Here is a 57,366-nt window from a genome sequence, read left to right as displayed (position 1 = left end):
CATCGTGATGATCGGCGCGGAGCGCGAGTTGCCGTACGACCGGCCCGCGCTGTCGAAGGACGCGCTGCTGAGCGACGGCGGCGAGCAGCGCGCGTTCGTTCGCGATGCCGCGTGGTACGACGCGCAGCGCGTCGAGCTGCGGCTCGGCACGCGCGTCGAGGCGATCGAACGCGATGCGCGGCGTGTGCGGCTCGACGACGGCGCGACGTTGCCGTACGCACGGCTCGTGCTCGCGACGGGTTCGCGGGTGCGTGCGTTCGGCGGCCCGGTCGACGACGGCGTCGTTCCTCATTACGTGCGCACCGTTGCCGACGCGCGTGCGTTGCGCGCGCAGCTCGCGCCCGGGCGTCGCGTGGCGGTGCTCGGCGGCGGCTTCATCGGCCTGGAAGTGGCGGCTGCGGCGCGCCAGCGCGGCTGCGACGTGACGGTGATCGACCCGGCGCCGCGCTTGCTGCAGCGTGCGTTGCCGGAAGTCGTCGGCGCGTATGCGCGGCAACTGCATGACGCGCACGGCGTGAACTTTCAGATGGCGACGCTGCCCCGTGCGATTCGCCGCGCGGCGGGCGGCGGTGCGATCGTCGAGACCGATCGTGGCGACGTGCCAGCCGATATCGTCGTGGTCGGAATCGGCGTCGTGCCCAACGTCGAGCTTGCGCAGGCGGCCGGCCTCGAGGTCGACAACGGGATCCGTGTCGATGCGGGCTGCCGCACGGCCGATCACGCGATCTTCGCGGCGGGCGAGGTGACGATGCACTTCAATCCGCTGCTCGGGCGTCACGTGCGGATCGAGTCGTGGCAGGTCGCGGAAAACCAGCCGGCCGTCGCGGCCGCGAACCTGCTCGGCGCGGACGAAACCTATGCCGAGCTGCCGTGGCTGTGGTCCGATCAGTACGACTGCAACCTGCAGATGCTCGGCCTGTTCGGCAGCGAACGCACGACGGTTGTGCGCGGTGATCCGGCGAGCGGGCCGTTCACGGTGTTCGGGCTGGGCGACGATGGCAGGATCGTCGCAGTGGCCGCGGCGAACCTCGGGCGCGACATCGGCGCGTCGCGCCGGCTGATCGCGGCAGGGGCGGTGCCCGACCCGGTGAAGCTTGCCGACCCGGCGGTGAACCTGAAGACGTTCCTCTGACGCAGCGCGCGAACTCGGCCCGCGTGGCCGGGTTCGCGTCGGTGTCCGGCGGCGGGCGGTCGGAAAGTCGATCGAAGGAACGCCGTTCCGGACAACCTTTCCGGCGCGCGCGATGCGCGCGGGTTTGTCGTGGGCCGTCGATCGGTGCATATTAGCGGCATTGCCGTTTCACCGGTCGCCCATGACGCCAGACAAAGCCCTCGAACTGAAGCGCAGCAAGCGCCGCGCGCTATGGCTGCTGCTCGCCGCCGTCGCGGTGTTCGTCACGACGATCCTGCTGCCGCGCGGCCCGTGGGTCGACGGTATCAAGGCAGTGGCCGAGGCCGCGATGGTCGGCGCGCTGGCCGACTGGTTCGCGGTCGTCGCGCTGTTCCGGCGCGTGCCGATCCCGTTCGTGTCGCGCCACACCGAGATCATTCCGAAGAACAAGGACAAGATCGCCGACAACCTCGCGGTGTTCGTGCGCGAGAAATTCCTTGGCCCCGACGCGCTCGCCGCGCAGATTCGCCAGCACGATCCAGCCAGCAAGCTCGGCGCATGGCTCGGCGAACCGGCGAACACCGACGCGCTCGGCGGCTACGTGACGAAGCTGATGAGCTTCGCGCTCGACATGACCGACGATGCGCGGATCCAGTCGTTCGTCCGCGATGCGTTCCGCGCGGTGATCGACCGGATCGACCTGTCGCAATCGGCCGGCGTGATTCTCGACACGCTGACGAAGGACGGCCGGCACCAGGCGCTGCTCGACGACGCGATCGAACAGGTGGTCGACGTGCTCGACAAGGAGGAGAACCGCGAGGTGATCGCGGGCTTCATCGTCGAATGGCTGAAGACGCAATATCCGAAGGTCGAGAAGATCATGCCGACGCAGTGGTTCGGCGAGAACGGCGCGCGCATGCTGGCGAGCGCGGTGAGCCGCGTGCTCGAGGGGGTGGCGGCCGATCCCGAACACGAGCTGCGGCAGCGCTTCGACCGCACGGTCGTGCGGCTGACCGAGCGGCTGAAGCATGATCCCGTGTTCATCGCGAAGGGCGACGAGATCAAGCGCTACATCCGCGACGGCGACGCGTTCAACGACTATGCGCGCGATCTGTGGGATCAGTTGCGCGCGTGGCTGAAGGCCGATCTCGCGCGCCCGGATTCGTCGCTGCATCGGCAGGCCGCGACGCTGGGCGGCTGGCTCGGCGCGCGGCTCGCTGAAAGCCCGGCGTTGCGTGCGTCGATGAACGAGCATATCGAGAAGGCCGTGCACGAGATCGCACCGGATTTCGCGGATTTCCTGATGCGTCACATCCGCGATACGGTTCGCAACTGGGATGCGCGCGAAATGTCGCGGCAGATCGAGCTGAATATCGGCAAGGACCTGCAGTACATCCGCATCAACGGCACGCTGGTCGGCGGGCTGATCGGGCTCGGGCTGTACGTGGTGTCGCTGCTGCCGCATTGGGCCGGCAGATGGCTGCATTGACGTGGCCATTGCGGCCATCGCGGCCATCGTGCACATGGCGCGCCTTCGCGCGCCGGCGACTCACGCGTGCGCCTTCGCGCCGTGCAGTTGCAGGCCGAGCGCCTTGATCACTTTCAGGATCGTGCCGAAGCTCGGATTGCCGTCGTGCGACAGCGCCTTGTACAGCCCTTCGCGCGACAGGCCCGCGTCGCGCGCGACCTGCGACATGCCGCGCGCACGGGCGATCACGCCGAGCGCATGCGCGATGAAGGCCGGGTCGTCGCCGGCTTCCTGCAGACAGGCCTCGAAGTAGTCGGCCATGTCGTCGTCGGTTTTCAGGTGTTCGGCCGAATCCCACGGCCGCGTCTTGATCTTGTCCATCGATCACTCCAGGTCGAGCCGCGCGAGCATCGCGTGCGCGGCGCGGATGTCCGCCTGTTGCGTCGACTTGTCGCCGCCGCAGAGCAGGATCACCCATATCGTTTCGCGCCTGACGTAGTAGACGCGATAGCCGGGCCCGTGATCGATACGCATTTCGACGACGGGGGAGCCGGCGGATTTCCAGTCGCCCGGATTGCCCATCGACAGACGGTCGATGCGCGCCTGGATGCGCCGCTTCGCGACGCGATCCTGCAGGCCGGCAAACCACGCGTCGAAGACGTCGGTGGTCCGGATACTGAATGTTGGTGCACTGTATGGCATGAATGGCAGCATGTCAACCATGGTTCACAGATTCGATGAATGGAATTCGGTTGCCTCCACAGTAGGGCCGCGCGCGCCGTTTGACGTCGAATTGGCCGTTAGGCCGATCCTGCCGCGAGGCCAGCCTCGGCCATTCGGTCGAAGTCGGGATTGCGCGAATCCGTCTACAATCAAAAACGTCCTTGTCGACCGCGCGTGCTTGCCGCGCGCGTGCCGTGTCGTGGTTTGTGTCCAGTAGGTAAAGCGTCCGCGTGCCGTAGGCCGGCGCGCGTTCTGAACGTCGCGCGCCCGTAAGCCGGGCAGGCGGCATAACCGAGAGTCCCCATGAAAGCATCGGATCTGTTCGTGAAGGCGCTGGAAGCCGAAGGCGTCGAGTATGTATTCGGCATTCCCGGCGAGGAAAACCTCGATCTGCTCGAATCGCTGCGGCGCTCGAAGATCAAGCTCGTGCTGACCCGGCACGAGCAGGCGGCCGGCTTCATGGCCGCCACCTACGGCCGCCTGACGGGCCGCACCGGCGTGTGTCTCGCGACGCTCGGGCCGGGCGCGACCAACTTCGTGACGGCCGCCGCGTATGCGCAGCTCGGCGGCATGCCGATGCTGATGATCACCGGGCAGAAGCCGATCAAGTCCAGCAAGCAGGGCCACTTCCAGATCGTCGACGTCGTCGACATGATGCAGCCGCTGACGAAATTCACGCGGCAGATCGTGTCGATCGGCAACATTCCGTCGGCGGTGCGCGAGGCGTTTCGGCGCGCGGAGGAGGAGCGTCCGGGCGCCGCGCACCTCGAGCTGCCGGAGGACATCGCGCACGAGGAGGGCGACGGCAAGCCGATTCCGCGCAGCTACAGCCGGCGGCCGATCGCCGAGGAGAAGGCGGTCGCGCACGCGATCGACGCGATCCAGGCCGCGCGCCATCCGCTGTTGATGATCGGTGCGGGCGGCAACCGCAAGACGACCTGCAAGATGCTGCTCGAATTCGTCGACAAGACGGGCATCCCGTTCTTCACGACGCAGATGGGCAAGGGCGTGATCGACGAAACGCATCCGCTGTGGCTCGGCAACGCGACGCTGTCGGACGGCGACTTCGTGCATCGCGCGATCGAGCATGCGGACTGCATCATCAACGTCGGCCACGACGTGATCGAGAAGCCGCCGTTCTTCATGCGCGCGGACGACAAGACGGTGATTCACGTGAACTTCCTCGGCGCGCAGGTCGATCCCGTCTATTTCCCGCAGATCGAGGTGGTCGGCGACATCGCGAACGCGGTGTGGCAGATGAAGGAAGCGGTCACGCGCCAGCCGCACTGGGATTTCGAGCGCTTCACGATGATCAAGGAGCACTTCGACGCGCACCTGCAGAAGGGCCAGCACGACCCGCGCTTCCCGATGTATCCGGTGCGGATCGTGAACGACCTGTACAACGCGTTGCCGGTGGACGGCATCGTCTGCCTCGACAACGGGATGTACAAGATCTGGTTCGCGCGCTACTGGCGTGCGCACGAACCGAACTCGCTGCTGCTCGACAACGCGCTCGCGTCGATGGGCGCGGGCCTGCCGTCGGCGATCGCGACGAAGATCGTGCATCCGCAGCGCAAGGTGATCGCCGTGTGCGGCGACGGCGGCTTCATGATGAATTCGCAGGAACTCGAAACGGCCGTGCGGCTGAAGCTCGACCTCGTCGTGATGATCCTGCGCGACGATGCGTTCGGGATGATCCGCTGGAAGCAGGAGAACATGAATTTCCCCGATTTCGCGATGACGCTGAAGAATCCCGATTTCGTGTCGTATGCGCAGAGCTACGGCGCGCATGGGCATCGCGTCGAAGCGGCCGACGATCTCGAGCCGCTGCTGCGCGACTGCTTCGCGACGCCGGGCGTGCACGTGATCGACGTGCCGATCGACTATTCGGACAACGAGCGCGTGCTCAACCGCGAAATCAAGCGCCTGTCGGCGCAACTCTGAATCCGCAGTTCACCGGAAGGAGCGTTCCATGTTGAAGGATACCTATCCGTATTACCTGGCCAACGAAGCCGTCTACGCGAACACCGATCTCGACGTGACCGACAAGTTCAGCGGCAAGGTCGCGACGCGCGTCGCGCTCGCCGACGCGAAGGCGATCGATGCGGCCATCGGCGCGGCGGTCGATGCCGCGAAGCCGATGCGCGAGTTGCCGGCCTACAAGCGGCAGGCGGTGCTTGACCACTGCGTCGCGCGTTTTCGCGAGCGTTTCGACGAGTTGGCCGAGGCGCTGTGCATCGAGGCCGGCAAGCCGATCAACGATTCGAAGGGCGAAGTGACGCGGCTGATCGATACGTTCCGCGTCGCGTCGGAGGAGTCGGTGCGCATCGACGGCGAAGTGATCAACCTCGAGATCTCGGCGCGTGCGCAAGGCTACACGGGCTATACGCGGCGCGTGCCGATCGGCCCGTGCTCGTTCATCTCGCCGTTCAACTTCCCGCTGAACCTCGCCGCGCACAAGGTCGCCCCCGCGCTGGCCGCCGGCTGCCCGTTCGTGCTGAAGCCCGCGAGCCGCACGCCGATCGGCGCGCTGATCATCGGCGAGGTGCTCGCGGAAACCGACCTGCCGAAGGGCGCGTTCTCGGTGCTGCCTGCGCATCGCGACGGCGCGGATCTGTTCACGACCGACGAGCGCTTCAAGCTGCTGTCGTTCACGGGCTCGCCGGCCGTCGGCTGGGCGCTTAAGGAGAAGGCCGGCAAGAAGAAAGTCGTGCTCGAACTCGGCGGCAACGCGGCGGCGATCGTCGATGCGGATCAGCGCGACCAGCTCGACTACGTGGTCGAGCGTCTCGCGTTCGGCGCGTATTACCAGTCGGGCCAGAGCTGTATCGGCGTGCAGCGCATCCTCGTGCATGCCGATCTGTACGACGCGCTGCGCGACAAGCTGATCGCGAAGACGCGCTCGCTGAAGATGGGCGATCCGAAGGATCCGTCGACGTTCGTCGGCCCGATGATCTCCGAATCCGAATCGCGCCGGCTATCCGGCTGGATGGATGCGGCCGTCGCGGCGGGTGCGAAGATCGTCGCGGGCGGCAAGGTCGACGGCGCGATGTTCGAGGCGACGCTGCTGGAAAACGTCGGCCGCGAGCAGGACCTGTACCGCAAGGAGGCGTTCGGCCCGGTCGCGATCCTCGAGAAGTTCGACCGCTTCGACGATGCGCTCGCGCGCGTGAACGACAGCGACTTCGGGCTGCAGGCCGGCGTGTTCACCGATTCGCTCGCGCATGCGCAGCGCGCGTGGGACGAGCTGGAGGTGGGCGGCGTCGTGATCAACGACGTGCCGTCGTTCCGGGTCGACAACATGCCGTATGGCGGCGTGAAGGACTCGGGTCTCGGCCGAGAAGGGATCCGCTACGCGATCGAGGACATGACCGAGCCGCGGCTGATGGTCGTGCGGCGCCGCTAGCGCGATCGCAGGCGGCAAGGCGGCACGCGGGCTGGCGATCGCGGGATCGCGCCGGCCCGCGTGCCGTTTTTCATTTCGACACCTGCGGACGGGCGCGGCGATTCCCCGCCGTGTGGTATCGACGCGGCACCGCGCGGCGCCAGCCGAACGCGCTCGACTGCCGGTATCGCATCGTGATGTAATCGCGCGAAATGGCCAACCGGGTACGAACGGTTGGCGTGCGCATTCATTCTCCACAAGGTCGATTCATGTCCCCCGTCTCGGCATTCAAGCTGGTTCTGTTGTCGTTTCTCGCGATCGTCGCGCTCGAATGCATCGCCAAGCGGTTGCGGCTGCCGCCTGCGGCCGCGCTGCTGATCGGCGGCATCGGCATCGCGTTCATTCCCGGTCTGCCGCCTATCAATCTCGATCCGGAACTCGTGCTGCTCGTGTTCCTGCCGCCGCTGCTGATGGACGGCGCGTATTTCTCCGTCTGGGAGGAATTCAAGCGCAACGTCGGCGGCATCCTGATGCTCGCGATCGGCGCGGTGGTGTTCACGACGTTCGCGGTCGGCTTGGCCGTGCACTGGGTCGTGCCGTCGCTGCCGTGGGCCGCGTGCTTCGCGCTCGGCGCGATCGTGTCGCCGCCCGACGCGGTAGCGGCGAAGGCGGTGCTCGAGCGCGTCGCGCTGCCGCGCCGGCTGATGGTGCTGCTCGAAGGGGAAAGCCTGTTGAACGATGCGGCCGGCCTGGTGCTGTTCCGCTTCGCGGTCGCCGCCGCGCTGACGGGCGCGTTCAGTTTCGAGCACGCGGTCGTGCGCTTCGCGGAGCTCGGGCTCGGCGGCGTCGTGGTCGGCTACCTGGTCGGCAAGCTCGTCGTGTGGTTCCTGAAGCTGCTCGACGACGACTATCTGGTGATTACCGTCGCGGTGATCGCCGGCTGGATCGCATACATCGCGGGCGAGATGGTCGAGGTGTCGGGCGTGATCGCGACGGTGACGGCCGGCATGATCGTCGGCTGGCATCAGCACGAGGTGTTTTCGGCCGCCGTGCGCACGCGCGGCACAGCGTTCTGGCAGGTCATCGTGTTCCTGCTCGAGGCGATGGTGTTCGTGCTGATCGGGCTGTCGCTGCGCGGCGCGATCCACCGGCTCGGCGGTTTCGAGCAGGTGCTCGCCACGATGGTGCCGCCGGTGCTCGCGGTGCTGGCGGCGGTGGTCGTGTCGCGCTTCGTGTGGATCTACGCGGTCGAGGCGCTGAAGCTGCCGGTGCGCGGGATCGTCGGGCGCGGTTTCGCACCCGACTGGAAGGCCGCGACGATCATGAGCTGGGCCGGGATGCGCGGGGTCGTGACGCTGGCGATCGCGCTGTCGTTGCCGGAGGCGATGCCGGGCCGCGACGTGATCCTGGTCGCGTCGTTCGCGGTGATCCTCGTCACCGTGCTGCTGCAGGGCACGACCATCGGGCCGCTGATCCGGCTGCTGCGCCTGCCTCAGCACGAAGCGCGCGCCGCGCATCACCTGACCGAGCCGATGGCGTGGGCGCACATCGAGGCGGCGCAGCTCGCGGCGATCCAGCCGCTGGTGCGCGACGAGCGCGGCAACGTGATTCACCCGCGCCTGCTGGAGCAATACACGTATCGCGCGCAGCTGACCGAGCGGGCGAAGAACGAGCCTGCGTATCCTGCGGAGGTGCGCACCGCGCACTACGACGTCGTGCTGGCCGCGATCAAGGCCGGACGCGCGGAATTGTTGCGCCTGCATCGTTCCGGCCGCATCCACGACGAGATGCTGCACATGCTCGAGCGGGATCTCGATCTGCAGGAAGTATCCGCGCAGCACGCGCGCGGGTAGGCTGCCGCGCGCGTGCTGCGCACGGCGCACGCCGCACGCCACGCGCCACACGCCACACGCCACACGCCGTCGGCTCCGGCTCCGGCACCGGCTCCGGCTCCGGCCGGCCGGCCGGGCATTCGCGTCGCGGCCAATCCGGTCACGGCGCGCTACTTTTCCCCTCTATTTCCGCCCAATTCCATCGCATCGGAATCCGGCCCCAATACCACCAACACACAAGCCTTGCAGCGCATGCAAGCCTCGTGGCATCGGCCTCGCAAACGTTATCGTGTTTCGCGTCCGGAAATGATCTGATTTAACTGAATCCCTCTCTTTCACCATATTTGGCAAAACTAAACCGGAAGGAGATAGATGCTGTGTTCTAATTTCATTTAGAATCAGCCGGTTATCTTTATTGAGAGAAAGCACGCGGAGGTAATACGACCGTCGTCGGGGGAAAATCGGCGCTCGGATCCCCGTGAGGCAATGCCGACAGGCCAGGTCGGCAACAACAAGCGGATTTCTCGACCGCTAAATTAAGATGGCGTCCAAGTCGGATAAACAACTCCTATGAAAGAATCAATTGGAGATTTGGCGTTTGAAACGGTATTTATGAAAGAATCGAGCGGTGAAAATGCGCCGGATTGTCTCGAATCGGGGCTATCGGTTCTGCTCGTCGACGATCAGCCGTTCGTCGGCGAGGTGATCCGCCGCGCGCTGCGCAGCGAGCACGATATCGACCTGCATGTGTGCACCGACGCGCACCGGGCGATGGCGGTCGCGCGCGATGTGAAGCCGACGGTCATCCTGCAGGACCTGGTGATGCCGGAAATCGACGGCCTCGACCTCGTTCGCGCGTGGCGCGCGGACGCCGGCACCGCACGCGTGCCGATCATCGTGCTGTCGGCGAAAGAGGAGCCGATCGTCAAGCGCGAGGCGTTCATCGCCGGCGCGAACGACTATCTCGTGAAGCTCCCGGACGCGATGGAGCTGACCGCGCGCATCCGCTATCACTCGAATTCATACCTGATGTCGCGGCAGCGCGACGAAGCGCTGGATTTCCTGTCGCACGACATGCGCTCGCCGCAGACGTCGATCCTCGCATTGCTCGAGGTTTACCGCACCGAGCACGGCGACATGCCGGCGATCATGGAGCGCATTGCCGGCCATGCACGGCGCGCGCTGGCGCTGGCCGACGGCTTCATCCACCTGACCCGCGCGCAGTCGGAACGCCGCGCGCACGAGGTCCTGAGTCTGAACGAGATCGTGCTCGACGCCGTCGACCAGCTGTGGGAGAGGGCGGCCGGCTTCGGCAGCCGCGTCGTGGCCCACGTGCCCGACACCGAGTGCGTGACGATGGGCGACCGCATGATGCTCACGCGCGCGGTCGCGAACCTGATCGACAACGCGCTGAAATACGGTCCGGCCGGCACGGACGTGCATTGCACGCTGGGCGACGACGACGGCGCGTGGCTGATCGGCGTCGAGGACGCCGGCAGCGGCATCGCGCCCGAGCAGCGCACGGCCGCGACCGAGTCGTTTGTGCGGCTCGAATCCGTGCATGGCGCGGCGCGCAGCGGCTTCGGCCTCGGGCTCGCGTTCGTGCGCGCGACGGCCGCGCGGCATCGCGGCCAGATCCTGATGCGCAATACGGCGCGCGGCTTCATGGTCGCGCTCCGGCTGCCGGCGCAAGCGGACCGGTGATTTCGCGGCGCGGCCCCCCCGGTGCCGTGCCGCCCGCAGACGATGCGCTCGTGGCGCGCCGTGCGGCGTGCAGGCGGGCGCGGTTTTTTTCAACGCTGATTTTAGAAAGCCCATAACGAACATGGCCACCGTGACGCCCCGCGCGACCAATGAAAGTCTGCATCCGACGATCGGCGCTGGCCGGCTGACGCTCGGCAACCGCATCCTGCTCAGCTTCGGCGTGCTGTTCGTGCTGATGCTGGTGACCGCCGGCGTGTCCTACGAGCGTCTGCATGCGATCAACACCGAAGCCGTCAGCATCGAACGCGACTCGCTGCCCGGCGTCTATCTCGCGGCGTCGCTGCGCGGCTCGGTCAACGAATCGTTCGCGATGCTGCAGCAGGCGACGTTCGTCGATACCGATCCCGAACTCGTGCAGCGCGATTTCGCGAAGATCTCCGAGGCGCTCAAGGAAGTCGAGTCGTTGTCGGTCGACTACCAGAACACGACGTTCCGCGATGACGACCGGCAGCGTTTCTCGACGTTCCGCGGTTCCTACGACCGCTACGTGCCGCTGCTCAACGATGCGATCCAGAAGAGCCGCGTGTCGCGCGAGGAAGCCGTCGCAGCCTACGCGCGGACGCTGCCCGCATGGACCGAGGTCGTGCGCAACGCGAACATCCTGGTGCAGGAGAACCGCAAGTTCGCCGACAACTCCGCGAAGCTGATTCGCCAGTCCGTCCAGGACACCGAGGTCGTGCTGGCGCTGGCACTGGGCCTCGTGCTGCTGTCCGCGCTCGCGCTCGGCTACGGGCTGTTCCGCGCGGTCACGGTGCCGATGGCGCGGCTCGTGGAAGTGCACGACGTGATGCGCACCGGCAACCTGACGCGCCGCCTCGACCTGCGCCGCCATGATGAGTTCGGCACGCTGGAAACGGGCTTCAACCGGATGGCCGACGAACTGACCGAGCTCGTCGCGCGCGCGCAGCAGTCGTCGCTGCAGGTGACGACGTCGGTGGCCGAAATCGCGGCGACGTCGCGCGAGCAGCAGGCGACCGCCAACGAAACCGCGGCGACGACGACCGAGATCGGCGCGACGTCGCGCGAGATCTTCGCGACCTCGCGCGACCTGCTGCGCACGATGAACGAGGTGGCCGGCGTGGCCGAGCAGTCGGCGACGCTCGCGGGCGCGAGCCAGAGCGGCCTCACGCGGATGGGCGAGACGATGCGCAGCGTGATGGACGCGGCCGGTTCGGTGAACGCGAAGCTCGCGATCCTCAACGAGAAGGCGTTGAACATCAACCAGGTCGTCGCGACGATCACCAAGGTGGCCGACCAGACCAACCTGCTGTCGCTGAACGCGGCGATCGAGGCCGAGAAGGCCGGCGAGTACGGCCGCGGCTTCGCGGTCGTCGCGACCGAGATCCGCCGCCTCGCCGACCAGACGGCGGTCGCGACCTACGACATCGAGCAGACGGTGAAGGAGATCCAGTCGGCGGTGTCGGCGGGCGTGATGGGGATGGACAAGTTCTCCGAGGAAGTGCGCCGCGGGATGCTCGACGTGCAGCAGGTCGGCGGGCAGCTGTCGCAGATCATCGCCGAGGTGCAGACGCTCTCGCCGCGCTTCCAGATGGTCAACGAAGGGATGCAGACGCAGGCGAACGGCGCGGAGCAGATCACGCAGGCGCTGTCGCAACTGTCGGAAGCCGCACAGCAGACGGCCGAATCGCTGCGCCAGTCGTCGCAGGCGATCGATGACCTGACGCTGGTCGCGAACCAGTTGCGCACCAGCGTGTCGCGCTTCAAGGTCGACGCGTGACGCGCGCCGAGTCGCACGGCGGCGCGCACGCGCTGTTCCTGATGTTCGAGCTCGACGGCGAGCGCTATGCGCTCGACGCGGCCGACATCGACGAAGTATTGCCGCTCGCGACCACCAAGGTCGTGCCCGGCGCGCCCGACTGGATCGCCGGGCTGCTGATGCGGGGCGGTCAGCCGGTGCCCGTGATCGACGTGCCGATGCTGGCGCTCGGGCGGCGCGCGCATGCGCTGCGTTCGACGCGGCTGGTGATGGTGCGCTACCGCGTCGAGCCGCTCGATCGCGAGCGCGTGATCGGCCTGATCGTCGAGCGCGCGACGCAGACGCTGCGAATCGATCGCACGGCGTTCCGCGCCAGCGGCGTGTCGACCGCGCGCACGCGCTGGCTCGGGCATGTCGCGAACACGCCCGACGGAATCGTGCAGCAGGTCTCGGTATCCGACCTGATCGACGACGTTGCGCGCCTGTATCTGTTCGACGGCCTGCCGGGCCACGGAGGGGAGTCCGCATGAAAGAATCCGATTCGCGATTTCGCGGCTGGCTGCTGCGCGAGACCGGCATCGACCCCGATTCGCTCGGCAACGATTTCCTGAGCCGCGCGCTGACCGAGCGCGTGCACGCGCTGCAGGGCGACGGCGAGCGGCTGCCGTCGGCGGCGCGGCCGGCCGTCACGCCGGAGGCGCTCGACGCTTACTGGCAGCAGCTCAACGCGTCGGCCGACGAACGGCGCGCGCTGATCGAGCTGTTCGTCGTGCCGGAGACGTGGTTCTTCCGCGATCGCGAGGCGTTCGCGACGCTCGCGCGGCTTGCGCTCGAGCGGCTTGCCGCGACGCCCGGGCGCGTGATCCGCGTGCTGAGCGCGCCGTGCTCGACCGGCGAGGAGCCGTATTCGGCGGCGATGGCGCTGCTCGACGCCGGGCTCGATCCGGCCAGCTTCATGATCGATGCGCTCGACCTGAGCGTGCGCGCGATCGAACAGGCGCGGCTCGGCTGCTACGGGCGCAATGCGTTTCGCGGCACGGCGACCGAGTTCCGCGCGCGCTACTTCACGCCGGCCGCCGACGGCTGGCTGCTCGACGAGCGCGTGCGTGCGCGCGTCCAGTTTCGCCAGGCGAACCTGATCGAACCGGGCGTCGACACGGGCATTCGCTACGATTTCGTGTTCTGCCGCAACGTGCTGATCTACTTCGACCGCGACGCGCAGGACCGCGTGATCGGTTCGCTCGAAAGCTGGCTCGCCGACGACGGGATGCTGTTCGTCGGCCCGGCCGAAACGGGCGTCGCGATGCGGCACGGGATGCGTTCGGCGCGCGTGCCGCTGGCGTTCGCGTTTCATCGCGATCATGGCGGCGCGGCGGTGGGGGCGGCGGCGGACGCGAGCGCGGCGCGGTATGCGGCACCGAGGCCCGCGGTTGCGCCCGCGGTTGCGCCGTACCGGCGTGCCGAGAACTTGACGGTGGCGCCGCCCGCCGTGGCGCGCCCACTGCTGGCCGTCGTGCCGCCGACGTGGAGCGGTAACGCGTCGTCGCCCGCCGGGCTCGCGCCGGCCGAGCGCCCGACGGCGTTCGAGCCACGGGCCGACATGCGCGCCGGCTCGCGGATCGCCGCAGCCACCGCAGGCCACGCAGGCCATGCAGCCCATGCAGCCCATGCAGCCAGCGCGACCAACGCAACCACCGCAACCACCGCAGCCAACGCAGTCAATGCGGCCAACGCAGCCAACGCAACCACCGCAGCCCACGCGGCCAACGCAGCCAACGCAGTCAACGCCGCCCCGGCACCACCACCCGCCGACATCGCCACCCCAACGCTCGAGGAAGCGCAGGCGCTGGCCAACGCGGGTGCGTTCGACGAGGCTGAGCGCGTGCTCGCGCGATTCTCCGCGTACGCCGGGCCGCACGCGGACGCGTTCTACCTGAACGGGCTGATCGCGGATGCGTGCGGGCGAGTCGCGGAAGCGGGCGACTTCTACCGGAAGGCGCTATATCTGCGGCCGACGCACCACGAAGCGCTGACGCATCTGGCGACCTTGCTCGACGTCGGTGGCGACGGCGCCGGCGCGCAGTGGCTGCTCGAGCGCGCGCGGCGCGCGGCAGGGTGATGAGAATACGGGTTGGGAGCCGACATCGGGATGACCGAGGAAAGAATGAACCGCGACGCCGTTGCCACTGACGACACGACGATCGGCGTCGACGATTGCTGGAACCGGATCGGCACGCGCGGCGACCGCTCGTGCGAGCGGCTGGCCGACTGCCTGCGCTGCCTGAACTGCCCGGTGTACGCGTATCACGCGGCGAAACTGCTCGAGCGCCCGCTCGGCGCGGCCGAGATGGCCGACGCCACGCGGCGGATCAGCGCGTTCGACGCGACCGGCGCGCACGGCGGCGACGATACGCGCCAGGCGGCGCTGGCGTTTCGCGTCGCCGACGAATGGCTCGCGCTGCCGATCGGCGTGCTGCGCGAGATCGCCGGCACGCGCCGGATCCATTCGCTGCCGTATCGCCGCCATTCGGCCGTGCGCGGCGTGGTCAACATTCGCGGCACGCTGCGCATCGCGATCTCGATCGGCGCGCTGCTCGGCCTCGAGGCGGGCAACGGCGGGAGCGGCGGCAGCAGCGGCGACGACGGCCGCTTCACACGACTGCTGGTCGCCGCGCACCAGGGCGAGCCGGTGGTGTTTCCGGTCGACGAAGTCGAGGGCGTGCTGCGCTTCGGCGCATCCGAATGGGTGCCCGTGCCGGCGACGGTCGGGCGCGCGAGCGCCGGCCTGTCGCGCGGCGTGCTGTCGTGGCGCGGCAAGTCGGTGGGCCTGCTCGACGACGACCGGCTGTTCGACGCCGTCACACGGAGCATGCGATGAGCGGCGATGACGATCTGAGCCACCTGTCGCTGCTCGAGCTGTATCGCGAGGAGACGCGCACGCAGACCCAGGCGCTGTCCGAACGCCTGCTCGCGCTCGAATCGGGCGAGCCCGATTCCGTCGCGCTCGAGGCGTGCATGCGCGCCGCGCATTCGCTGAAGGGCGCCGCGCGCATCGTCGGCGTGCCGCTCGGCGTCGAGATCGCGGGGCGGATGGAAGAATGCTTCGTCGCCGCGCAGGCCGGCACCATCGCACTGACGGCCACGCATGTCGACGTGCTGCTCGCCGGCGTCGACCTGCTGGTGCGCGTCGCCGATCCGCAGGCGCCGCCCGTATCGTCGGCGGAGATCGACGCGTTCGCGCTGGCGCTCACGGGCGCCGACGGCGCGCACGCGATGCCGGCACCGGCCTTCGCACCGCCGCCGGCGCCGCCGTCCAGCGTGCCGTTTCGCGATCACGACGGCGCCGCGAACGAGCCCGTGGGGGCCGGTGCTACGGTGCTGCCGCTCGCCCTGTCGGCGGCCGTGCCTGATCCGGTCCCGGCGGGACGCGCGGCCGGCGCGGGCGCGATGCGCCGCGTGCGGGCCGATACGCTGAACCGGCTGCTGAGCCTGTCCGGCGAGTCGCTCGTCGAATCGCGCTGGCTCAAGCCGTTCGCGGAATCGATGCTGCGCGTGAAGCGCGCGCAGCGCGACGCGGCCCGCTCGCTCGATCTGTTGTACGAACGGTTCGCCGACGAACTCGATGCGGGCGTGCTCGCGTCGGTCAACGAAGTGCGGCACATGCTCAACGACGTACAGCGTTCGCTCGCCGAGCGCATGGAAGAATTCGACCGCTTCGAACGCCGCAGCACGCACATCGCCGAGCAGCTGTACGACGAGGCGCTTCAATGCCGGATGCGCCCGTTCGGCGACGCGACGCGCGCGTATCCGCGCATCGTCCGCGATCTCGCGCGCTCGCTCGGCAAGCAGGTGCGCTTCTCGATCGTCGGCGAAGGCACGCAGGTCGACCGTGACATCCTCGACCTGCTCGACGCGCCGCTCGGCCACCTGCTGCGCAACGCGATCGATCACGGCGTCGACTCGCCCGACGCTCGCCGCGCGCGCGGCAAGCCGGCCGAGGCGAGCGTGACGCTCGAAGCGCGCCACAGCGCCGGCTCGCTGCTCGTCAGCGTGATCGACGACGGGCCGGGCGTCGACATGGACGCGCTGCGCGCGGCGGTCGTGCGCCAGCGCCTGACCGACGACGAGACGGCCGCGCGGCTGTCCGATCCGGAACTGCTCGAATTCCTGCTGCTGCCGGGCTTCTCGATGCGCGATGCGGTGACCGACGTGTCGGGGCGCGGCGTCGGCCTCGATGCGGTGCAGGAGATGGTGCGCGGCGTGCGCGGCGCGGTGCGCATCTTCAACGAGCCCGGCGCGGGCATGCGCTTCGTGCTGCAGCTGCCGCTCACGCTGTCGGTGATCCGCAGCCTGCTGGTCGAGGTCGGCGGCGAGCCGTACGCGTTCCCGCTCGCGCACGTGCGCCGCACGCTCGAACTGTCGCACGACGACATCGACGTGCTCGAAGGACAGCCGCATTTTCCGTTCGACGGCCGGCGTGCGGGCCTCGTCGGCGCGCACCAGCTGCTCGATGCGGGCGAGCCCGCCGTCACGCGCACGAGCACGGCGGTCGTGGTCGTCGGCGGCGAGCCCGAGCTGTACGGCGTCGCCGTCGACCGCTTCCTCGGCGAACGGATGCTCGTCGTGCAGCCGCTCGACAGCCGCCTGCAGAAGATCCAGAACATCGCGGCCGGTGCGTTGCTCGAGAACGGCGACCCGGTGCTGATCGTCGATGTCGAGGATCTGATCCGCTCCGTCGACAAGCTCGTGCGCGGCGGCCAGCTCGCGAAACTCACGCGCGACCCGCAGCTCGCACGGGCCGACCGGCGCCGCCGCGTGCTCGTCGTCGACGATTCGCTGACGGTGCGCGAGCTCGAACGCAAGCTGCTGGAAAAGCGCGGCTACGACGTGACCGTCGCGGTCGACGGGATGGACGGCTGGAACGCGGTGCGCAGCGATGCGTTCGACCTGGTCGTTACCGACGTCGACATGCCGCGGATGGACGGGATCGAGCTCGTCACGCTGATCCGGAGCGATCCGGCGCTCAAGCGGGTGCCCGTGATGATCGTGTCGTACAAGGATCGCGACGAGGATCGCCGGCGCGGGCTCGATGCCGGCGCCGACTACTATCTCGCGAAGAGCAGTTTCCACGACGAGGCGCTGCTCGATGCGGTGCACGACCTGATCGGCGGGGCACGCGGATGAACATCGGCATCGTCAACGATCTGCCGCTTGCCGTCGAGGCGCTGCGCCGCGTGATCGCGCGGCGCACCGATCACCGCGTGCTGTGGGTGGCAACCGACGGCGACGAGGCCGTGGATTTCTGCGTCGCGCATCCACCCGACCTCGTGCTGATGGACCTCGTGATGCCGAAGCTCGACGGCGTGGCCGCGACGCGGCAGATCATGGCGCGCGCGCCGTGCGCGATCCTGATCGTGACCGCGAGCGTCAGCGCGAACACGTCGTCGGTCTACGAGGCGATGGGCGCCGGCGCGCTCGACGCGGTCGACACACCGACGCTCGCGCTCGGCCTGCCGTCGGATGCCGCGCCGCAGCCGCTGCTCGCGAAGATCGACCAGATCGGCCGACTGCTCGAAAGCCGGACCGCGACGCTCGTGCCGCCCGTGCCGGCGCCCGCGCGCGGCCAGCCGACGCTGATCGCGATCGGCGCGTCGGCGGGCGGGCCGACCGCGCTTACCGCGCTGCTGCGCGCGCTGCCGGCCGATTTTCCGGCCGCGCTCGTGATCGTGCAGCATGTCGACCAGGCGTTCGCGCTCGGCATGGCGGAGTGGCTCGACGGCTATACGCGGCTGCCCGTGCGCGTCGCGCGGCCGGGCAGCGTGCCGCAGGCGGGCGAGGTGCTGCTCGCGGCATCCAACGACCACCTGTGCCTGTCGCCGCGCGGCGTGCTCGGCTATACGCGGCATCCGGCCGAGACGCCGTACCGGCCGTCGATCGACGTGTTCTTCAACAGCGTCGCCGACGGCTGGCAGGGCGAGGCGCTCGGCGTGCTGTTGACCGGCATGGGACGCGACGGCGCGCTGGGGCTGAAGGCGATGCGCGCGAAGGGCTGCTACACGATCGCGCAGGACGAGGCGACGAGCGCGGTCTACGGGATGCCGAAGGCGGCCGCGGCGATCGGCGCGGCGTCCGCGATCCTGCCGCTCGACCGGATCGCGCCGCAGCTGATCTCGCGCGTGACGCGCGTGCCGCTCGACTGACGGTGCGCGGCGGCCCGGCCGGGCCGCGTTGCGTGCGATGTGCGGCGTCGCGTACAATTGCCGCCAGCGGAGATGGCATGCCTCCCTGCGGTCGATCCCGGCGCCTCGCGTGCGGTTCGGCCCTCAACCGCCGGTTCGCCCGGCTGATGATGCCTGCGTGTTCCTGGGTCGTCAGGAGGTCGCAGGCCGTCCATGCGGTATTCTGCCGCCCAGGTTTTGATGTCCTGTCGAATCTGGAAATCATGTTTTTCTCGACTTCTGCCGATTTTTTCGCGACCGTGCGCTACGTGTGCCGCTGGCTCGCGCTCTCGGCCTTGCTCGGCGCGCTGGCCGGCACGGCTTCCGCGTTGTTCCTGCTCGCGCTCGACTGGGCGACCGGCACGCGCGTCGCGCATCCGTGGCTGTTGTGGGGGCTGCCGGCCGCCGGCTTCGCGACCGGCTGGGTCTACCACCGGTTCGGCCAGTCGGTCGCGCGCGGCAACAACCTGCTGATCGACGAGATTCACGACCCGAAGGCGCTCGTGCCGAAGCGGATGGCGCCGCTCGTGCTCGTCGCGACCGTCGTCACGCACCTGTTCGGCGGCTCGGCCGGGCGCGAGGGGACGGCCGTGCAGATGGGTGGCGCGCTCGCCGATCGCATCACGCACCTGTTCCGGCTCGATCGCGAGCATCGGCGCGTGCTGCTGATGGGCGGCATCGCGGCCGGGTTCTCGTCGGTGTTCGGTACGCCGCTCGCGGGCGCCGTGTTCGGGCTCGAGGTGCTCGCGATCGGCCGCGTCCGGTACGACGCGCTGCTGACCTGCGTCGCGTCGGCGATCGTCGCGGACGTCGTGTGCCGCGCGTGGGGCGTGCATCACACCGTCTATGCGATTCCGTTCGTACCGGCTGTCTCGGCGACGGGGCTGGCCGCGACGGTCGTCGCGGGTGTCGCGTTCGGCGTCGTCGGCCGGCTGTTCGCGTTCGCCACGCACGCGCTGACCGCGGGGTTCCGGCGCGTCGTCCGCCATGCGCCGCTGCAGCCGGTGCTCGGCGGCGCGATCGTGGCCGTGGCGGCCACCGTGCTGAACGTGCCGCAGTATCTCGGTCTCGGGATTCCGACGATCGAGGCCGCGTTTCACGGGCCGCTGCCGGCTTACGATTTCGCGGGCAAGTTCGCGTTCACCGTCGTCACGCTCGCGTCGGGATTCAAGGGCGGCGAAGTGACGCCGCTGTTCTACATCGGCGCGACGCTCGGCAACGCGCTCGGGCAGGTGCTGGCGCTACCGGTGCCGGTGCTCGCCGGGCTCGGCTTCGTCGCGGTGTTCGCGGGGGCGGCCAACACGCCGATCGCGTCGACGATCATGGCGATCGAACTGTTCGGCGCGGATGTCGGCGTGTATGCGATCGTGGCCTGCGTGGTCGCCTATCTGTTTTCCGGGCACGCGGGGATCTATCGGTCGCAGCGGGTGGCGGTGGGGAAGGGTGCGCAGGTGGAGGTGGAGTGAAGCCGGTGCGCGGGGCGGCCGGGCAGGGCGTGTCGATGCAAACCGTAACCCGGCGGCCCCGCCCATCACCGGCAACGGGGCGGCCCGTTACTGCTTCGGCAGCCGCGCGACATTGCGCGCCAGCAGTTCCTCGATATCGATGCCTTTTTCCGCCAGCAGCGCGGTGACGACGCCGTTCAATTCCCCGAGCGTTTCCTTGACCGACTCGCGGATCGTATCCACGACGACCTGGGTGCTGCGTTCGATCTCGATATTGACCTTGTCGTTCATGCCCTTCGCATCGAACGTGGTCGCGCGGCGCGTTTCGGGAATCAGCCAGACTTCGAACCAGCCTTCGTCGCGATTGACGTCCGACACGGTCAAGCTGCAGCCGTTGATCGCGATATAGCCCTTCGCGAACACGTAGCGTTTGAAATCGGCCGGCACGCCGATGCGGATCATCCGGTTGTGTTCGGAGGACGCGATGTGCAGGATGGTTCCCATGAAGTCGACGTGACCGGACAGCGGATGTCCGCCGATTTCCGCGCCGTCCTTCGCGGCCCGCTCCACGTTGACCCGGGCGCCGGTCGTCAGGTCGGCCAGCGTGGTGATTCGCAGGCTCGGCAACATCACGTCGAAGTCGATCAGCACCGGCGAGTGGATGGTCGTGACCGTCAGGCAGACGCCGTCGACCGACACGCTCGCGCCGATCTCGATATCGTCGGTGAAGCGCTCGGGGAATTCGATGCTGAACGTTCTCAGTTCGCCGTGATCCTTGATGGCGCCGATGGTCGCCACGCCCTGAACAATGCCTGTAAACATGATCGATCCCTTGTCGCAAATTGGCTGGCCGACATGATAAGTGATCCCGGCGGCGAGCACGCCGCGGCGCGCGGTTCGGCGCCGGCGGGCAAGTGAGGTGGACGTAAAAAAGGCCGTGCGCGCGGCACGGCCTCGATCCGGATCTGCGCCGACCCGATCCGGCGGCGATGACCGTGCCGCCGGGCCGGGCCGGGCCGGGCCGGGCCGCGTTGCGACGCGACGCGACGCGCTTGCGTCACACGTTCGCCGGCTCCCCTAGCGGGCCGGCATCGCGATCCGCGAGGCGCCGCGGCGAATCGATCAAGCCTTTTGCCAGCTCCAGCGCCTGCCGCTCGAACAACCGGCGATACGTGCCGCCGTCGATGCGGATCAGCGCGTCGTGGCTGCCTTCCTCGATCACCTTGCCGCGATCGAGCACGAGCAGCCGGTCGAGCGAGCGCACCGTCGACAACCGGTGCGCGACGACGAGCGTCGTGCGGCCGACCATCAGCCGCTCCATCGCCTGCTGGATCAGCAGCTCGCTTTCGCTGTCGAGGCTCGACGTCGCTTCGTCGAGGATCAGGATCGGCGCATCCGCGAGGAACGCACGCGCGATCGCGACGCGCTGGCGTTCGCCGCCCGACAGCTTGATACCGCGCTCGCCGACGAGCGTGTCATAGCCGTCCGGCAGCGCGACGATGAAGTCGTGCGCGCTGGCCAGACGCGCGGCGCGCTCGATCTCCGCGCGGCTCGCGTCGGGGCGTGCATACGCGATGTTCTCCGCCAGCGTGCGGTGGAACAGCACGGGCTCCTGCTGGACGATCGCGATCTGGCTGCGCAGCGAATCCTGCCGCACCTGCGCGATGTCCTGGCCGTCGATCGTGATGCGGCCGCCCGACACGTCGTACAGGCGCTGGATCAGCTTGATGAACGTCGTCTTGCCCGACCCGGAATGACCGACGAGGCCCACGCGCTCGCCGGGCGCGATGCGCATCGAGAAATCGTCGTACAGCGGGACCGGATGATTGCCGTAGCGGAACGTCACGTGCTCGAAGCGGATCTCGCCTTGCCCGATCCGGATGGCCGGCGCGCCGGGACGATCGTCGATGCCGAGCGGCTGGCGCTCGAGCGCGACGAGCTCTTCCATGTCGTTGACCGAGCGCTGCAGGTTGCGGATATGCATGCCGACGTCGCGCAGGTAGCCCTGCAGCATGAAGAACATCGTCAGCGAGAACGCGATGTCGCCGACGCTCGCTTCGTCGTTCGCCCACAGCCGCAGCGCGACGCCGATCATCGCCGCCTGCATCGCGACGAGCATCGCCCCCTGCAGCCCGCCGTTGAGCGTGCCGCGCACCCACGTGCGGCGCGTGCGCTGACGCCACTTGCCGATCACGCGCGCGAGCCGCGCTTCCTCGCGCGTTTCCGCGCCGAACGCCTTGACGACCGCGTTGCAGCTCACCGCGTCCGCGAGTGCGCCGCCCATGCGGGTGTCCCACATGTTGCCGAGCCGCGCGGCCGGCGCGACGATGCCGAGCGACACGGCGACCGTCACCGAGATGTACAGCAGCGAACCCGCGCCGACGACGAACCCCATCACCGGCCAGTGCGTGCCGAGCAGCACGGTCGCGCCGACCAGCATCGTGACCGACGGCAGCAGCGCGATCAGCACCGTGTCGTTCAACAGGTCGAGCGCCCAGATCCCGCGCGTGATCTTGCGCACGGTCGAGCCCGCGAAGCTGTTCGCGTGCCAGTCGGTCGAGAAGCGCTGCACGCGATGGAACGATGCTGCGGCGATCTCGCTCATCATCTTCAGCGTGAGCGTGATGATGTTCAGGTAGACGCCTTGCCGCAGCAGCGTCGCGGCGATGCCGAGCGCGGCCAGCGTGCCGAACGCGACGAGGGCCGAGTGCCACGCGGCGGCGCGCTCGGTCAGGCCGGTCGACAGCGCATCGACGAGGCGCCCGGCGAACAGCGGCGTGAGCACGTCGGCGAGCGCACCGAGCAGCGCGAGTGCGGTGATCGTCGCGATGCGTACCGGCTGCTTGCGCCAGTAGCGGAAAGTGAAGCCGAAGACGGCCTGGAATGCCTGGCCGCCCAGATGGGTGGTTTTTCTGGTCATATATCGTTGCCCGGCGCATCGCGCGACGGGACTTTCCGGTTCGGAGAACGTCGAAAACGCAACAGCCGGGCCGCGCGAACGACGCGGGCGCAATGAAACGGGCTGTCGGGAAAGCGCGCGGGCCGGCGGGTCAGCGGAGAACCCGGGAGCCGGCGCGGACGACGGGCTGGATCAGCCGCGTCGCGAGACCACGTTCGGGAAGGCTGCTGGCATTCGGAACATCTGCACCTCCCTGAAGTGAACGATTGAAAGGGCGTCGAAAAGACGTGTAGGGAGTTTATCAGCAGTGCGGGACTCGCCGCAACGTCTGACGAATGCGGCGTTGCAGCGTCGATACGGTCGGCCGGTTAGCGTATGCGGCGTTTCGGCCCTTTTCTCCGTGCAGGTTCCGCGGGGCGCCGCCCCACAGTAAAAAGGCCGGCGGGCCGCATCGATTACACTTTGCGGTTGCGCGCCGGCCGCAGCGGCCCCGCGGATTCATCCCGAACCATTCCTGAGGAAACGATGAGCGACGTTCAGCAAGGCATCCTGGCTCCGATCGACACGGCGGCCCGGTACCTCACTTTCACGATTTCGGACAACGCCAATGTGGCAGCGGCGCTGAGGGCGTTGCGCGAGCTCGTCGACGGGCGCGGCACGGTCGCCGGCTTCGGGCATGCGCTGGCCGCGCACCTCGGGCGCCCGGTTCCGGGCCTGACCGAATACCCGGCATTCGCGGTGAACGACCGCACGCTGCCGATCACGCCGGCCGACGTGTGGGTCTGGCTGCGCGGCGACGATCGCGGCGATCTCGTGCTGCGCACGCGGGCGATCGAGCGGGCGCTGGCGCCGGCATTCGCGCTGCAGGACGCGGTCGACGGGTTCCGCTATTCGAACGATCGCGACCTGTCGGGTTACGAGGACGGCACCGAGAACCCGACCGGCGACGACGCGCTCGCCGCGGCGATCGTCACCGGGCAGGGCGCTGGGCTCGACGGCTCGAGCTTCGTCGCGGTTCAGCAATGGCTGCACGACTTCGACCAGATGGAACGCATTGCGTCCGGCGACATGGATCACATCATCGGGCGCCGCCGCTCGGACAACGAGGAACTCGACGACGCACCCGAGTTCGCGCACGTGAAGCGCACCGCGCAGGAGAGCTTCGAGCCGGAGGCGTTCATGCTGCGCCGTTCGTCGCCGTGGTCCGATGCGCGTCGCGCCGGGCTCTACTTCGTCGCGTTCGGTTGTTCGTTCCGCGCGTTCGACGTGCAGATGCGCCGGATGAGCGGCGCGGACGACGGCATCGTCGACGGCCTGTTCCGCTTCACGCGGCCGCTGACGGGCGCGTATTTCTGGTGCCCGCCGGTGAAGGACGGCAAGCTGGACCTGTCCGCGCTCGGCCTTTAAGCGCCGGACGATATCCGCAAACGGGCGGGTCGCGCATCGTGCGCGGCCCGCCCGTTTTGTTTGTTGCGCGTCGATCGCGTGCGGCGCTGCGGTGCGAATCCCGTCCGACCCCGCCCAACCCGCACGCCCGGCACGGCGCGCGTCAGTTCAGCGTCGTTTCGATGCGCGTGCCGCGCTTGATGAACAGCGTCACCGGCGTCTTCTCGCAGATTTCCGCGAGACGCTGGCGCTGCGCATCGTCGAGCGGACCCTCGAGCGTGACGGTGCGGCGCACGTATTGCTGGCCTTCGCGATCGGCATGCAGTTCGGTGTGCACGTCGATGCGCACGGCCGGCCACGTCTTGCGCTGCATGTACATGCGCAGCGTCGCGGCCGTGCATTGCGCGAGACCGGCGAGCACGAACTCGAACGGCGCCGGCCCGAGGCCCTGGCCGCCTTCGCGCGGCGCTTCGTCGCCGGTCAGCGCATGCGTGCCGGCCTGCAGCTGGACGACGTAGTCGGGCGCGTCGGCGGCGAGGGTGGCGGCAGCGTGGATGAGCGGCATGACAAGTCTCCGGTAAGCGGGAAAGAGGGGGGCCGCGACGATGCGCGGCGTACGAGCCGTCAGCATACCGTCCCGGCGAAAACCGCGGGCGCAGCGTGCTTCGACGACGCTCGACGGGATCAGCCGACGACGCCGGCAGTCCCGCGCACGAGCGTGGCGACGCGTTCGCGCACCCACTGATGCGCGCGGTCGGTCTCGCGCGATTCGTGCCAGTACGCGAGCAGCGGAAACGGTTTGAGCCGCAGCGGCAGCGGCTGCACGGCGACCGGCAGCAACGCCGCCATGCGCAGCGCATACGAGCGCGGCAGCGTCAGCAGCAGATCGCCCGCCGCCGCGATCTGGCACGCGGCGAAGTAATGCTGGCACACGAGCTGGATGTGCCGGAAGCGCCCGTCGTTGCCGAGCAGCACGTCGAGCGATTGCGGTTCGCCGAGCGGCGACACCGCGATATGCCGCGCGGCGAAATAGTCGGCGCGTCGCAGCGGGCCGTTCGTCAGCGGATGATCGTGCCGCATCGCGACGACGAGCGAATCGTCGAGCAGGTGTTCGGTCGCGATGCGCGGGCCGGTTTGCACGCGTCGATCGACGGCGAGATCGAGATTGCCCGACGCGAGTTCGCGTTCGATGTCGTGCACCGCGACGCGGCGGCTCACGAATCGCAGGCCGGGCGCTTCGTCGGCGAACGCGGCGACGATCTGCGGCAGCGCGATCGATTCGATTACATCGCGAATGCCGACCGCGATGCTCAGGTCGAGCGTCGCCGGGTCGAACGCCGACGGGTCGCGCGCGGTGCGCTGCAGTCCGGCGAGGTGAAGCTGCACGTCGGCGATGATCGCGCGCGTGCGCTCGGTCGGCACGATGCGGTTGCCCTGGCGGACGAACAGCGGGTCGTCGAAATGCGCGCGCAGCCGGTTGAGCGCATGCGTGACGGCCGGCTGCGTCAGATGCAGCGCGCGGGCGGCCGCGCCGATGCCGCCGTTCACGTAGACGGCGTCGAGCACGCGGAACAGGTTCAGGTCGAGACGATGATCGGCGGGCACGGACGAAGTCGGCGTGGTGGACGTTGAGCGATTCTAATTGACACGCGGACAACGGAACGCACGTGGCGTGCGCGCGTTCGTTCGTACCCGGCGTTGCCGCGAATGTCGCGACGATCGGCAGCGCAGCGCATGCGCCTTTCATGCGTATTTCCACGTGGCCATACCAGCGCTCGGCAACAGCCTGTAGTAATCCGCCATCATGCTGTCGCGGTCGGCCATTTCGCGCCAAATAGAGGACCCCTTCGGCTAAGATGCCGTCGCTTCATATTTTGAGATAGCCGTCCTGTCGCACGTGTCCAAACCAAATATAAGCCTGACAGTTCGACGGTAATACAAGAAGTCGAAACAGTCCGGGGGCTTGGTCAGTGGAAGCAGCAGATCAGAGATGGGTCGTTGTCTATTTGAGTACGGGATTTTCCTTGGCCCAGGCCGCGCGTCTCGGCGAGGCCTTCAACCTGGCGAATCGCCTGCATGCGCTCAGTGCGGATTACCAGTTGAAGTACGTATCCGAAAGCGGGGGATTGCTGCAATCGTCGTCCGGCGTGCAGATCGCCGCCGATGCGCTCGGCGACGAGCACGGGCATCGTGCGCGCGCGTTCTTTCATCTTCACGGTGATCGCGCGTCGGTCAACTGGAGCGATGCGTTGCGCCGCCGCCTCACCGACATTCATCGGCATGCGCGCTGGATCGTCGATGCGATGGACCTGTCGACGCTCGCGGCGTCGCAGCGGCAGACGGACGCCGGTCAATCGCGAACGGATCGCACCCGCGGCGCGGCGGTCACGATCGAACCGCAGGGCGGCGAGGCCGACGTGTTCGCGGCGGTGCTCGACATGTTCCGCGCCGATCTCGGCGACAGCGCCGCGCAGGAGATCGCGAGCAACCTGATGCGGCCGGTCGAGCAACGCTATACGCAGTCGATGTGGGCGTTTCGCGAGCTGAGCGCGAGCCCGTCGATCCGGATGTCGGCGCAGCGGTTGCGCGCGCAGAGCGCGAACCGCATTTCGATCGCGGAAGTCGCGCGGACGGCCGCGATGAGCGAGCGCAATTTCCTGCGGCGCTTCAAGAAGGAAATCGGCGTGACGCCGACCGAATTCGTGCAGCACGTGCGGCTCGAGCGCGCGTGCCACATGCTGATTCACACGACGCTGCCGGCCGACAAGGTCGCGCGGCGCACGGGCTTCGGCAGCGGCGAGCGTCTGGCGAAGCTGTTTCGCCAGCGTCTGCTCATGTCGCCGACCGAATTTCGCATCGCCGAGCGCGAGCGGATCCTGACGAACGGCGCCGGGGCGGCCGATTCGCAGTCCGACCCGCAGCCCGCGCCGCGGCCCGCGAAAACCGACGGCGAGCGGGCGAACCGGGGCGGGCGCGCCGAGCCGCGCGGGAAAACGGAGCGGAAGACCGTAAAATCACCGTGTCGCGATCACGATCCCCGGTTTCCATGCCCTTGCTCCCCACTACCGCCACCGCCCCCTTCTGCCCGTCGGAAGTAAAGGGCAGCATCACGATCGACGCCGGCGCGTCGCGCTGGATGAAGCTCAAGCGCTTCTTCGGCCCGGGCCTGCTGGTCGCGATCGGCTATATGGATCCCGGCAACTGGGCCACCGACATCCAGGCCGGCTCGCAATTCGGCTATTCGCTGCTGTGGGTCGTCGCGTTCTCGAGCGTCGCCGCGATCTTCCTGCAGATGCTCGCCGCGCGGCTGGGCCTCGTCGCGGGCAAGGATCTCGCGCAGGCCAGCTACGATCGTTACGGCCCCTTCGGCCGCGTCGTGCAGTGGGTGACCGCCGAGGTGTCGATCATCGCGTGCGACATCGCCGAAGTGCTCGGCTGCGCGCTCGCATTCAAGCTGCTGCTCGGCGTGCCGCTCGCGTGGGGGATCGTGCTGACCGCGCTCGACACGGTGATCGTGCTCGGGCTGCAGGGCAAGGGCGTCCGGCAGATCGAGGCGATCGTGCTCGGGCTGATCGCGACGATGGCGTTCTGCTTCGTCGCGCAGGTCGCGATCACGCCGCCCGACTGGCATGCGGTCGCGAAGGGGCTCGTGCCGGGCAACCCCGGCCACGACAGCAAGGACGCGATCGTGCTTGCGCTCGGCATCGTCGGCGCGACGATCATGCCGCACAACCTGTATCTGCATTCGTCGGTCGTACAGACGCGCCATGTCGTCGGCGGCGCGCGCGGGCTGATTCGCGACACGCTCGCGCTGGTGCGGATCGACACCTGCGTGTCGCTGTTCGTCGCGATGCTCGTCAACGCGGCGATCCTGATCGTCGCGGGTGCGGCGTTCCATGCGACCGGCCAGCACGACGTCACCGACATCGAACAGGCGTACCGGCTGATCACGCCGATCGCGGGCGGCGCGGCCGCGCTGCTGTTCGGCATCGCGCTGCTCGCGTCCGGGCAGAGCTCGACGCTGACCGGCACGATCGCGGGCCAGGTGATCATGGACGGCTTCCTGCACACGAAAATCCCGTGCTACCAGCGCCGGCTGATCACGCGCGGGCTCGCGCTGGTGCCCGCGCTGATCGGCGTGCTGTGGCTCGGCGAAGGGTCGGTCGGGCAACTGCTCGTCTGGAGCCAGGTGCTGCTGAGCCTGCAACTGCCGTTCGCGATGTGGCCGCTGATCCAGTCGGTCAGCGATCGCAAAACGATGGGCGAGCATGCGATCGGCCGCAAGATGCAGTTCGCCGCATGGGCGTTGTTCGTCGTCATCACCGGCACCAACCTGCTGCTGATTACGGGTGTCGCGGGCTGATACAGGCTGTCACAGGCTGAAACAGGCGCGGCGCGCGCTTGCGTTAAACTGCCCCCTTTCGCTAGCGGTTCGATGTGTGTTATGTGGAGTGAAATCAGCAACCTCGGCGACGCCGCGCTGACCCTGCCGGTCGCGCTGACGTGCGCGGTCTGGCTCGCGCTGTCCAACTGGCGGCTCGCGGTGCGCTGGATCGTGCTGCTCGCGGCCGGCATGAGCCTGGTCGGGGCGACCAAGATTCTCTATGCGGGCTGCGGGGTCGAGATCCCGCAGTTCGATTTCCGCGTGATCAGCGGCCATACGATGCTGTCGACGTCCGTGTGGACCGTCGCGCTGTCGATGCTGTGGCAGGCGTTTCGTCCGGGCAAGGCGCCGGGCGTGGCGGCCGGTCTGGCCGTCGGCGCGGTGACGGCCGTCGCGCGCGTGTTCGACCATTCGCACACGATTCCCGAAGTCGTCGTCGGCTGGCTGCTCGGCGCGCTGGTCGCGTTCGTGTTTCTGCGCGCGTACGCCCACGCGTACAAGCGCTCGTCCTCGCCGCGCATCGCGGCCGTCTGCCTGCTGCTCGTGTCCGGCATCGCGTACGGCAATCGCGCACCGTTCCAGCAGATGATCGACACGCATTCCCCGCAAGTCTGCGCGTTCATGCGCGCGTCCGGCGACGGGTTCTGACGGCGGCTGGTTCCGGGGCTCGATGCCTCGGTGCCGGATGCGGTCGTGGCCGCGGCGCTGCCCGCGCGTTATTTCTTGTTTCATTCGTTCCCTGTCATCGGCAAACGCCCGCGTGGGGCCTTCGTCGCATCGGTATTCGCGGTAATCGGCCGCGCTGCGCCGGCGCCTGCGTGTCGCAACGGGCGCGGCCGCGGTTGCGAAGGCCATCAGCCATATCTATGACCGGGCATTACGAATATTCATTTCATCGATCGGTAGCAATCGCGTACGCTGGCGTTCGTTCGATCGGGGCCTGCAGCGGCGGCCTGCCCGACGGGTCTGGCGCGGTGCGGCCGGCTCGCTATACTCGCGCAAACCGGGCGGCCGTCGGCCGGCGCACGGCAACCGCCGTCGCGGCACCGGTCCGCCACGACGATTCACGATAGGAGCAGGTCCCATGACAGTCGTTTCCTCGCGCCTCGCAGGCAAGTGCGCGTACATCACGGGCGCCGCCGGCGGCCTCGGACGCGCGATCGCGCGCCGGATGGTCGAGCAGGGCGCGCGCGTGTTCCTGACCGACATCGCCGACGCGGCCGTGCTCGACGCCTTCGCGCACGAACTCAATGCAGGGCACGCGGCGCCTGTCGCGTTCGCGGCCACGCAGGACGTGCGCGACGACGCGCAATGGCAGGCGCTGCTCGCGCAGGCGAACGAAGCGATGGGCGGCTTGTCGGTGCTCGTCAACAATGCGGGCGTCGGATCGATCGGCACGCCTGCGCAGATCGAGATCGACGAGTGGCGGCGCGTGATGGCGATCAACGTCGAGAGCATCGTGCTCGGCTGCAAGCATGCGCTGCCGTACCTCGGCGCGAGCCGGCCGGCGTCGATCATCAACATCTCGTCGGTGGCCGCGTTCAAGGTCGAGCCGGAATTCACCACGTACAACGCGTCGAAGGCCGCGGTCGCATCGCTGACGAAGTCGGTCGCGATCGATTGCGCGCGCCGCGAGCTCGACGTGCGCTGCAACTCGATTCACCCGGCGTTCATTCGCACGGGGATCGTCGAGCCGCTGTTCCAGTCGCTCGGCGAACGCGATGCGACGCGCAAGCTCGCGCGCGGCATTCCGCTGCGCCGGCTCGGCGATCCGGATGACGTCGCGCATGCGGCCGTCTATCTGGCGTCGGACGAAAGCCGCTTCGTGACGGCCGCCGAACTCGTGATCGACGGCGGCATGTGCGCGGTCTGACGCGCAATCGATAACACCAACCGGAGGAGAACATCGTGTCGACACCCGTGAACCGCCAGCTGCTGCTGAAGACGCGCCCGGAAGGGCGGGTCGGCCGCGAACACTTTTCGCTCGTCGAAACCCCCGTGCCGGCGCTCGCCGACGGCGAAGTGCTCGTGCGCGTGCTGTATCTGTCGATGGATCCGACCAACCGCGTATGGATGAGCGACGTGCCGCAATACCTGCCGCCGGTCGCGATCGGCGAGGTGATGCGCGCGCTCGGCATCGGGCGCGTGGTCGCGTCGCGCCACGCGGGTTTCGCGGAAGGCGACCTCGTGCAGGGGCTCGTCGGCTGGCAGGACTATGCGGTCGTCGCGGCCGACCAGGCCGCGCAGCTCGTGAAGCTGCCCGCGCAGTCGGGCCTGCCGCTGCCGACGCTGCTCGGCGCGTGCGGGATGAGCGGCCTGACCGCGTACTACGGGCTGACCGACATCGCGCCGGTGCAGCCCGGCGAGACGCTCGTCGTGTCGGCGGCGGCCGGCTCGGTCGGCTCGATCGCCGGCCAGATCGGCAAGATCCACGGCGCACGGGTGGTCGGCATCGCGGGCGGCGCGGACAAGTGCCGCTACCTGACCGAGACGCTCGGCTTCGACGCGGCCGTCGACTACAAGGCCGACGATTTCCGTGAGCGGTTGAAAGCGGCGACGCCGGACGGCGTGCACGTGAACTTCGAGAACGTGGGCGGCGAAGTGATGCGCGCGGTGCTGTCGCGGATGGTGATCGGCGGGCGCGTCGCGCTGTGCGGCGTGATCTCGAACTACAACAGCGGCCGCGCGGCGGACGACGTCGGCGTGCTGATCTCGAAGCGCATCACGATGCGCGGCTTCCTGATCCTCGACTACCGCAAGAGCCGCGAAGCGGTGCAGACGCTCGCCGGCTGGCTGCGCGACGGCCGTCTCAAGGCCGAGGAAACCGTGGCCGACGGGCTCGAAAACGCCCCCGACGTGCTCAATCGCCTGTTCGACGGCGACCATCGCGGCAAGCTCGTGCTGCGCGTCGATCCGGACGCGTGAGCGCCCGTGCGCATTGAGTTCGAACCGGCGGATATCGTTTTAGGACTTGTCCCATAGATCGTTTCGGTTGCTCTCCTTACAGTAATCGCCAGCAAACGGCGGCGTGACATGCGCGTCACGCCGCCGTTTTTATTGGCGTGGCGAGACGGGAGGGAAACATGCGAACGAAGGCAACGTACGCGGCATCGGCGGTGATGCGCGATCGAACGATGCGGCGCAGGTGCGACAGGCTGCGGATCGTCGCAGTGGGGATCGGCATCGCGTGCGCGATGTCGGGTGCCGGCGCGGCCGGGCACGCGCATGCGGATGGCATCGTGCGATTCACCGGTGCGCTCGTCGATCTGTACGACGTGACATTCGACGCGCCGTCGATCGAAGCGGCGGACACCGCGACGGCGGCAACGCTCCGTTTCGATGCGCAAGGCCGGCGCCTGCCGGGTGTGCACGTGGCGCTCGTGAGGCCGGACGGCGAGCCGCTGGTGCAGTCGGCGGGAGCGGAGATTCGCGCGACCTGGCGCGATGCACGCGACGATCGAAGCGTGCCGCTCGTATCGGGGCGAGCTCATCGCATTGGCCCGCATGGCGGCGTGATGACGGTGGCCGCGCCGGAAATGCAAACGGGCGCCGTGGCGCCCGTCGTGATCAGGATTCGTCATCCGTGACGCGTGGAGTCATTCTCCCTGTTCGGAGCGCGCGTAGATGTCCCAGCTTGCCATGAACAGCGCGGCGACGAGCGGCCCGATCACGAAGCCGTTGATCCCGAACAGCGCCATCCCGCCGAGCGTCGAGACCAGCACGACCCAGTCGGGCATCTTCGTGTCCTTGCCGACGAGGATCGGGCGCAGCAGGTTGTCGACGAGGCCGATCACGCCGACGCAGAACGCGACGAGGATCACGCATTTCCAGATCGCGCCGATCGCGAGGAAGTAGAGCGCGGCGGGTATCCACACGAGGCTCGCGCCGATCGCCGGCAGCAGCGACAGGAACGCCATCAGCGCGCCCCACAGCACGACGCCCTCGATTCCGAGGATCCAGAAGATCAGGCCGCCGAGCGCGCCCTGCACGAGCGCGACCGCGATATTGCCTTTCACGGTTGCGCGCACAACGGTTGTGAACTTCGCGAGCAGCAGGTTCTTGTGCTCTTCGTCGAGCGGTATCGAGCGGCGTACGCGGCGGCCGATCTCGCCGCCGTCGCGCAGCAGGAAGAACAGCATGTACAGCATCACGCCGAAGCTGACGACGAACTGGAACGTGTTCTGGCCGATGCTGAGCGCCTGGGTGGCCGCGAACTGGCTGATCTGCGCGGCGCCGTCGGTCAGCTTCTTCTGGATGCCGGGGATGTTGGACAGCCCGTATTTCTGCAGCAGGTTCTGGATCGACGTCGGCAGCGCGTGAATGATGTCGTGGAAGTACCGCGAATAATTCGGCTGCGCGTCCTTCAGTTCCTGGTACACGTACGCGATTTCCTGTACGAGCGTCGCCGTGACGAACACGAGCGGCAGGATCACGATCAGGATGATCAGCGACATCGACACGAGCGCGGCGAGGTTGCGCCGCTTGCCGAAACGCGCGGCGAGCCAGCGCTGCACCGGCTGGAACAGGATCGCGAGAATGGTGCCCCAGAAGACGGCGCCGGAGAACGGCGCGAGTATCCAGCACAGTCCGACGGTGACCGCGAACAGCAGGAAATAGAAGAATTTTTGGTGATCGTGTCCGCTATCCATGGATGGTTCGCGCATTGATGCCTGGTTTGATTGAATCTCGTTGCCTCGGGCGCGATCGGCTCGCGAACGTCACGGGTTCGCGGCGAAGCACGCTGCGGGCGGCCCGACCGGCAGTATGCCCGCAAAGGTGTCGCCATCATAGCCGCTGCGCGCGGCGCACGCGAAAACGCCGCGGGCGAAGCCGCGGCGTTGGCGGGAAGGGGCGCGGCAGCGCCGCGCCGGATCGTCAGATGTGGAGCCGGGTGATCTTGGTGCCGTTCACCGACAGGTCGCCCATCAGGCCGGCGTTGGTCAGCACCAGTACCTGGACCGGTGCGGTGGCCGTGTTGGAATCGACCGCGCCGTTCGCGCCGACCTTCACGACCGCGACGGACGCGTCGGCGCCCGCCGACCAGCCTTCGGACTTGCGGAACGAGTCGAGCGCATCCTGCGTCATGAACAGGAACACGATCGCCTTCGATTGCGCGCCGGCCTGCAGACCGACCGACAGCGACGACGTGTTGTAGTAGCCGACGGTATTGCCGCCGACGCGCAGTGCGCCGTTGCCGGACTGGCCGCCGACGATCAGGCCGGCCTGCAGCACGTTCGGGAACACGAGCACGCCGCGCGACTTCGCGACGAGCTCACGCGAGCCCGGCACCGTCGAATAGAGGCGCGACAGCGTCGCGTTCACGCTCGCGTCGATCGACTGGCGTTTCGACGCGCTGGCTGCCGCGTTGTCGGGTTTGTCGGACGTCATGGTGCAACCGGCAAGGGCGAGACTGCCGACCATGACGGCGGTGGCGGCTTTCAGGGCGAGGGATTTCTGCATGGCGATTCTCCTTCGTTGTCGGGTTGAGGACGGACGGTCCGGGTGCGTGCAGCGGGGCGGCCGGCCCCGTTCAACGGCGGGAAGAAAGGAGCAGGCCGGCGACGAACGCGAGGCCCGCGACGACGCCCGCGGTCTGCCACGGGTTGTCGTGCACGGCTTGCGACACGCGTTCGGCGGATTCGCGCAGCCGGGCGGCCGCGGTGCCCGACGCGTAGTCGAGCGTGCTGCGCGCTTCGTCGAGCCGCGCCTGCACCCGCTTGCGCAACGCGGCGATATCGCCGTCGCCATCGTTCTTCAGCAGGTCTTCCAGTTCGTCGACCAGCCCGCGCAGATCGTCGGTCACATCCGCATGCAGGTCGTGGGCAGCCGAGCGCGTCGTGCGTCCGACACGCCGGCCGGTGCGACGGATTTCGGACAGGCCGCGATCCAGCTTGTGTTCGATCGAGTCGGTGAGCGCCATGGTGTTTATCCTCCTTCGATTTGATTTACAGGCCAATTTGAAGATAAGACGAATCCCAGCAACCTGTGTGATTCAAATCAGCCAATTGAGTTTCGAGACAAATTTTCAATTCGTCGGCAAGATCCCTTGGAAGCCCCGCGAGATGGGGCCGGACAGCGGTTGAAAAAATTTCGAGATCGAGCGAAGCGACATAAAGAAAACCATTGCCGGGCGTGAAAAGCCCGGTAAATATGGCGTCGCCCGGCCTGTCAGGTAAATAGTGCCGTTGCACGCGTTCTGTTGATGCAATTGCACTACTCGCCATACTTTCGTGGAGCAGGGTTTGTGCCCGCCCTGCTTCAGGTGGCGCCTTCCTCCAGCGCAAGGTCGATGACGACGGGATCATGATCCGACGAACGGTATGCATCGGGCGCGTAATAGGCGGCCTGTTGCGCCGGGGTTTTGTAATCGGGCACGGCTTGGAGTGCAATCGGTTCATCTGCATTGATGTGCCACGCATGCACGGCTTTCACGCGGGCGGCGAGTGGCGGCGTCGCGAGTGCGTGGTCGAGGTTGCCGGCTTCGCCGCGGAATACATACGTGTAGCCGGCATTGCCGGCGAAGCGGGCGACGAGGTTGGCGTAGCCGCGCGATTCGAGCGCGCGCAGCGGGTCTTCCTTCGCATAGCTGTTCAGATCGCCGATCAGCAGCACGCCGTCGGCCGCGGCGCCGGTCGGCGACGTCGCAAGCCACGCGGCGACGCGCTCGGCCGCGCGTGTGCGCGTTGCATTCCAGCAGCCCTGGCCGTCCGACTGGTCGAGATCCGGGCCGGTGGCGTGCGGGCAGTTCTTCGACTTCAGGTGGTTGACCGCGACCGTGAACGCGCGGGTGCCGCCGACGCGACGGAACGTCTGCGCGAGCGGCGGGCGATTCCGGCCGTCGAGCGCGACGGTCGCAGCGCGCCCGACGGGCTCGATCGTCCGGCTGTCATACAGCAGCGCGACCGCGATCGCATCGCGGCCGAGCCGTGCGGTGCCGGGGTCGACCGCACGCCAGCCGCCGCCGAGCCGGGCCGCGAGCCGCTGCACGGCGCTCGCCGGGCCGTGGCCGTTGTTCGCGATTTCCATCAGGCCGATCACGTCGGCGCGCAGTGCACGCAGCGCGGCCACGAGCTTCGCTTCCTGCCGCGCGAAGGCGGCGGGGGTTTTCGCGCCACGGCCGGACGGATCGCCGAAGCCGCCGCCCGCGCCGTCGCCGTTGAAATAGTTGAATACGTTGAACGACGCGACTCGCACGTCGGCTTGCGGATGCCGTGCCGGTGCATCGGCACGCGGATTCGACGCGGCCTCGAAGGCAGGCGGCGAGGACGATACGGGCTGCAATCGCCACGTGCCGAAGCGCAGTTCGAGCACACCTTCGATGCCGCGCACCGTGTAGCCCGCGCGCAGCGTGTTGGCGGCGCTGAGCGCAGGCGGCGGATAGCGGGCGGTTGCAGGGTTCACGCGGCTAGAACCGTCGTCGAGCACGATGCGGTTGCGTGCATTGGCCGCCGCGTGCGCAGCGGCTTCGGCCGGCGGCACCACGTGAGTCGGCATGTACAGGCGGCCATGGCTGAGCACGATGCTGCCGTAGCGGCCGAGTTCGTAAGTATCGCTGACCGTCAGCGTTTGCGGAAAGCGCACGCGCATGCCTTCATGCGCGGCGAATACGGCGTCACTATCGACCGGCAGCATCAGCGCGGCCGGCGTGACGCTCTGCCCGCGCGCGCAGACGGCCACGCGGCCTGACAGCGCGAGTTGCGTCCGGCCGTATTTCTGCTCGATCCTGCCGGTGACGTGCACGCGCTCGCCCGGCTGCACATGCGCATGCGGCGCATATACGAACAGGCCTTCCGGCACGCCCGGCCGGTGTCGCCGCTGCGCGTCCGCCTGCTGGACGAAGAATCCGCCGAAGCCATCGGGGCCGCCGAACGCTGCGGTGACGACCGCTTCGATCGACGTGGTGTGCCCGGCCAACGGCGAGCGGCCCGCGGGATGCCGGATGTCGGCGATCGCCGTGGTGGCGCCGCCGCAGCCCGTGCTCACCGGCGGCGCGGCGGTGGCGGGTGGAACGGACAGGACGAGAAAGGCGGCAAGCGCGAGCGATGACGGCAGGAGTGACATGGCGTGGCACACAGGAAGAAAATTCGAAGGTTCGGGAAGCATCTTGACGGCAAAATCGCGTGCCGCGATCGAATTGACCATCAGGCCAGTGCCGAATGGCCAACGATGACGGCAAGGCCGGCCGGGGCTGTTACGCTTCGCACCTGACGTGTCATTCCGGCCTGCGATCCGCACGCTTCCGCGCACGGCCCCCAACAGGAGATTTCCATGTCGTACATGCTGTTGATTGTCGAACCGACCGGCCAGCGCGCCGAACGCACGCTCGAAGACGGGCAGGCGCTTTACGCGCGGATGGTCGATTTCGCCGAGACGCTGAAAGCGCGCGGCGTGCTGCGCGGCGTCGAATCGCTGGAGCGCTCAGAACGCGCGACGCGCGTCGAGGTGCGCGACGGCGAGACGCGCCTCGTCGACGGCCCGTTCGCCGAGGCGAAGGAAATGGTCGGCGGCTTCTTCATCGTCGACGTCGACACGCGCGACGAAGCGATCGAGATCGCGCGCCAGTGCCCGGCGGCACAATGGTGCACGGTCGAAGTGCGCAAGGTCGGCCCGTGCTTCCTGTGACTGTAACGGCCGTGCCTTGGTGTTTACCCGCGCTCGTCGCGCGGCACGTCGATCCGGCAGCCTGTCGCCCGTCGTCCGGATAAGGCGCCGATGAACGGACGCCGCTTTCCACCGACGACAAGGAGTGAGCGATGCGATTCATGATCATGATCCGGGCGAACGCCGTCAGCGAATCCGACGCATTGCCGGACAACCGGCTGGTCGAGGCGATGACGGTCTATCACGAGGAACTGGCGAAGGCCGGCGTGCTGCTCGATGCAAACGGCCTGCGGTCGAGCGCGCGCGGCTGGCGCGTGCGGTACACCGGCGGCAAGGGCACGGTGATCGACGGCCCGTTCGCGGAGACGAAGGAACTGATTGCCGGCTATACGCTGATCCAGGTGCGCTCGCGCGACGAGGCGCTCGAGTGGACGCGCCGGTTCCCCGCGCCGTTCGGTGCGGAAATGGACTGCGAGATCGAGGTGCGTCCGCTGTTTGAGCTCGACGACCTGACGCCCAGCGACGCGGTCGAGCGGTTCCGCGAACTCCAGGTCGGACGCGGCCAGGCCGTCTGAATCCATCGTCGCCGGGAGCGAGCTTCATGCACAAGACGATCTTCATCAACCTGCCGGTGGCCGACCTGCCGCGCGCGACGGCGTTCTACGTCGCGCTCGGCTTCGAGGTCGTGCCGGCCTACACGACCGAGCAGGGCGCCTGCATCCGGATCAGCGACGCGATCTTCGTGATGCTGCTGGTGCGGCCGTTCTTCCAGACCTTCACCGGCAAGACCATCGTCGAACCGGCGACGCACGTGCAGGTACTCCCGTGCCTGTCGTGCGACAGCCGTGCCGAGGTCGACGCGGTGGTCGCGAAGGCGCGGGCGGCCGGTGGCGCCGTGCCGCGGCAGGCGCAAGAGTACCCGGGCATGTACAGCCACGATTTCGCCGATCCGGACGGCCACGAATGGGGGCTGGTATTCGTGGAGCAGGCCACGGCCGGGCAGGAGCCGGCGTCGTGACGCGCGAGGCGACCCATCGTGCGATCGAGGCCGTCTGGCGAATCGAGGCGCCGAAGATCATTGCCCGCGCCGCACGCGTGGTGCGCGACGTCGGCGTGGCCGAGGAACTCGCGCAGGACACGCTCGTCGCGGCGCTCGAGCATTGGCCCGTCGACGGCGTGCCCGACAACCCGGCCGCGTGGCTGATGACGGCCGTGAAGCGGCGCGCGCTCGACCGGGTCCGGCAGGAGTCGCTGCATGCGGCGAAGCGCGATCAGCTCGGGCATGAAATGGACGCGCTCGAAGCGCACGTCGTGCCCGACATCGCGGAGGCGCTCGCCGACGCGAGCGACGACGACATCGGCGACGATCTGCTGCGGCTGATCTTCACGTCGTGCCATCCGGTGCTGTCGACCGATGCGCGCGTCGCGCTCACGCTACGGCTGCTCGGCGGGCTGACCACGAGCGAGATCGCGCGTGCGTTCCTGGCGCCCGAGCCGACGATCGCGCAGCGCATCGTGCGCGCGAAGCGCACGCTGGCGGCGGCGCACGTGCCGTTCGAGGTGCCGTCCGCCGCCGCGCGGCCCGCACGGCTCGCGTCGGTGCTCGAAGTGATCTACCTCGTGTTCAACGAAGGGCACGCGGCAACCGCCGGCGACGACTGGACGCGCCCGGCGTTGTGCGACGAGGCGCTGCGTCTCGGCCGCGTGCTGGCCGGGCTCGTGCCGGACGAAAGCGAAGTGCTCGGGCTCGTCGCGCTGATGGAGCTGCAGGCGTCGCGCATGCATGCACGCACCGATGCGCAGGGGCGGCCGGTACTGCTGCTCGACCAGGACCGCAGCCGATGGGATCCGCTGCTGATCCGGCGCGGCCTCGCGGCGCTCGAGCGGGCGACCAAGCTCGGCGGCGTGCGCGGCCCGTATGCGCTGCAGGCCGCGCTGGCGGCGTGCCATGCACGCGCGCGGCACGCGTCGGAGACGGACTGGGCGCAGATCGTCGCGCTGTACGACGCGCTCGCCGAGGTCGCGCCGTCGCCGGTCGTCGAGCTGAACCGCGCGGTGGCGGTGGGGATGGCGTTCGGGCCGGCCGCGGCGCTGGAAATCGTCGACGTGCTGCGCGACGATCCGGCCCTCGCGCGCTATCACTGGCTGCCGAGCGTGCGCGGCGATCTGCTCGCGAAACTCGGCCGCACGGACGAGGCGAAGGTCGAGTTCCGTCGCGCGGCGGAATTGACCCGCAACGAGCGCGAAAGGGAATTGCTGCTCAAGCGGGCGACGGACGCATGACGCACGGCAAGCGCCGCCGGAGCGAGGGACCGAAACCGTCCCCAATTCCGTCGGCGCACTATCGCCCGGATTGAAAAAGCCTATTGGGTGATGCGATCGTGAGCGCCTAGATTAAAAGGCACGATGCGTGCGCCATCATGCACGCATCGTGCCCTACATACATCATCGGCCCGGCTTCGCACGCGGCTGCGCCGACTCGAACGGAGGCGCAAATGGCTCAACTCAAGGGCAGCAAAACCGAAGAGAACCTGAAGGCCGCATTCGCGGGCGAATCGCAAGCGAACCGGCGCTATCTGTATTTCGCTTCGAAGGCTGACGTCGAAGGCCAGAACGACATCGCCGCGCTGTTCCGCTCGACCGCCGAAGGCGAAACCGGCCATGCGCACGGCCACCTCGAATATCTCGAAGCAGTCGGCGATCCGGCGACGGGTTTGCCGTTCGGCTCGTCGCGGCTGAACCTCGAATCGGCGATCGCCGGCGAGACGCACGAATACACCGACATGTATCCGGGCATGGCGAAGGCGGCGCGCGACGAAGGCTTCGACGAAATCGCGAACTGGTTCGAGACGCTCGCGAAGGCCGAACGCAGCCACGCGAACCGCTATACGAAGGCGCTGGACGCACTCGTCGACTGACGCGGCCCTTGCCAAGGCCGCACGGCCCGGTCGGAGCATGTCGCCGGCCGGCGGCCGTGCGTCGATCGCTGCCCGCACCGCGCGGGCGGCGCGTCCGCGCGCATGCGCGCCACGCTGGAGCGCCCCATGCCCCACAAGGAAGGTAGCCTCGAAGCCCCGACCCGGCATCCGCTCGACTGGCAGTCCGAAGCGTTCTACGACCAGGCCGCGATCGATGCGGAAATGACGCGCGTGTTCGACATCTGTGCGGGGTGCCGGCGTTGTGTTTCGCTGTGCGGCGCATTCCCCACGCTGTTCGATCTCGTCGACGACACGCCGACGGGCACCATCGACGAAGTGCCGAAGGCGGCGTTCGGCAAGGTCGTCGACCAGTGCTATCTCTGCGATCTCTGCTACATGACGAAATGTCCGTACGTGCCGCCGCACGCATGGAACGTCGACTTCCCGCACCTGATGCTGCGCGGCAAGGCCGCGCGCTACCAGCGCGGCGAAGCGCCGCTGCGCGACAAGGTGCTGTCGAACACCGACGCGCTCGGCCATTTCGCGGGCATTCCGATCGTCACCCAGACGGTGAATGCGGTGAACCGCACGCCGCCCGCGCGGCACGCGCTCGAAGCGGCGCTCGGCGTCGATCGCGACGCGTGGCTGCCGGAGTTCGCGCCGCGCAAGTTCCGGCGCACCGCGAAGCGCTCGGATGGCCCGCCGGTGCGTGAGGGCGAGCGCACGCCCGGCAAGGTCGCGATCTACGCGACGTGCTACGTAAACTTCAACGAGCCGGGCATCGGCCACGACCTGCTCGCGATCCTCGCGCACAACGAAATTCCGTACGAGCTCGTCACGCGCGAAGCCTGCTGCGGCATGCCGTTGCTCGAGCAGGGCAATCTCGCGGGCGTCGCCGCGAAGAAGGCCGTGAACATGCCGGTGCTCGAGCGCTATGCGCGGGACGGCTACGCGCTGATCGGCGCGATCCCGAGCTGCGTGCTGATGTACAAGAGCGAACTGCCGCTGATGTTCCCCGACGACGAAGCCGTGCGCGCAGTGGCCGACGCATTCTGGGATCCGTTCGAATACGTGATCGCGCGGCATCGCGACGGTTTGCTGAAGACCGATTTCAAGCAGGGCCTCGGCACCGTGTCGTATCACGTGCCGTGCCACGCGCGCGTGCAGAACATCGGCCGCAAGACGGCCGACACGCTGTCGCTCGTGCCCGATACGCGCGTGAACGTGGTCGAGCGCTGTTCGGGGCACGCGGGCACGTTCGGCGTGAAGAAGGGCTTCCATGCGGACGCGATGCGGATCGGCGCGCCCGTGTTCAAGGCAATGGCCGAGCCGCAGCCGGACTTCGTGTCGTCGGACTGCGCGCTCGCCGGCCATCACATCGTGCAGGGCATCGACGAGAAGGGGCTGCCGGCCGCGCCGCTCGCGCATCCGTTGACGCTGCTGCGCCGCGCGTACGGCATCTGAGGCGGCCGCCCGGCGAACCCATCGACTCCCATCCGAGGACATCCCATGACGCTGACCCGCGACTCGCTGCTCACGCTCGAAGCGTACGCGAAGATCCGCAAGACCGAACACGCACGGCTCGTCGCGTACAAGCGCCGCCGCGCGGTGGCGCTCGGCAACCATCTGCGCTTGCTGTTCGAGGACGAGACCACGATCCGCTATCAGATCCAGGAGATGCTGCACATCGAGAAGATCTTCGACGAGGCGGGCATCGAAGGCGAACTGGAAGCCTATCTGCCGCTCGTGCCCGACGGCACCAACCTGAAGGCGACGCTGCAGATCGAATACGAGCACGAGGCCGAACGCCGAGCGGCGCTCGCGCGGCTGATCGGCGTCGAGGATCGCGTGTACCTGCAGGTCGACGGGCATCCCGCCGTGTATGCGATCGCCGACGAGGATCTCGATCGCGACAACGCGGAGAAGACGTCCGCCGTACATTTCGTGCGCTTCGAATTGAGCGCGCCGATGCGCGCGGCACTCAAGGACGGCGCGACGCTGTCGATCGGCTGCGACCACCCGGCCTATACGATGCCGCCGCAACCATTGGACGCGGACGTGACCGCGTCGCTCGCCGGCGATCTGCGCTGATCTACGGTCGCGCGCATCGTTTCGACGCTTCCACCCGCTCTATCGCGCGACCGACTGCCCTTCAGTCCGAGGATGTAACAAGTCTGTCCGCGCTTGCATGCCGGGAAACAATGTGCATTGCACGTCAGGTCGCTTTCATTACTCGCAGGTAAACAATAAAAAGATTGTGCACGGAGATAATTCGGTTCAGCGGTATTTGAACGATTTACCGATCCGTGAATATCTTGTTACGAAATTTTCCCTGATTTACCGATTTTAGGCGGCAATCTCCGCGATTGTTACGGCGCAGGGTCGGAACAGCCGGGAAGCGCCGCCGGCCGCGCGTCGGGCGCACCCCGCAGAGCCCCGCCAGACGGGGCTTCCCAGCCTCACGCATAAAGATCGCGTAAAAAAATTCAAGCGTAAATGGTTTGCGCATCCATGGCAGGTTGTTTCAGTACGTAACATTAAGTCATTGTCATATTGAGAGAAACCCTGAGGATGGTATGCTTCGTGCACAAAAATTCCCACATTGGAGTGAGACCGTGATTTGTGCGCCATTGCCGGGAATGGCGGCACCGTGAACGTGCGGTGTCGCGCCGGCATGCACAACATTCGGATAACCATAATGTGCAACCGGGCCGCCCCGTCACGCGATGCGTGACGACGGCGCCGACAATCGCAGCCCGGCCTGGCTGCGTGGAGAGATCTACTATGTTCTTCGATGAGCTTAACGATGAAGAGTGGGTTCGTCTTTCAACGCTGATCGCCGATGAACCCATCCGGCTGAACCGTCGAGGCCGCCCACGTGCAGAACCGCGCGTTGTCGCCAACGCGGTCCTGTGGATCCTGACGACCGGTGAAGCATGGTCGAAATTGCCCGGGCGCTATCCGTCCGGGCCGACGTGCCGTCGCCGCTACGAAGAGTGGCTCGCGAACGGCACGCTGTTGCAGATGATCGACGTGCTGACTCAATTCAGCGGGCGTACGTTCGCGTATGTGCCGCCGCCGCCCGTGCCCGCGGCGCCCGCGTGCCGTGCCGAGCCGGTGCCCGACAACGATCGTCTGCGCGGCGTGTTCTGGCAGAACCCCGAGTCGTGGCAATTGCCGGTCGCGCAGGCAAACGTTTGGGATGGCGAGGGCGCGACGGTGGCCGCGAGGCCGAGTACCGGCACGGACCAATCGTCCGGTGCGTCGTTCGCTGTGCCCGGTGCGCAGCCTGCCGGGCTGCGTCGCGGGCGGGCGGGCGCGACGAGCTTCGCCGCGGCCGAGCCGCAAGTCGACGAGTATCGCGGCTATACGATCTATGGCAGCGCGCAGCCGGTGCAGAACCTGATGTACCGCGCGTGGGCCGAGATCATGCAGGACGACCGGCGCGTCGAGCGCTCGGGCCTGATCGGCCCGCGCTTCACCGACGCGGAAGCCGCGGAGCAGTACGCGCTCGACTGGGCGCGCCAATGGATCGATCGCCATGGTGCGAGCGACGAGCCGGTGCGCGTGCCGCAAAGCGAAGTGCTGGCCGGCCTGTCCGCGCTGGCGCGTGCGGAGTCGGACATCAAGCGCTTCATCGCCGAGCGTCGCGCGGGCGTGCTGTCCGAGGGCCGCAATGATCCGGTGCAGTCGGAGCGCCGCGAGTATGCGTATCGGGTGGGTTGATCGTCATCCGAACGAAAACGCGCGGGTCGTCGTGTGTCACGGCGCCCGCGCGTTGTTTTTTGTCTCCTCCATCCGCGTGATGCAGGGCGCACCGTCGATACGGCGCACCCCGCATCCGCTGCGTCACTGGCGTCCGTAGGTATCGTCGTAGCGGACGATGTCGTCCTCGCCGAGATACGCGCCCGACTGCACTTCGATCAGCTCGAGCGGCATCTTGCCCGGGTTCTCGAGACGGTGCGACACGCCGAGCGGGATGTACGTCGATTCGTTCTCGGACAGCAGGAAGGTTTCCTCGCCGCGCGTGATGCGCGCGGTGCCGCGCACGACGATCCAGTGTTCGGCGCGGTGATGGTGCATCTGCAGCGACAGTCGCGCGCCCGGCTTCACGACGATGCGCTTCACCTGGAAGCGCTCGCCCATGTCGACCGAGTCGTAATGGCCCCACGGACGGTGCACTTTGCGGTGATCGGTCGCTTCCGCGCCGCGTGCGGCCTTGATGCGCCCGACGATTTTCTTCACGTCCTGCACGCGGGACTTGTCGGCGACGAGCACGGCGTCGGGCGTTTCGACGACGACCAGATTCTGCGTGCCGACGCACGCGACGAGCCGGCTTTCCGAATGCGCGAAAGTCGACGTGGCGTCTTCGAACAGCACGTGGCCGCGGCCGACGTTCTCGGCATCGTCCTTCGGCAGGATCTGCCAGATCGCGTCCCACGAGCCGACGTCCGACCAGCCCGCGTCGAGCGGCACGACGACGCTTTCGCACAGCTGCGGCAGGTTCGCGAGCGGCTCCATCACCGCATAGTCGATCGAGTTCGACGGCGAAGCGGCAAATGCGTCGCGATCGACGCGGAAGAAGTCGCCGTCTTCCTTGCCGTTGGCGACGGCCTGCTCGCAGGCCGCGTAGATCTCGGGTTCGAGCTGGCGGATCGCGTTGAGCCACACCGATGCGCGCACGATGAAGATGCCGCTGTTCCACCAGTATTCGCCGGACGCGACGTACTGCTGCGCGAGTTCGAGATGCGGCTTCTCGACGAAGCGGTCGAGACGGCGCACGTCGAGGTCGCCGGTGCCGGCGTCGCCGAGCGGCGCGCCGACGCGGATATAGCCGTAGCCCGTTTCGGCGCGGCCCGGCACGATGCCCATCGTCGCGATCTTGCCTTGCGCCGCGCAGTGCACGCCGGCCGCGACCGCCGCATGAAAGCGCGGCTGGTCGGCCACCGCGTGGTCGGCCGGCATCACGGTCATCACGGCATCGCTGCCGCCGGCGACGATGCGCAGCGCGGCGAGCGTCAGCGCGGGCGCGGTGTCGCGGCCGAGCGGCTCGAGCATGATCGAAGCACGCTTGCCGGTCAGGCGCAGTTGTTCGGCGGTCGTGAAGCGGTGATCCTCGCCGCATACGATCAGCACGTCGTCGTTCAGCGGATGACCGGTCGAGAGGCCGTCGAGCCTCAGCGCGGTGGATTGCAGCAGCGAATGATCGCCGAGCAGGCCGATCAGCTGCTTCGGATAGTGTTCGCGCGACATCGGCCACAGACGCGTGCCCGAACCGCCGGCGAGAATCACCGGCTGCACCGCGACGCGCGTACCGGCGTCGGTTGCGGCGGAAGAAGATGGGCGCGTATCGGCTACCACGGCCGGAGCATTCATGATGACACTCTCCTCGATTGAAGTCAGTGCCTGTTTGTAGCATGAAGTAAATCGACAATAAAACCGCGCGCCTTGCACGATATTCGTCGCGCACGTTCGTCGCGCGCATATCCGGGAAAATTTTCCGCGATGACATCCGACGCAAAGAAAAAATAAAAAATAATTCCGCGAATCGCGCGCGCATGCCTTGCCGCAAAGGCTCGGCGAGAACCGTAAAGTTTTCAAAAAATGCCCCGATTCGGGCTCGATTCGGGAAAACGTGCCGATTTAATTCAAGAATATCGCGGCAAGAATTTCCGATTATTTTTCGAAATACTTGTGCGCTTGAGGATGAATTTTCTTACCGCTTCAATAGCGTCATGCAACGTTTGAATCGAATGTGCGGCACGGGCTGCACGAGGAGCTGTTCGGCAAACGCCTGTTCAAAGAGGAAGCGAACATGTTGAGCGTGCTGGCGAGAGTCATCGATATCGCGATGGTCGTGGTGGGGGCGTTGATCGCCGCCGCGCTGCACGGCGGCAGCATCTGGCTCAACGATCTGCAACGCACGACGGTGTTGTTCGACTGCTTGCTGGTCGTCGTGTTCTTTCCGGCGATGGGCATCTATCAGTCGTGGCGCGGCAAGCGTCTCGTCGGGCTGGTGGGGCGTGTCGCGTTCGCGTGGCTCGTGGTCGAGCTCGCGGGCATCCTGATGAGCTTCAGCTTTCACCAGTCGGGCGATCTGTCGCGGCTGTGGCTCGGCTACTGGGCGCTCGTGACGATGGCACTGCTCGCCGGCTCGAAGGCGTGCGTGCACGTCGTGCTGCGACAACTGCGGCGCGGCGGCTACAACCTGAAGGCGGTCGCGATCGTCGGCGGTACGCCGGCCGCGCGGCGGCTGATCGCGCAGATGCGGGCGCGCCCGGAAGCGGGCTTCAACCCGGTGTGCGTCTACGACGAAAGCGAAGTGCCGGGCGAAGTCGCGCTCGACGACGTGCGCATCGAGCGGCAGTTCGAATCGCTGGTGTGGCTGGTGCGCAGCCGCGCGATCAGCGAGCTGTGGCTCACGCTGCCGATCACGGAGGAGCGGCGGATTCACCAGATCGTGACGGTGTTCCGCCACGACTTCGTGAATATCCGCTTCATTCCGGACGTGCGCACGCTGTCGTTCTTCAACCAGGAAGTGGTCGAGGTGCTCGGCGTGCCGGCGATCAACCTCGCGGCGTCGCCGATCACCGACGTGCGGATCCTGCCGAAGTTCGTGTTCGACCGGCTGTTCGCGCTGGCGGCGCTCACGGCGCTGGCGCCGCTGATGCTGCTGATCGCATGCCTGATCAAGCTGACGTCGCGCGGGCCGGTGTTCTTCCGCCAGAAACGCAAGGGCATCGACGGGCACGAGTTCGAGATCTACAAGTTTCGCTCGATGAAGGTGCATCAGGAAGTCGCGGGGCAGGTCACGCAGGCGACCAAGAACGATACGCGCGTGACGCCGGTCGGCCGCTTCCTGCGCCGCACGAGCCTCGATGAACTGCCGCAGTTCATCAACGTGCTGAAGGGCGAGATGTCGGTGGTCGGCCCGCGGCCGCATGCGCTCGCGCACGACGACATCTACAAGGATCTGGTGAAGGGCTACATGTTCCGCTACCGGATCAAGCCGGGCATCACCGGCTGGGCGCAGATCAACGGCTTTCGCGGCGAGACCGATCAGATCGAGAAGATGATGGGGCGCGTGAAGCTCGATCTGTACTACATGCAGAACTGGTCGTTCTGGCTCGACATCAAGATCGTCGTGCTGACGCTCTGGAAAGGCTTCACCGGCAGCAACGCTTATTGACGCACGCCCGCTCAGGCGTTTCGGTTTTACGAATTTCGAATCATTGGTCACGAGGTCCGACACATCATGAATCTGACTATCATCGGCAGCGGTTACGTAGGACTTGTCACCGGCGCCTGTCTCGCCGACATCGGGCACGACGTGTTCTGTCTCGACGTCGATCAGGCGAAGATCGACATCCTGAACAACGGCGGCGTGCCGATCCACGAGCCGGGCCTCAAGGAAGTCATCGCGCGCAATCGCGCGGCGGGCCGCCTGCGCTTCTCGACCGACATCGAGGCCGCGGTCGCGCACGGCGACGTGCAGTTCATCGCGGTCGGCACGCCGCCCGACGAGGACGGCTCGGCCGACCTGCAGTACGTGCTCGCGGCGGCGCGCAACATCGGCCGCTACATGAAGGGCTTCAAGGTGATCGTCGACAAGTCGACGGTGCCGGTCGGCACGGCCGAGCGCGTGCGCGCGGCGGTCGCCGAGGAACTCGCGAAGCGCGGCGACGACCAGATGTTCTCGGTCGTGTCGAATCCGGAATTCCTGAAGGAAGGCGCGGCGGTCGACGATTTCACGCGGCCGGACCGCATCGTGATCGGCTGCGACGACGACGTGCCGGGCGAGCGCGCGCGCGAACTGATGAAGAAGCTCTACGCGCCGTTCAACCGCAACCACGAACGCACGCTGTACATGGACGTGCGCTCGGCCGAATTCACGAAATACGCGGCGAACGCGATGCTCGCGACCCGCATCTCGTTCATGAACGAGCTCGCGAACCTGGCCGACCGCTTCGGCGCGGACATCGAGGCCGTGCGCCGCGGGATCGGTTCCGATCCGCGCATCGGCTACCACTTCCTGTATGCGGGCTGCGGCTACGGCGGCTCGTGCTTCCCGAAGGACGTCGAGGCGCTGATCCGCACGGCCGACGAGCATGGCCAGTCGCTGCAGATCCTGAAGGCCGTGTCGTCGGTCAACGCGACGCAAAAGCGCGTGCTCGCCGACAAGATCGTCGCGCGCTTCGGCGAGGACCTGACCGGCCGCACGTTCGCGATCTGGGGCCTGGCGTTCAAGCCGAACACCGATGACATGCGCGAGGCGCCGAGCCGCGAGCTGATCGCCGAGCTGCTGTCGCGCGGTGCGCGCATCGCCGCATACGATCCGGTCGCGCAGCAGGAAGCGCGCCGCGTGCTCGCGCTCGATCTCGCCGATCACCCGAGCTGGCTCGAACGCCTGACCTTCGTCGACGACGAGGCGCAGGCCGCACGCGATGCCGACGCGCTCGTGATCGTCACCGAATGGAAGGCGTTCAAGAGCCCGGATTTCATCGCGCTTGGCCGGCAGTGGAAGTCGCCGGTGATCTTCGACGGCCGCAATCTGTACGAGCCGGAAGCGATGAGCGAGCAGGGTATCGAATACCACCCGATCGGCCGCCCCGGCTCGCGTCAGGCCGTCGCCGCCCGCGTGTCGGGCGCCGCGCGCGCGAACGCGTAACCCGCGCGTCACCGTTCCCCGTTACCCGATTCGAGACGCCATGTTCCGCAACATCCTGATCGTCTGTCACGCGAACGTCTGCCGCAGCCCGGCAGCCGAAATGCTGTTCAAGTCGCACACCGCGTCGCGCGGCGGCCCGCGCGTGACGTTCCATTCCGCGGGGGTGCGCGCGAACGACGGCGACGGCATCGATCCGGTGATGCGGCAACTGCTCGCCGAGCGCGGCGTCGATGCGACGACGCACCGGTCGCGTCGGCTGTCGCGCCGGCTCGTGCGCGACGCCGACCTGATTCTCGTCAGCGAGCGCGGACAGATCGCGGCCGTCGAATCGGTCGATCCGTTCGCGCGCGGCAAGGTTCACCTGCTTGGCAAGTGGGAGGACGCCGAGATCGCGGATCCGCATGGCGGCCCCGAGGCCGACTATCGCGAGAGCTACTCATTGATCGAACGTCTGGTTCAAGGATGGCTGCAAAAACTATGCTGAAACGTCCCATGCGCCCGCTGGCGCTCGCCGTCGCGATGACGACATTCCTGTCGGCCTGCGCGACCGCGCCCGGCAACTATCTCGATTCGTCGAACCTGAAGGACGAAGGCCGCCAGGGCCAGGCCGAAACCTATCCGGTTCATTACATCGACGCGAAGCTGGTGATGGATCAGCTGCAGAAGCAGCAGGTCGAGCACCCGCTGCCGCCGGGCCGTTACACCGATCCGTCGCAGTACGTCTACCGCGTCGGCCCGCAGGACATCCTCGGCGTCACGGTGTGGGATCACCCCGAGCTGACGACGCCGCAGGGCCAGTCGTTCTCGAGCGGCGGCAACACGACGCAGTCGGTCGCGGGCGCGCTCCAGCAGCCGTATACGACCGCGCTGCCGGGTCAGGCCGATCCGTACGGCCAGACCGTGTCCGCCGACGGCTCGATCTTCTTCCCGTTCGTCGGCCGCATTCACGTGGCGGGCAAGACGGTCGCGCAGATCCGCGAGCAGATGTCGTCCACGCTCGCGCGCTATGTGAAGAATCCGCAGCTCGACGTGCGCGTGCTGTCGTTCCGCAGCCAGAAGATACAGGTGACGGGCGAGGTGAAGCAGCCGGGCCCGCTCGCGGTGAGCGACGTGCCGCTGACGCTGGTCGACGCGATCTCGCGCTCGGGCGGCTCGACCAACGAGGCCGACCTGCAGCGCGTGCGCCTGACGCGCGACGGCAAGCTCTACACGCTCGACGCGAACGGCGTGCTCGATCGCGGCGAAGTGAAGCAGAACGTGATGCTCCAGCCGGGCGACATCGTCAACGTGCCGGACCGCAGCGACAGCCGCGTGTTCATCATGGGCGAGGTCAAGACGCCGGTCACGGTGCCGATGCTCAAGGGCAGGCTGACCATCGCCGACGCGCTCACCGCCGGCGGCGGCATCCTCGACACCGATGCGAACCCGCGCAAGATCTACGTGATGCGCGGGATGCGTGACAACCCGACGAAGCCGGAAGTGTATCGCCTCGACATGACGCAGCCGGATGCGCTGATGCTGTCGAGCCGCTTCCCGCTCCAGCCGCTCGACGTCGTCTACGTCAGCACGGCCGGCTCGGTGCAGTTCAACCGTGTGCTGCAGCAGGTGTTGCCGACGATCCAGACGATCTTCTACATGCGGCAGATCACGCGCTGATAGCCCGCCGGGGCGGCACCTGCCCCCCGGCACCACTCAAGCGGGAACGAATGGTGAACACGCAAGCAAAACACACCTACGCGGGTCCGGCCGCGAAAACCGAGGAAGAGGACGTCGTCCTCGGCCAGTTGCTCCAGGTGATCATGGACGACATCTGGCTGCTGCTCGGCATCGCGGTGACCGTCATCGCGCTCGCCGGCCTGTACTGCTTCGTCGCGAAGCCGGTCTATCAGGCCGACGTGCACGTGCGCGTCGAGGGCAACGACAATACGTCGCAGGCGCTCACGCAGACGCAGACGGGTGCATCGATCAACAGCGGCCCGCAGCAGGCGCCGACCGATGCGGAAATCGAGATCATCAAGAGCCGCGGCGTCGTCGCGCCGGTCGTCGAGGAGTTCAAGCTGAACTTCTCGGTCGTGCCGAAGACGATGCCGGGGATCGGCAGCCTGGCCGCGCGCATCGCGACGCCGGGCGAGCCGTCGCGCGCGTGGTTCGGCCTGCGGTCGTACGCGTGGGGCGGCGAAGTCGCCGATATCGACTCGATCAACGTCGTGCCCGAGCTCGAAGGCAAGAAGTTGACGCTGACGGCCGGCCCGGACGGCACCTACACGGTGGTCGACCAGAACGGCCGCCGCCTGCTGTCGGGCCGCGTCGGCGAATCGGAGCAGGGCGGCGGCGTCACGCTGCTCGTGCAGAAGCTCGTCGCGCGTCCGGGCACGCAGTTCACGGTGGTCCGCTACAACGATCTCGACGCGATCACCGGCTTCCAGTCGGGCATCCAGGTGAGCGAGCAGGGCAAGCAGACGGGTGTCGTGCAGATCTCGCTCGAAGGCAAGAATCCGGACCAGACGGCCGCGATCGCGAACGCGCTCGCGAAGTCGTACCTGAACCAGCACGTGATCGCGAAGCAGGCCGAAGCGACCAAGATGCTCGACTTCCTGAAGGGCGAGGAACCGCGCCTGAAGGCCGACCTCGAGCGTGCGGAAGCCGCGCTGACGCAGTATCAGCGCACGTCCGGCTCGATCAACGCGAGCGACGAGGCGAAGGTCTACCTGCAGGGCAGCGTGCAGTACGAGCAGCAGATCGCCGCGCAGCGCCTGCAGCTCGCGTCGCTCGCGCAGCGCTTCACCGACTCGCACCCGATGGTGATCGCCGCGAAGCAGCAGCTCGCGGAGCTGCAGGGCGAGAAGGACAAGTTCAGCAACCGCTTCCGCAGCCTGCCGGCGACCGAAGTGAAGGCCGTCCAGCTGCAGCGCGACGCGAAGGTCGCCGAGGACATCTACGTGCTGCTGCTGAACCGCGTGCAGGAACTGTCGGTGCAGAAGGCCGGCACGGGCGGCAACATCCACCTGATCGACTCGGCGTTGCGCCCGGGCGCCCCGATCAAGCCGAAGAAGGTGCTGATCCTGTCGGCCGCGGTGTTCCTGGGCATGATCCTCGGCACCGGCGTCGTGTTCCTGCGCCGCAACCTGTTCCAGGGCATCGAGGATCCGGACCGCGTCGAGCGCACGTTCAACCTGCCGCTGTACGGGCTGGTGCCGCAAAGCGCCGAGCAGGTGAAGCTCGACGCGATGGCCGAGAAGGGCGGCGGCCGTGCGCGGCCGATCCTCGCGAGCCTGCGTCCGAAGGATCTGAGCGTCGAAAGCATGCGCAGCCTGCGCACCGCGATGCAGTTCGCGATGATGGACGCGAAGAACCGCGTGATCGTGCTGACCGGCCCGACGCCGGGGATCGGCAAGAGCTTCCTGACGGTCAACCTCGCGGTGCTGCTCGCGCATTCGGGCAAGCGCGTGCTGCTGATCGACGCCGACATGCGCCGCGGGATGCTCGACCGCTACTTCGGCCTCACCGCGCAGCCGGGCCTGTCCGAGCTGCTGAGCGATCAGTCGGCGCTCGAGGACGCGATCCGCGAGACGCCGGTGCAGGGCCTGTCGTTCATCTCGGCCGGCACGCGCCCGCCGAACCCGTCGGAGCTGCTGATGTCGACGCGTCTGCCGCAATACCTCGAAGGGCTCGGCAAGCGCTACGACATCGTGCTGATCGACTCGCCGCCGGTGCTGGCGGTGACCGACGCGACCATCATCGGCCGCATGGCCGGCGCGACCTTCCTGGTGCTGCGCTCGGGCATGCATACCGAAGGCGAGATCGCCGACGCGATCAAGCGCCTGCGTACCGCGGGCGTCGATCTGGAAGGCGGGATCTTCAACGGCGTGCCGCCGAAGGCGCGCGGCTACGGCCGCGGCTATGCGGCCGTCCACGAATACCTGAGCGCTTGATCGCATTGCACGAAACCGGGCCGGCGCGCATCGCGCCGCCCGGCCGACTGGAGAACCCCCGATGAAAATTTCCGTGCTCGTTCCGACCTTTCGGCGTCCCGCCGACCTCGCGCGCTGCCTGCTGGCGCTGCAGCGCCAGCAGCGGCTGCCCGACGAGGTGATCGTCGTCGCGCGCCCGGAGGACGATGCCACGCACGAGCGCCTCGCCGATCCGTCGGTCGGCGGCGCGCTGCCGCTGCGGATCGTGCCGGTCGACGTGCCGGGGCAGGTCGCCGCGCTGAACAAGGGGCTCGACTCGGCGAACGGCGACATCGTCGCGATCACCGACGACGATGCGGCGCCGCGCGCGGACTGGCTCGCGCGCATCGAAGCCGTGTTCCTGGCCGATCCGCGCGTCGGTGCGGTCGGCGGCCGCGACTGGGTGCACGAGAAAGGCCGCGTGCTCGACGAGTCGCGCGAGCTCGTCGGCCAGCTCACGCTCGCCGGCAAGATCATCGGCAACCATCACCTGGGTGTCGGCGGCGCGCGCGAAGTCGACATGCTGAAAGGCGCGAACATGAGCTACCGCCGCGCCGCGATCGAACGGCTGCGCTTCGACACGCGGCTGCGCGGCGCCGGTGCGCAGGTGCACAACGACATGGCATTCAGCATGCACGTGCAGCGCGAAGGCTGGAAGCTCGTCTACGACCCGGCGATCGCGGTCGACCATTTTCCGGCCGAGCGTTTCGACGACGACCGGCGCGATGCCGCGTCGCTGAATGCGATCAGCAATGGCGCGTACAACCTGCACCTGATCCTGCGCGAGCATCTGCCGCCGCTGCGGCGCGAGCTCGCGTGGTGGTGGTGGACGCTGGTCGGCACGCGCGTCTATCCGGGCTTCGCGCACGTGCTGCTGTCGCTGCATACCGCGCAGCGCGAGCGCGTGCGCGAGCACTGGCGCGCGGTGCGCCGCGGCGCACGCGATGCGCGCCGCGCCAACCTTGCCCCCCATCGTGCGGCGATGCCGCCGGTGACGTCTTGAACGAGCCGCGCACGACGCATGGCCACCCCCGGAGGGCTTGATATGGTACGACCCGCTCATTTCCCTGAAGCCTGCCTGTCGGGGCATCCCACGGCACGGCGGAGGCTGACATGACTGCAACGAAGGTTCACGTCCACCTGTTTTACGGCGCCGATCCGCGTACCTACCGCAAAGGCGAGGACATCGGCTGCCTGTACGGCTATCACCACGCCGAATCCGACGAATTCCGCTTGACCTATTCGCAGGACCGGCGCGAGAACCGCGTCGCGAGCCTCGCGCGCCGTGCGCTGAAGGCGGCGCTCGGCTTCGACGTCGTGCACGCGTGGCGCAATCGCGCCGCGCTGCTGGACACCGACGTGATCTGGACGCACACCGAGCAGGAGCATCTCGCCGCGGCGCTGGTCCTGAAGCTCGCCGGCGCGCGGGGCAAGCGCCCGCTGCTGCTCGCGCAGAGCGTGTGGCTATTCGACAAGTGGAACACGTTCGGCGGCGCGCGCCGCTGGCTGTATCGCAAGCTGCTCGCGCGTGCCGACGCGCTGACGACACTCGCCCGCGACAACGCCGAGCTGTGCCGCCGCTATCTCGGGCGCGACGCGGAGTTCGTGTACTACGGGCTGAACACGCAGGATTTCCCGCCGGTCGAGCCGCAGCAGTGGCAGCCGAACCGGCCGCTGCGGATCGCCGCGATCGGCAACGACCGCGACCGCGACTGGCGCACCTTCCTCGCCGCGTTCGGCGGCGACGAGCGCTACGACGTGCGGCTCGCGACGCGCCGCCGCGTGCCGCGCGAGTGGCATGCGCCGAACGTGAAGATCGGCTCGGCATCGGGCCTCGCGAAGCAGCACGAACTGTACGCATGGGCCGACGTGATCGTCGTGCCGCTGCGGCCGAACTTCCACGCGTCGGGCATCACCGTGATGCTCGAGGCGGCGGCGGTCGGCAAGCCGATGATCGTGTCCGACGTGGGCGGCCTCAGCGACTACTTCCCGCACGACACGGCCGCCTACGTGCCGGCGTTCGATGCGCAGGCGATGCGCCAGGCCGCCGACCGCTTCGTGGCCGATCCGCTCGCCGCGCTCGACTGCGCACGCGCCGCGGCCGCGTGCCTGCGCGAGCGCGACCTGACCACGCAGGCGTTTGCCGAGCAGCACGTGCGGATCACGCGCGACATGCTGCGCCGGCGTCGTACGCCGGCGGCCGCCGGCCTCGCGATGCCGCTCGCGGATTCGCGTCCGTCGTCGCGGTGAGAGCGGATCGATGAGCACGATCGCCGCCGAACGCGAACCGTCGCGCAAGCGCAGCTGGCTGCCCGAGCGCAAGCACTGGGTCGGGCAGGCCGGGCTGTGGACGTTTACCGCCGCGCTGATCGCCATTCACCAGGGCAAGGTGCTGACGCTCGCGTTTCCGGTGCTGGCCATCGCGGTCGGCATCTGGCTGTATTTCAAGAGCCCCGCGCGCTACGTCGGCTTCATGTGGTGGGTGTGGTTCCTGAGCCCCGAGGTGCGGCGTCTGGCCGACTGGTCGAAGGGCGCGTTCACGCCGACCAGCCTGATCCAGGTCGCGCCGCTCGCGGTGACGATGATCGCCGCGTTCGGACTGATCAGGCATTACCGCGTGCTCGCGCAGCGGCGCGGCATTCCCGTGCTGCTGATGCTGTTCGGGCTGGCGTATGCATATCTGGTCGGCATCGTGTCGAGCGGCGTGATGGCCGCGACCTACGACCTCGCGAACTGGGTGTACCCGGTGCTGATCGGCTTTCACATCATGGTGAACTCGCGCGACTATCCCGAGTACCGCGACGTGCTGCTGTCCACGTTCATGTGGGGCGCGGCCGTGATGGGCGTGTACGGGGTCGTGCAGTACTTCGTGATGCCGCAGTGGGACGTGCTGTGGATGATCGGGTCGAACATGGGTTCGCAGGGCGAGCCGGTGCCGTACGGCGTCCGGGTATTCAGCACGATGAACTCGTCGGGGCCGTTCGCGTTCGCGATCATGGGCGCGCTGGTGTTCGTGTTCGCGGCGCCGCAGAAGGTCCGCTGGTTCGCGGGCGCCGCCGGCTTCGTGTCGTTCGCGCTGTGTCTCGTGCGCTCGACCTGGGGCGGCTGGGTGATCGCGCTCGCGATCCAGCTCCTGCAGTCGAGCAACCGCGTGCGGATGCGGATCCTGATCAGCGGCGTCGTGCTGGTCGGGCTGTGCGTGCCGCTCCTGACCGTCGGGCCGGTGGCCGACCGGCTCGGCGCGCGTCTGCAGTCGATCACGAACCTGAAGGACGACCGCAGCTACGACGACCGCAACAAGTTCTACGCGACCTTCGCGCAGACGGCGTTCACCGACGTGGCCGGCGAAGGGATGGGCGCGACCGGCGCGTCGACCAAGCTGTCGAGCGACAGCGGCGAGCTCGGCAAGTACGGCAGCTTCGACAGCGGCGTGATGAACGTGCCGTTCGTGCTCGGCTGGCCCGGCACGCTGCTGTACCTGGCGGGCGTCGTGATGCTGCTCGGCCGCACGCTGCGCGCGGCGTTCAAGCTGCGCAAGGACAAGTTCGTCGGCGCATGCCTGAGCCTGTGCCTGTCGGTGTTCGCGATGCTCGTGTTCACGAACTCGCTGATCGGCACGGGCGGCCTGCTGCTGTTCACGGCCATTTTTTCAATACTATCCGCGGCGCACTGGCAGAAGGCGCAGCGCCTGCTGGCCGCCGCTGATTCACGGGGAGGCGACCATTGAGAATCGCGATCGTCACGCACGTCGTGCGACATAACGACGGCCAGGGCCGCGTCAATTACGAAATCGCGCGCGCGGCGCTGGCGGAAAACTACGAGGTCACGCTGGTTGCGTCGCATGTCGCGCCCGAGCTGCTGGCCGACCCGCGCGTGCGCTGGGTGCCGGTGAAGGTCGGTCGCTTCTGGCCGTCGAATCTCGTCAAGCAGCAGGTGTTCGCGCTGAAGAGCGCGTGGTGGCTGCGCGCGCATCGCGGCGAGTACGACGTGCTGCACGTGAACGGCTTCATCTCGTGGATCCGCGCCGACGTGAATACCGCGCACTTCGTGCACGGCGGCTGGTTCAAGAGCCCGTACTACCCGTTCGGGCTGACGAAGGGCATGTGGTCGGCCTACCAGTACATCTATACGCGCGTGAACACCGCGCTGGAGCGCTGGGCATACCGGCGTTCGCGCGCGATCACGGCCGTGTCGCAGAAGGTGGCCGACGAGATCGCCGGGCTCGGCATCGACAGCCGCAAGATCAGCGTGATCTACAACGGCGTCGACGGCAGTGCCTTCGCGGGCGCGCAGCCCGATCGCGCGGCGTTCAAGCTGCCTGACGACGCGTTCCTGCTGCTGTTCGTCGGCGACCTGCGCACGCCGCGCAAGAACCTCGGCACCGTGCTGAAGGCGCTGACGAAGCTGCCGGCGAACGTTCATCTCGCGGTGGCCGGCTATCTGCCCGGCAGCCCGTATCCGGACGAGGCGCGCGCGCTCGGTATCGATTCGCGCGTGCACTTCCTCGGTCTCGTGAAGAACATGCCGACGCTGATGAGTTCGGTCGACGCGTACGTGTTTCCGTCGCGCTACGAGGCGATGAGCCTGTCGCTGCTGGAGGCGATGGCGGCCGGGCTGCCGGTCGTCACCGCACGCACGGCGGGCGGCGCGGAAATCATCACGCGCGAGTGCGGGATCGTGCTCGAGGATCCGGACGATCCGGCGGCGCTCGCGCAGGCGATCGGTTCGCTCGCGGCGTCGCGCGACACCTGCCGCGCGATGGGCGACGCGGCCCGCGAATTGATGACCCGTTTCGGCTGGGCCCATATGGGCGCCCAGTACGTCGCGCTCTACCGGCGCATCGGCCAACCCACGCAGCCGTCCGCCTTCGAGCGGGTCGAGCATGCGGTGACGCAGG

The 57,366-nt window shown here is 67.8% G+C and carries 49 protein-coding genes and 1 riboswitch (2 of these 50 cut by a window edge); of the genes, 37 read left to right on the top strand and 12 right to left on the bottom strand.

Going from position 1 to position 57,366, the window contains the following annotated elements; genetic code table 11:
* Together andAa and SB771_RS02485 are read left to right on the top strand one after the other, a co-directional pair.
* Nucleotides 1-1,132: the 3' portion of an anthranilate 1,2-dioxygenase system ferredoxin--NAD(+) reductase gene (gene andAa / locus SB771_RS02490; RefSeq protein ID WP_175659634.1), read on the top strand. It extends 89 nt beyond the left edge of the window; the window shows 1,132 of its 1,221 coding nt (coding positions 90-1,221); its start codon lies beyond the left edge, outside the window; its stop codon occupies nucleotides 1,130-1,132.
* Between the two features lie 181 nt (nucleotides 1,133-1,313).
* A complete protein-coding gene (locus SB771_RS02485; protein WP_175659633.1) occupies nucleotides 1,314-2,600 on the top strand; it encodes a DUF445 domain-containing protein in 1,287 nt (428 codons plus the stop codon).
* A 60-nt stretch (nucleotides 2,601-2,660) separates the two neighbouring features.
* On the opposite strand, the gene SB771_RS02480 is transcribed toward SB771_RS02485, so the two are convergent.
* Together SB771_RS02480 and SB771_RS02475 are read right to left on the bottom strand one after the other, a co-directional pair.
* Complete coding sequence (locus SB771_RS02480; protein ID WP_006750245.1) at nucleotides 2,661-2,960, bottom strand: addiction module antidote protein; 300 nt, start codon at nucleotides 2,958-2,960, stop codon at nucleotides 2,661-2,663.
* A 3-nt stretch (nucleotides 2,961-2,963) separates the two neighbouring features.
* Nucleotides 2,964-3,281, bottom strand: coding sequence for a type II toxin-antitoxin system RelE/ParE family toxin (locus SB771_RS02475; protein WP_175663195.1), 318 nt, complete (start codon nucleotides 3,279-3,281; stop codon nucleotides 2,964-2,966).
* Between the two features lie 324 nt (nucleotides 3,282-3,605).
* Between SB771_RS02475 and SB771_RS02470 the strand changes: the two genes are divergently transcribed.
* From SB771_RS02470 to SB771_RS02420, 11 genes are all read left to right on the top strand, one after another.
* Nucleotides 3,606-5,246: an acetolactate synthase large subunit gene (locus SB771_RS02470; protein WP_012365545.1), complete on the top strand. Its 1,641-nt coding sequence runs from the start codon at nucleotides 3,606-3,608 to the stop codon at nucleotides 5,244-5,246.
* A gap of 28 nt (nucleotides 5,247-5,274) precedes the next feature.
* Nucleotides 5,275-6,708, top strand: coding sequence for an aldehyde dehydrogenase family protein (locus SB771_RS02465; protein ID WP_165752683.1), 1,434 nt, complete (start codon nucleotides 5,275-5,277; stop codon nucleotides 6,706-6,708).
* A gap of 248 nt (nucleotides 6,709-6,956) precedes the next feature.
* A complete protein-coding gene (locus SB771_RS02460; protein WP_105786653.1) occupies nucleotides 6,957-8,540 on the top strand; it encodes a Na+/H+ antiporter in 1,584 nt (527 codons plus the stop codon).
* 549 nt (nucleotides 8,541-9,089) lie between these two features.
* Complete coding sequence (locus SB771_RS02455) at nucleotides 9,090-10,223, top strand: hybrid sensor histidine kinase/response regulator (RefSeq protein ID WP_175659631.1); 1,134 nt, start codon at nucleotides 9,090-9,092, stop codon at nucleotides 10,221-10,223.
* A 121-nt stretch (nucleotides 10,224-10,344) separates the two neighbouring features.
* Nucleotides 10,345-12,021, top strand: a complete 1,677-nt coding sequence (locus tag SB771_RS02450) for a methyl-accepting chemotaxis protein (protein ID WP_105830071.1) — start codon at nucleotides 10,345-10,347, stop codon at nucleotides 12,019-12,021.
* Nucleotides 12,018-12,530, top strand: a complete 513-nt coding sequence (locus SB771_RS02445; protein WP_006750237.1) for a chemotaxis protein CheW — start codon at nucleotides 12,018-12,020, stop codon at nucleotides 12,528-12,530. The genes SB771_RS02450 and SB771_RS02445 overlap by 4 nt, the downstream gene beginning before the upstream one ends.
* Nucleotides 12,527-14,119, top strand: a complete 1,593-nt coding sequence (locus SB771_RS02440; RefSeq protein WP_175659630.1) for a CheR family methyltransferase — start codon at nucleotides 12,527-12,529, stop codon at nucleotides 14,117-14,119. The genes SB771_RS02445 and SB771_RS02440 overlap by 4 nt, the downstream gene beginning before the upstream one ends.
* A 45-nt stretch (nucleotides 14,120-14,164) precedes the next feature.
* A complete protein-coding gene (locus SB771_RS02435; protein WP_175659629.1) occupies nucleotides 14,165-14,878 on the top strand; it encodes a chemotaxis protein CheW in 714 nt (237 codons plus the stop codon).
* Nucleotides 14,875-17,184 carry a hybrid sensor histidine kinase/response regulator gene (locus SB771_RS02430; protein WP_175659628.1) on the top strand — a complete coding sequence of 770 codons (2,310 nt, stop codon included), beginning with the start codon at nucleotides 14,875-14,877 and terminating at the stop codon, nucleotides 17,182-17,184. Before SB771_RS02435 ends, SB771_RS02430 begins: the two co-directional genes overlap by 4 nt.
* Nucleotides 17,181-18,200, top strand: coding sequence for a chemotaxis response regulator protein-glutamate methylesterase (locus tag SB771_RS02425; RefSeq protein WP_175659627.1), 1,020 nt, complete (start codon nucleotides 17,181-17,183; stop codon nucleotides 18,198-18,200). The genes SB771_RS02430 and SB771_RS02425 overlap by 4 nt, the downstream gene beginning before the upstream one ends.
* Nucleotides 18,201-18,259: 59 nt before the next feature.
* Nucleotides 18,260-18,363: riboswitch (Fluoride riboswitch) on the top strand.
* A 79-nt stretch (nucleotides 18,364-18,442) separates the two neighbouring features.
* A complete protein-coding gene (locus tag SB771_RS02420; protein WP_175659626.1) occupies nucleotides 18,443-19,684 on the top strand; it encodes a voltage-gated chloride channel family protein in 1,242 nt (413 codons plus the stop codon).
* Between the two features lie 87 nt (nucleotides 19,685-19,771).
* Here SB771_RS02420 and SB771_RS02415 read toward each other — a convergent pair whose 3' ends face one another.
* Both SB771_RS02415 and SB771_RS02410 read right to left on the bottom strand, forming a co-directional pair.
* Entirely contained in the window at nucleotides 19,772-20,485 is a 714-nt protein-coding gene (locus SB771_RS02415; protein WP_175659625.1) for a riboflavin synthase subunit alpha, read from the bottom strand.
* A 235-nt stretch (nucleotides 20,486-20,720) separates the two neighbouring features.
* Nucleotides 20,721-22,583: an ABC transporter ATP-binding protein gene (locus SB771_RS02410; protein WP_175659624.1), complete on the bottom strand. Its 1,863-nt coding sequence runs from the start codon at nucleotides 22,581-22,583 to the stop codon at nucleotides 20,721-20,723.
* Between the two features lie 504 nt (nucleotides 22,584-23,087).
* Between SB771_RS02410 and SB771_RS02405 the strand changes: the two genes are divergently transcribed.
* Nucleotides 23,088-23,969 carry a Dyp-type peroxidase gene (locus SB771_RS02405; RefSeq protein ID WP_105830080.1) on the top strand — a complete coding sequence of 294 codons (882 nt, stop codon included), beginning with the start codon at nucleotides 23,088-23,090 and terminating at the stop codon, nucleotides 23,967-23,969.
* A 142-nt stretch (nucleotides 23,970-24,111) separates the two neighbouring features.
* Here the strand turns inward: SB771_RS02405 and SB771_RS02400 are convergent, their stop codons facing one another.
* Together SB771_RS02400 and SB771_RS02395 are read right to left on the bottom strand one after the other, a co-directional pair.
* Entirely contained in the window at nucleotides 24,112-24,513 is a 402-nt protein-coding gene (locus SB771_RS02400) for an OsmC family protein (protein WP_006753360.1), read from the bottom strand.
* 119 nt (nucleotides 24,514-24,632) lie between these two features.
* A complete protein-coding gene (locus tag SB771_RS02395) occupies nucleotides 24,633-25,553 on the bottom strand; it encodes a LysR family transcriptional regulator (protein ID WP_175659623.1) in 921 nt (306 codons plus the stop codon).
* Nucleotides 25,554-25,972: 419 nt separating this feature from the next.
* Between SB771_RS02395 and SB771_RS02390 the strand changes: the two genes are divergently transcribed.
* The 6 genes from SB771_RS02390 (at nucleotide 25,973) to SB771_RS02365 (ending at nucleotide 31,919) form a co-directional block, all read left to right on the top strand.
* Entirely contained in the window at nucleotides 25,973-27,046 is a 1,074-nt protein-coding gene (locus SB771_RS02390; RefSeq protein ID WP_175659777.1) for a helix-turn-helix domain-containing protein, read from the top strand.
* Nucleotides 26,995-28,311: an Nramp family divalent metal transporter gene (locus SB771_RS02385; protein WP_175659622.1), complete on the top strand. Its 1,317-nt coding sequence runs from the start codon at nucleotides 26,995-26,997 to the stop codon at nucleotides 28,309-28,311. Before SB771_RS02390 ends, SB771_RS02385 begins: the two co-directional genes overlap by 52 nt.
* Nucleotides 28,312-28,392: 81 nt before the next feature.
* Complete coding sequence (locus SB771_RS02380; RefSeq protein WP_105830085.1) at nucleotides 28,393-28,980, top strand: phosphatase PAP2 family protein; 588 nt, start codon at nucleotides 28,393-28,395, stop codon at nucleotides 28,978-28,980.
* Between the two features lie 436 nt (nucleotides 28,981-29,416).
* Nucleotides 29,417-30,205 (top strand): SDR family oxidoreductase, encoded by a 789-nt coding sequence (locus SB771_RS02375; protein WP_175659621.1) that lies wholly within the window; start codon nucleotides 29,417-29,419, stop codon nucleotides 30,203-30,205.
* Nucleotides 30,206-30,240: 35 nt separating this feature from the next.
* Entirely contained in the window at nucleotides 30,241-31,257 is a 1,017-nt protein-coding gene (locus SB771_RS02370) for an NADP-dependent oxidoreductase (RefSeq protein ID WP_175659620.1), read from the top strand.
* A 158-nt stretch (nucleotides 31,258-31,415) separates the two neighbouring features.
* Complete coding sequence (locus SB771_RS02365; protein WP_175659619.1) at nucleotides 31,416-31,919, top strand: thioesterase; 504 nt, start codon at nucleotides 31,416-31,418, stop codon at nucleotides 31,917-31,919.
* Between the two features lie 9 nt (nucleotides 31,920-31,928).
* On the opposite strand, the gene SB771_RS02360 is transcribed toward SB771_RS02365, so the two are convergent.
* The 5 genes from SB771_RS02360 to SB771_RS02340 form a co-directional block, all read right to left on the bottom strand.
* Entirely contained in the window at nucleotides 31,929-32,981 is a 1,053-nt protein-coding gene (locus tag SB771_RS02360) for an AI-2E family transporter (RefSeq protein ID WP_105830088.1), read from the bottom strand.
* 226 nt (nucleotides 32,982-33,207) lie between these two features.
* Nucleotides 33,208-33,792: a YSC84-related protein gene (locus tag SB771_RS02355; protein ID WP_012365579.1), complete on the bottom strand. Its 585-nt coding sequence runs from the start codon at nucleotides 33,790-33,792 to the stop codon at nucleotides 33,208-33,210.
* A 70-nt stretch (nucleotides 33,793-33,862) separates the two neighbouring features.
* Nucleotides 33,863-34,252 (bottom strand): YqjD family protein, encoded by a 390-nt coding sequence (locus SB771_RS02350; RefSeq protein WP_011660445.1) that lies wholly within the window; start codon nucleotides 34,250-34,252, stop codon nucleotides 33,863-33,865.
* A gap of 25 nt (nucleotides 34,253-34,277) precedes the next feature.
* On the bottom strand, nucleotides 34,278-34,556 hold the full coding sequence (locus tag SB771_RS02345; protein WP_175659618.1) for a hypothetical protein: 279 nt from the start codon (nucleotides 34,554-34,556) through the stop codon (nucleotides 34,278-34,280).
* A 34-nt stretch (nucleotides 34,557-34,590) separates the two neighbouring features.
* Complete coding sequence (locus tag SB771_RS02340) at nucleotides 34,591-36,393, bottom strand: ExeM/NucH family extracellular endonuclease (RefSeq protein ID WP_175659617.1); 1,803 nt, start codon at nucleotides 36,391-36,393, stop codon at nucleotides 34,591-34,593.
* Between the two features lie 207 nt (nucleotides 36,394-36,600).
* Here SB771_RS02340 and SB771_RS02335 point away from each other — a divergent pair, with 207 nt between their 5' ends.
* The 8 genes from SB771_RS02335 to SB771_RS02300 all read left to right on the top strand — a co-directional run bounded on the left by SB771_RS02335 (nucleotide 36,601) and on the right by SB771_RS02300 (nucleotide 43,577).
* Nucleotides 36,601-36,954, top strand: coding sequence for a YciI family protein (locus SB771_RS02335; RefSeq protein ID WP_011660447.1), 354 nt, complete (start codon nucleotides 36,601-36,603; stop codon nucleotides 36,952-36,954).
* Between the two features lie 131 nt (nucleotides 36,955-37,085).
* Nucleotides 37,086-37,508: a YciI family protein gene (locus SB771_RS02330; RefSeq protein WP_175659616.1), complete on the top strand. Its 423-nt coding sequence runs from the start codon at nucleotides 37,086-37,088 to the stop codon at nucleotides 37,506-37,508.
* Nucleotides 37,509-37,534: 26 nt separating this feature from the next.
* Nucleotides 37,535-37,951, top strand: coding sequence for a VOC family protein (locus tag SB771_RS02325; protein WP_175659615.1), 417 nt, complete (start codon nucleotides 37,535-37,537; stop codon nucleotides 37,949-37,951).
* Nucleotides 37,948-39,216 carry an RNA polymerase sigma factor gene (locus SB771_RS02320; RefSeq protein ID WP_166724188.1) on the top strand — a complete coding sequence of 423 codons (1,269 nt, stop codon included), beginning with the start codon at nucleotides 37,948-37,950 and terminating at the stop codon, nucleotides 39,214-39,216. Before SB771_RS02325 ends, SB771_RS02320 begins: the two co-directional genes overlap by 4 nt.
* A 212-nt stretch (nucleotides 39,217-39,428) precedes the next feature.
* Nucleotides 39,429-39,851 carry a rubrerythrin family protein gene (locus SB771_RS02315; protein ID WP_006752513.1) on the top strand — a complete coding sequence of 141 codons (423 nt, stop codon included), beginning with the start codon at nucleotides 39,429-39,431 and terminating at the stop codon, nucleotides 39,849-39,851.
* 126 nt (nucleotides 39,852-39,977) lie between these two features.
* A complete protein-coding gene (locus tag SB771_RS02310; protein ID WP_175659614.1) occupies nucleotides 39,978-41,315 on the top strand; it encodes a heterodisulfide reductase-related iron-sulfur binding cluster in 1,338 nt (445 codons plus the stop codon).
* Nucleotides 41,316-41,360: 45 nt separating this feature from the next.
* Nucleotides 41,361-41,942, top strand: coding sequence for a DUF3501 family protein (locus SB771_RS02305; RefSeq protein WP_175659613.1), 582 nt, complete (start codon nucleotides 41,361-41,363; stop codon nucleotides 41,940-41,942).
* Nucleotides 41,943-42,635: 693 nt separating this feature from the next.
* Nucleotides 42,636-43,577: a transposase gene (locus tag SB771_RS02300; RefSeq protein WP_105830092.1), complete on the top strand. Its 942-nt coding sequence runs from the start codon at nucleotides 42,636-42,638 to the stop codon at nucleotides 43,575-43,577.
* Nucleotides 43,578-43,700: 123 nt separating this feature from the next.
* Here SB771_RS02300 and SB771_RS02295 read toward each other — a convergent pair whose 3' ends face one another.
* On the bottom strand, nucleotides 43,701-45,227 hold the full coding sequence (locus SB771_RS02295; RefSeq protein ID WP_011660455.1) for a mannose-1-phosphate guanylyltransferase/mannose-6-phosphate isomerase: 1,527 nt from the start codon (nucleotides 45,225-45,227) through the stop codon (nucleotides 43,701-43,703).
* Between the two features lie 439 nt (nucleotides 45,228-45,666).
* Between SB771_RS02295 and SB771_RS02290 the strand changes: the two genes are divergently transcribed.
* The 9 genes from SB771_RS02290 to SB771_RS02250 form a co-directional block, all read left to right on the top strand.
* A complete protein-coding gene (locus tag SB771_RS02290) occupies nucleotides 45,667-47,040 on the top strand; it encodes an undecaprenyl-phosphate glucose phosphotransferase (protein WP_041491740.1) in 1,374 nt (457 codons plus the stop codon).
* A gap of 66 nt (nucleotides 47,041-47,106) precedes the next feature.
* Entirely contained in the window at nucleotides 47,107-48,519 is a 1,413-nt protein-coding gene (locus SB771_RS02285; protein WP_175659612.1) for a UDP-glucose dehydrogenase family protein, read from the top strand.
* Nucleotides 48,520-48,559: 40 nt separating this feature from the next.
* On the top strand, nucleotides 48,560-49,003 hold the full coding sequence (locus tag SB771_RS02280) for a low molecular weight protein-tyrosine-phosphatase (protein ID WP_006752506.1): 444 nt from the start codon (nucleotides 48,560-48,562) through the stop codon (nucleotides 49,001-49,003).
* Complete coding sequence (locus SB771_RS02275; RefSeq protein WP_011660458.1) at nucleotides 48,997-50,175, top strand: polysaccharide biosynthesis/export family protein; 1,179 nt, start codon at nucleotides 48,997-48,999, stop codon at nucleotides 50,173-50,175. The genes SB771_RS02280 and SB771_RS02275 overlap by 7 nt, the downstream gene beginning before the upstream one ends.
* A 50-nt stretch (nucleotides 50,176-50,225) precedes the next feature.
* Nucleotides 50,226-52,451: a polysaccharide biosynthesis tyrosine autokinase gene (locus SB771_RS02270; RefSeq protein ID WP_175659611.1), complete on the top strand. Its 2,226-nt coding sequence runs from the start codon at nucleotides 50,226-50,228 to the stop codon at nucleotides 52,449-52,451.
* 61 nt (nucleotides 52,452-52,512) lie between these two features.
* A complete protein-coding gene (locus SB771_RS02265) occupies nucleotides 52,513-53,472 on the top strand; it encodes a glycosyltransferase family 2 protein (protein WP_175659610.1) in 960 nt (319 codons plus the stop codon).
* A gap of 110 nt (nucleotides 53,473-53,582) precedes the next feature.
* On the top strand, nucleotides 53,583-54,719 hold the full coding sequence (locus SB771_RS02260) for a glycosyltransferase family 4 protein (protein WP_011660461.1): 1,137 nt from the start codon (nucleotides 53,583-53,585) through the stop codon (nucleotides 54,717-54,719).
* Between the two features lie 10 nt (nucleotides 54,720-54,729).
* Complete coding sequence (locus tag SB771_RS02255) at nucleotides 54,730-56,196, top strand: O-antigen ligase family protein (protein WP_175659609.1); 1,467 nt, start codon at nucleotides 54,730-54,732, stop codon at nucleotides 56,194-56,196.
* Nucleotides 56,193-57,366, top strand: partial view of a glycosyltransferase family 4 protein gene (locus tag SB771_RS02250; RefSeq protein WP_175659608.1) — the 5' portion only. The gene runs 11 nt beyond the window's last position; the window shows 1,174 of its 1,185 coding nt (coding positions 1-1,174); its start codon is at nucleotides 56,193-56,195; its stop codon lies beyond the right edge, outside the window. Before SB771_RS02255 ends, SB771_RS02250 begins: the two co-directional genes overlap by 4 nt.

Origin of the sequence: Burkholderia sp. SIMBA_051, assembly GCF_046534915.1 — a bacterium.
In the GTDB taxonomy this organism is placed as follows: Bacteria; Pseudomonadota; Gammaproteobacteria; order Burkholderiales; family Burkholderiaceae; genus Burkholderia; species Burkholderia ambifaria.
The sequence above is the reverse complement of the archived record's forward strand: the minus strand, read 5'-3'. Positions and strand labels throughout refer to the sequence as shown.

What these genes read in the sequence shown, in the direction of transcription:
- SB771_RS02485 (WP_175659633.1), top strand. Translation starts at nt 1,314, where the DNA reads ATGACGCCAGACAAAGCCCTCGAACTGAAGCGCAGCAAGCGCCGCGCG.
- SB771_RS02480 (WP_006750245.1), bottom strand. Translation starts at nt 2,960, where the DNA reads ATGGACAAGATCAAGACGCGGCCGTGGGATTCGGCCGAACACCTGAAA.
- SB771_RS02475 (WP_175663195.1), bottom strand. Translation starts at nt 3,281, where the DNA reads ATGCCATACAGTGCACCAACATTCAGTATCCGGACCACCGACGTCTTC.
- SB771_RS02470 (WP_012365545.1), top strand. Translation starts at nt 3,606, where the DNA reads ATGAAAGCATCGGATCTGTTCGTGAAGGCGCTGGAAGCCGAAGGCGTC.
- SB771_RS02465 (WP_165752683.1), top strand. Translation starts at nt 5,275, where the DNA reads ATGTTGAAGGATACCTATCCGTATTACCTGGCCAACGAAGCCGTCTAC.
- SB771_RS02460 (WP_105786653.1), top strand. Translation starts at nt 6,957, where the DNA reads ATGTCCCCCGTCTCGGCATTCAAGCTGGTTCTGTTGTCGTTTCTCGCG.
- SB771_RS02455 (WP_175659631.1), top strand. Translation starts at nt 9,090, where the DNA reads ATGAAAGAATCAATTGGAGATTTGGCGTTTGAAACGGTATTTATGAAA.
- SB771_RS02450 (WP_105830071.1), top strand. Translation starts at nt 10,345, where the DNA reads ATGGCCACCGTGACGCCCCGCGCGACCAATGAAAGTCTGCATCCGACG.
- SB771_RS02440 (WP_175659630.1), top strand. Translation starts at nt 12,527, where the DNA reads ATGAAAGAATCCGATTCGCGATTTCGCGGCTGGCTGCTGCGCGAGACC.
- SB771_RS02435 (WP_175659629.1), top strand. Translation starts at nt 14,165, where the DNA reads ATGAACCGCGACGCCGTTGCCACTGACGACACGACGATCGGCGTCGAC.
- SB771_RS02430 (WP_175659628.1), top strand. Translation starts at nt 14,875, where the DNA reads ATGAGCGGCGATGACGATCTGAGCCACCTGTCGCTGCTCGAGCTGTAT.
- SB771_RS02425 (WP_175659627.1), top strand. Translation starts at nt 17,181, where the DNA reads ATGAACATCGGCATCGTCAACGATCTGCCGCTTGCCGTCGAGGCGCTG.
- SB771_RS02420 (WP_175659626.1), top strand. Translation starts at nt 18,443, where the DNA reads ATGTTTTTCTCGACTTCTGCCGATTTTTTCGCGACCGTGCGCTACGTG.
- SB771_RS02415 (WP_175659625.1), bottom strand. Translation starts at nt 20,485, where the DNA reads ATGTTTACAGGCATTGTTCAGGGCGTGGCGACCATCGGCGCCATCAAG.
- SB771_RS02410 (WP_175659624.1), bottom strand. Translation starts at nt 22,583, where the DNA reads ATGACCAGAAAAACCACCCATCTGGGCGGCCAGGCATTCCAGGCCGTC.
- SB771_RS02405 (WP_105830080.1), top strand. Translation starts at nt 23,088, where the DNA reads ATGAGCGACGTTCAGCAAGGCATCCTGGCTCCGATCGACACGGCGGCC.
- SB771_RS02400 (WP_006753360.1), bottom strand. Translation starts at nt 24,513, where the DNA reads ATGCCGCTCATCCACGCTGCCGCCACCCTCGCCGCCGACGCGCCCGAC.
- SB771_RS02385 (WP_175659622.1), top strand. Translation starts at nt 26,995, where the DNA reads ATGCCCTTGCTCCCCACTACCGCCACCGCCCCCTTCTGCCCGTCGGAA.
- SB771_RS02380 (WP_105830085.1), top strand. Translation starts at nt 28,393, where the DNA reads ATGTGGAGTGAAATCAGCAACCTCGGCGACGCCGCGCTGACCCTGCCG.
- SB771_RS02375 (WP_175659621.1), top strand. Translation starts at nt 29,417, where the DNA reads ATGACAGTCGTTTCCTCGCGCCTCGCAGGCAAGTGCGCGTACATCACG.
- SB771_RS02365 (WP_175659619.1), top strand. Translation starts at nt 31,416, where the DNA reads ATGCGAACGAAGGCAACGTACGCGGCATCGGCGGTGATGCGCGATCGA.
- SB771_RS02360 (WP_105830088.1), bottom strand. Translation starts at nt 32,981, where the DNA reads ATGGATAGCGGACACGATCACCAAAAATTCTTCTATTTCCTGCTGTTC.
- SB771_RS02355 (WP_012365579.1), bottom strand. Translation starts at nt 33,792, where the DNA reads ATGCAGAAATCCCTCGCCCTGAAAGCCGCCACCGCCGTCATGGTCGGC.
- SB771_RS02350 (WP_011660445.1), bottom strand. Translation starts at nt 34,252, where the DNA reads ATGGCGCTCACCGACTCGATCGAACACAAGCTGGATCGCGGCCTGTCC.
- SB771_RS02345 (WP_175659618.1), bottom strand. Translation starts at nt 34,556, where the DNA reads ATGGCGAGTAGTGCAATTGCATCAACAGAACGCGTGCAACGGCACTAT.
- SB771_RS02340 (WP_175659617.1), bottom strand. Translation starts at nt 36,393, where the DNA reads ATGTCACTCCTGCCGTCATCGCTCGCGCTTGCCGCCTTTCTCGTCCTG.
- SB771_RS02335 (WP_011660447.1), top strand. Translation starts at nt 36,601, where the DNA reads ATGTCGTACATGCTGTTGATTGTCGAACCGACCGGCCAGCGCGCCGAA.
- SB771_RS02330 (WP_175659616.1), top strand. Translation starts at nt 37,086, where the DNA reads ATGCGATTCATGATCATGATCCGGGCGAACGCCGTCAGCGAATCCGAC.
- SB771_RS02325 (WP_175659615.1), top strand. Translation starts at nt 37,535, where the DNA reads ATGCACAAGACGATCTTCATCAACCTGCCGGTGGCCGACCTGCCGCGC.
- SB771_RS02315 (WP_006752513.1), top strand. Translation starts at nt 39,429, where the DNA reads ATGGCTCAACTCAAGGGCAGCAAAACCGAAGAGAACCTGAAGGCCGCA.
- SB771_RS02310 (WP_175659614.1), top strand. Translation starts at nt 39,978, where the DNA reads ATGCCCCACAAGGAAGGTAGCCTCGAAGCCCCGACCCGGCATCCGCTC.
- SB771_RS02305 (WP_175659613.1), top strand. Translation starts at nt 41,361, where the DNA reads ATGACGCTGACCCGCGACTCGCTGCTCACGCTCGAAGCGTACGCGAAG.
- SB771_RS02300 (WP_105830092.1), top strand. Translation starts at nt 42,636, where the DNA reads ATGTTCTTCGATGAGCTTAACGATGAAGAGTGGGTTCGTCTTTCAACG.
- SB771_RS02295 (WP_011660455.1), bottom strand. Translation starts at nt 45,227, where the DNA reads ATGAATGCTCCGGCCGTGGTAGCCGATACGCGCCCATCTTCTTCCGCC.
- SB771_RS02290 (WP_041491740.1), top strand. Translation starts at nt 45,667, where the DNA reads ATGTTGAGCGTGCTGGCGAGAGTCATCGATATCGCGATGGTCGTGGTG.
- SB771_RS02285 (WP_175659612.1), top strand. Translation starts at nt 47,107, where the DNA reads ATGAATCTGACTATCATCGGCAGCGGTTACGTAGGACTTGTCACCGGC.
- SB771_RS02280 (WP_006752506.1), top strand. Translation starts at nt 48,560, where the DNA reads ATGTTCCGCAACATCCTGATCGTCTGTCACGCGAACGTCTGCCGCAGC.
- SB771_RS02275 (WP_011660458.1), top strand. Translation starts at nt 48,997, where the DNA reads ATGCTGAAACGTCCCATGCGCCCGCTGGCGCTCGCCGTCGCGATGACG.
- SB771_RS02270 (WP_175659611.1), top strand. Translation starts at nt 50,226, where the DNA reads ATGGTGAACACGCAAGCAAAACACACCTACGCGGGTCCGGCCGCGAAA.
- SB771_RS02265 (WP_175659610.1), top strand. Translation starts at nt 52,513, where the DNA reads ATGAAAATTTCCGTGCTCGTTCCGACCTTTCGGCGTCCCGCCGACCTC.
- SB771_RS02260 (WP_011660461.1), top strand. Translation starts at nt 53,583, where the DNA reads ATGACTGCAACGAAGGTTCACGTCCACCTGTTTTACGGCGCCGATCCG.
- SB771_RS02255 (WP_175659609.1), top strand. Translation starts at nt 54,730, where the DNA reads ATGAGCACGATCGCCGCCGAACGCGAACCGTCGCGCAAGCGCAGCTGG.